The following is a 57,347-nucleotide window of genomic DNA, read 5'->3' on the forward strand; positions in this document are numbered from 1 at the left end:
CGGACTAGCAGCAGCACTGCGACGACGGCCAGTCCCGCCGACAGGCCCATCCAGATGCCGCGGCCTTCGAGCCCGACGGGAAAGGCGAGCAGCGCGCCAAGCGGCAGGCCGACGCCCCAGTAGCCGATCAGCGCATAGATCATCGGCACGGTGGTGTCGCGCAGGCCGCGCAGCATGCCGCCGCCCACGGCCTGAGCGCCGTCGACGATCTGGAACAGGCCGGCGAAGGCGAGGAAGATGGCCGCGAGCCGCACCACTTCGGCATTCTCGGGCGCGTCGAGGTCGAGGAAGGCGGCGATCAACATCTGCGGGAACAGGATCATTACGGAAGCCGTCACCGCCATGAAGCCGACACCCATCGCATAGGCAGTCCAGCCCGCACGCGTCACCGCCTCGTGGTCACCGGCGCCATGCGCGCGGCCGACCCGCACGGTCACCGCCTGGCCGAGGCCCAGCGGCACCATGAAGGCCAGCGAGGCGACCTGGATTGCGATCGCATAGGCGGCGATCGAAGCCGCGCTGATCAGCCCCATCAGGAAGGATGAGGCATTGAAGATCGAGACTTCGAAAAGCAGCAGCGCGGCGATAGGCAAGCCAAGCTTCAGGAACGCCTTCAGGCGCGGCCAGTCAGCCCGCCAGAAGCGGCCGAACAGTCGGTAGCGCCGGAAGCGGCGCTCGAAGCTCACCACCCAGGCCATGCCCGCGAACATCAGCGCCGAGGACAGCGCCGTCGCTATGCCGGACCCCGGCAGGCCGAGCGCCGGGAAGCCCAGATTCCCGAACATGAGGCACCAGTTGGCGAGCACGTTGAAGGCGACCGCCGCGAACACGATGACCAGCGCCCAGCGCGGCCGCTCCAGCGCCGAGATGAAGGAGCGCAGCACCAGGTAGCCGTAGAATGGCAGATTCGCCCACATCAGCGTGTGCACATAGGAGCCGGCCATGGCGGCCAGCCGCGGCTCCTGCCCCATGGCCTTCAGGATCGTCTCGGCCTGCCACAGGAAGAACCAGATCGGGATCGACACCATGATGGAGAGCCACAGGCCCTGCCGCACGGTGCGGCGCACGTCACGCACCGAATGGCGCTTGCGGCCGAGTTCGATGGCGATCATCGGCGAGGCCGCCGTCATCAGGCCGAGCCCGAAGATCATCGGCATGAAATAGAGGTTGGCGCCGAGCGAACCGGCGGCAAGCGCGTCGGGCCCGAGCCGTCCCATCATCAGGACGTCGGTCGCCGTCATCGCCGTCTGGCCGAGATTCGTCAGGATCATCGGCCAGGAAAGCTGCAGCATGGCGCGCATTTCCTCGCGCCACGGATTTCCCGGGGCTCGCACCCCGGCGTCGATCGAAGACATGGCCTTGCCTGTCGGTTGGGTGTCGGCGACTTCAGTCGATCGTCGCGCCGAGTTCCTTCATCAGCCCCATGAATTCCGGGAAGCTGGTCGCGATCATATTGGCGTCGTCGATGGTGACCGGCTTTTCGGTCGCGAGTCCGAGCACCAGGAAGCTCATGGCGATGCGGTGGTCGAGATGCGTCGCCACGGTGCCGCCGCCCAGCCCCTTGCCGCCGGGCCGGCCACGCACGGAGAGCGTGGTCTCGCCCTCGGTGCAGTCGACGCCATTGGCCTCGAGCCCGCGCGCGACGGCGGCCAGCCGGTCGCTCTCCTTGACGCGCAGCTCCTCGAGGCCCTGCATCAGCGTCTCGCCTTCGGCGAAGGCGGCGGCGGCCGCGAGCACCGGATACTCGTCGATCATCGACGGCGCGCGGGCGGCCGGCACGACGACGCCCCTGAGTTCGGACGAGCGCACGCGCAGGTCGGCGACATCTTCGCCGCCGGCGTCTCGCGGGTTCAGGATCTCGATATTGCCGCCCATCTCCTGCAGGGTGAGCAGAAGGCCCGTGCGGGTCGGGTTCATCAGCACGTTCTCGATCGTTATGTCGGAATCCGGCACGATGAGCGCGGCGACCAGCGGGAAGCCGGCCGAGGACGGATCGCCGGGTACGGCGATGGTCTGGCCGGTGAGCTTGCCCTGGCCCTCGATGAAGATGTGGCGCACGCCTTGCTCGTCCGTCTCGACGTCGAGGTTCGCGCCAAAGCCCTGCAGCATCTTCTCGGTGTGGTCGCGCGTCATCGTCGGCTCGATGACGGTGGTGACGCCGGGCGTGTTCAGGCCCGCCAGCAGCACCGCCGACTTCACCTGGGCCGACGCCATCGGCACGCGATAGGTTATGGGCGCGGCATGCTTCGGTCCGCGCAGCGTGATCGGCATGCGGTCGCCGGGCGCTGCCTTCACCACCTGCACGCCCATCTGGCGCAGCGGCTCCAGCACGCGGCCCATCGGCCGGCCGGACAGCGAGGCGTCGCCGATGAAGGTGGTTTCCATGTCGTAGGTGCCGACCAGGCCCATGGTCAGGCGCGAGCCGGTGCCGGCATTGCCGAAGTCAAGCGGCGCCTGCGGTTCGAGCAGGCAGCCATTGCCGACGCCGTTGATGATCCACTCGTTGCCGTTTTTCTCGATGCGCGCGCCCATCGCCTTCATCGCCTCGCCGGTGCGCATCACGTCCTCGCCCTCGAGCAGGCCGGTGATGCGGGTCTCGCCGGAGGCGAGGCCGCCGAACATGAAGGAGCGGTGCGAAATCGACTTGTCGCCGGGCACGCGCGCCTTGCCCCTCAAGGCCTCCGATTGCCGGGCAACTGCCGGGCGCGGTTCTGCGTTGTGTGTCATGACGGTTCCTCGGGCAGGCGCCCGCGGCCGGGCAGGCTGAATTTCGCCGGTCTCCTATCATGGCTTCGGGCGACGGTCATCCCCTCCGAAACCGCCCTACAGGGCTGTCCGGCCTGATTGAAAAAGGCCTCGTTTTAGCTTTGACAGGGCACACGATCTGTGGCTATGGGGACCCGAAATCACGGACGAGGATTGGCAGTGGCGAAATCCGAACTTGGCACCAAACGCATAGACCCCGAGACGGGTCGCAAATTCTACGACCTCAACAAGGACCCGGTCGTTTCTCCCTACACGGGCAAGAGCTACCCGCGGACCTACTTCGAATCCGGCAACGAGAAGCCGGTAGAGGAAGAAGAGGTAGAGGAGAAGGAACTCGACGCCGAGGACGATGCTCCCGAGGTGATCTCGCTCGAGGACGCGGACGACGAGGCGAAGAGTGGCGACGACATCCCTGACATGGACGATGACGAGGATGTCGATCTTGGCGACGATGAGGACGACACCTTCCTCGAGGACGAGGAAGAGGAAGACGACGACGTCACCGACATCATCGGCGTCGGCGAGGACGAGGACGACGCCTGACGTTTTCGCGCGCCCGCAGGCCGGGCGCTGGCAGGATTCAAGGGCTTCGGCGGGCCATTCGAAATAAGCGCGCCGGAAGGCTTGATCTTGCAGTGAGGCGGCGCTAGAAGCCGCCTCCTGATCTCTTCGCCGGAAACGGCGCCGGCCGCAGGCCGGGTGTGGGGCCATAGCTCAGTTGGGAGAGCGCTTGAATGGCATTCAAGAGGTCGTCGGTTCGATTCCGATTGGCTCCACCAAATTCTCTTTAGAGTTCCGCAACCATTAGCCCGCCTCTGGAAGGCGTCGCATTTTCCGCGGCTCGCGAAGATTAGCTAGCCACCTGGTATTGGGCGATCTGGAGCTTCCGCAGAGACCCTTATTTTAACGTTCGGTCTCTACTGGTCGAGTTCTATAATCCGATGTTTGGATCAATGCGGGCCCTACGCGGCAGGTAGCCTATTCAATCGGCAACCCGCATCCGACTTGCCAGCCTTACGCATTCCCGACAGGCTCCCCGCCATTCCTTCCATCCACCGTTCGATGTCTGCGTTTGCGACGCACGATTGACATCGGTGCGAAGGTCGGCCTAGGTTGCTATTCACAAATGTGAGAATTTTGCACATTTGCTGTCATCAACGAGCCGATGGGAGGAATACCATGCTCGACCGCCGTACCATTCTGACACGCATTGCATTCGCCGTTTCCACTCTTTCGCTTGCCGCCGGTCTCGGTCTTTCGACCGCGCAGGCCGAGGGCCTCAAGATCGGCTTCAGCCAGGTGACGCTCCAGTCGCCCTTCTATGTCCAGCTCCGCAACGGCGCCGAGGCGGCCGCCAAGGCCGGCGGCGACACGCTGATCTTCCTCGACGCCAATGGCGACGTCTCCAAGCAGAACAACGACATCCAGGATCTGATCACCCAGGGCGTGAACGCGCTGATCATCAATCCGGTCAATCCGGACGCAGTCGTGCCCTCGCTCGAGGCCGCCAAGGCCGCCGGCATACCGGTCATCACCGTCGACCGTTCGATCAACGGCGAAGGCGTGACCGCGCATATCGGCCGTGACAACAAGGCGATGGGCAAGCTGGTCGGCGAAGCCGTGGTGAAGAAGCTCGCGGATGCCGGCGTCCAGGGCGCCAAGATCATCGAGATCCAGGGCGATGCCGGCGGCGCCGTCATGATGGACCGCCGCGACGGCTTCCACGCAGCCATCGAAGGCTCCGGCCACACGATCGTCGAAGGCCCTTACGCCGAATACATCCGTTCGAATGCGGTGACTGCGATGCAGGATCTGCTGCAGGCCAATACGGACGTCAAGGTCGTCTACGCGCACAATGACGACATGGCGCTCGGCGCGCTGCAGGTGCTGACCGAGAACAACCGCAGCGACGTGCTCGTCTCGGGCGTCGACGGCCTGTCGGAAGCGCTGCAGCTCATGGAAAGCGGCGGCAACTACGTCGCCACGGCGCTGAACGATCCGCAATATCTCGGCGACGTGACCATCCAGGTCGCGCGCGAAGCCGCTGCCGGCCGCGAGGTTCCCGACTTCGTCGACGCCGGCACGAAGCTCGTCACGCCCGAGAATGTCAGCGAATTCCCGCATGATGGGCTGTTCGCGGAGTACCGGCCGAAAGTGATCGGCCAGTAAGAGGCTCGGGAACGAGCATCCTCCCAGCTTCGCGGGGCCTGTTTCATTGGCCTCGCGAAGCAAGGGTCAGCGCCGCGGTCGCTGCCGCGGCTGAATGAAACCAGACCATCCAGCGGAACATTCCCATCATGCGCGCAGCAGTCCTCCACACGCCCGGCGACATCCGTATCGAGACAGTGCCGGAGCCGGTCGTTTCCGACGGCCACGTCATCGTCAGGGTGGCGTCGGTCGGCGTCTGCGGCTCGGATCTGCCGCGCATGCTCGTCAAGGGCGCGCACAAGATGCCGCTGATCTGCGGCCATGAATTTTCCGGCCATATCACCGAGATCGGCGAAGGCGTGAACGGCTTCGCCAAGGGCGAACTCGTGGCGGTCGCCCCCATGCTGCCCTGCTTCGAATGCGACCAGTGCCTGCAGGGGCAATTCTCGCGCTGCCGCAACTACGATTATTTCGGCTCGCGCCGGGACGGCGCCTATGCCGAGTTCGTCGCCGTTCCGGTGAGCAATCTCATCAAGACGCCCGATGGGATCGACCCGCGCGCGGCCGCCATGACCGACCCCGCCTCGATCGCGCTGCACGCGATCTGGAAAGCGGGCGGCGTGCGGATGGGCCAGCGCGGCGGCGTCATCGGCTGCGGGCCGATCGGCCTCTTCGCCATACAGTGGATGAAGCTGATGGGGGCGAGCGAGGTCGTCGCCATCGACGTTTCCGAGGAGAAGCTGGAACTCGCCCGCCAGGCCGGCGCGACGCACACCTTCCTTGCCGGCGCCGAGCCCGGGAAGGAGCTGCTCTGCGACATCATCATCGAAGCTGCCGGCCATCCCTCGTCGATCAACCAGGCGGCGCGGCTCGCCGCGCCGAGCGGCCACGTTGCTTTCATCGGCATCCCCGTCGGGGACGTCACGCTGGACAACAAGACCTTCCAGCATTTCCTGCGCCAGGAAGTTTCGCTGCATGGATCCTGGAATTCGTTCGGCGCGCCTTTCCCCGGCCCGCAATGGACGGTTTCGCTGGAAAAGCTGGGTTCAGGCGAGCTGAAGTGGGAATTCATGATCACCCACGACCTTGATCTTTCCGAACTCCCTGCAATGTTCGCACGCTTCAGGGACGACCGGAGCCTGTTCTTCTCCAAAGTTCTGTTCCGACCCTGACGCTGGGAAGCATCGGGAGCCGACCATATATGACGAAGGTTTTGAGCATCGATCTCGGCACCGGGGGGGCGCGAGCAGGCGTCTACGATGTCGAGCGCAGGAAGATGTTCCCGCTGCGCGAGGCGGCGTACGAGACGCGCTATCCGAAGCCGGGCTGGGCCGAGCAGGACGCCGAGCAGTGGTGGAGCGCGCTGCTCAGCGCCGGCGCCCAGGCGGTGGCGGTAGCCGGAACCGGCGAAATCGCCGCTGTCTGCGTAGCGACCACTGCGTCCTCCGTCGTGGTCTGCGACCGGGACGGCGCGCCGCTGCGTCCCGCGCTCCTCTGGATGGACGCCCGCGCCACGAAGGAAGCGCGCGACACGGCGCGCATCGACCATCCGGTGATGGCCTATAGCGGAGGCGAGGACGCCTCCGAATGGCTGGTGCCGAAGGCGATGTGGCTCGCCGCCAACGAGCGGCCGCTCTACGATCGCGCGGCGGTCATCTGCGAGGCGCTCGATTTCGTCAACCATCGCCTCACCGGCGAATGGGCGGCATCGCGCATGAACGCGGCGTGCAAGTGGAATTACGATTCGCTCAACGCCAGCTTCGTCCCCGAAATCTACGCGGCGCTGGGCGTGCCCGACCTCGCCGAGAAACTTCCGCGCCGTGTCATCCCCGTGGGCGGCACGGTAGCCCCGCTCCGCGCCGACGTGGCGGCCAAGCTCGGGATCACTTCGCCGGCGATCGTCGCGCAGGGCGGCATCGACGCCCATATCGGCATTCTCGGCGCCGGTACCGTTGCGCCGCAGGGCATGCTCCTGATCGGCGGCACCTCCAACGTCCACCTCACGCACCTGCCGCGACAGGATGACGTTTCCGGTTTCTGGGGCCCTTACCCCAATGCGCTGGTCGACGGCCTGTGGCTGGTCGAGGCCGGCCAGGTGTCGGCAGGCTCGATCCTCAACTGGCTGAGCCGCACGCTCTTCGGCCTCGACGAAACCGGCCAGGCCGCGCTCATCGCCGAGTCGGCCAGCCGTGTCGCAGGCGGTTCCGGACTGCTGACGCTCGACTACTGGATGGGCAATCGCACGCCCTATCGCGACGCGAATCTGCGCGGCGCGATCCTCGGCCTCTCGCTTGGCCACGGCCGCGCGGACATCTACGCCTCGGCCGTGGATTCGATCGCGCTCGGGTCGGCAAACGTCGTCGAGGTGCTGAAGGAACGCGGCGTCTCGATCGAGCGGCTCGTGGTGGCCGGCGGCATCTGCAAGAACCCGCTCTGGCTGCAATCGACGGTCGATGCGCTTGGGCTGGCCGTGCAGGTCGCGCGCGAGGACAATCTCTCGCTCGTCGGCACGGCGGTCTGTTCCGCCAGCGCACTCGGCCTGTTCCCGGATCTCCAGGCCGCGTCCGACGCCCTTGCCGTCTCGACCCAGACGCTGGAGCCGGACATGGCCCGCGCACAATGGTATCGTGACGCCATGTCGAGCTATCGCGAAACCACAGAGGTTCTCACTCCGCTGTTCCACGCATTGTCGGCCCGCCAGATGACGGGAGCGAACCGATGAGTGAAACAAGCCAGACGCAGACCGTCCGGCTGCCGTTCGACGAGCAGCGCGAGCACCTGATGGTGCGCGTCGCCAAGCTTTTCTACGATCTCGAGCGCACGCAGAGCGAAATCGCCGCCGAGCTCGGCCTGACGCGCTGGCAGGTGAAGCGCCTGCTCACCGAGGCGCGCGAGCTTGGCGTGGTGCGCATCGAGATCACGCCGCGCACACGCCGGCGCACCGATCTGGAAGTCATGCTGCAGCAGGCCTATGGCCTGCACGACGCCGTCGTGGTGCCGCATGGCGAGGCAGTGGACAATGCACTGCTCATCGAGTCAGTGGCGCTGGCCGCCGCCAACTACCTCGTCGGGCTCAATCCCAAGCCTGAACTGCTCGGCGTCTCTTGGGGGCGCACCATGTCGGCGGTGGCGCGCCGGCTGCCGGCAAACTGGAGTCCTGACCTGCACGTCGTGCTCCTGAACGGCGCGATCAACCTTCGCTCGACCGCAACGCAGACCAGCGCGGTCGCCGAGGAGATCGCGAAGTCCGCCAACGGCGTGGCGACCCTGCTGCCGGTTCCGGCAATCGTCGGCAAGAGCTCCACGCGCCGCGCGCTGGAGGAAGACCCCATCGTCGAGCGCGTGCTCGACCTCGCCGAGCAGGCCGAGGTCGTCTGCTTCTCGCTCGGTCCGATGAGCAACGAGTCGGTGCTGTTCGGCTCCGGCTATCTGGAGGAGAGCGACCTCGACCGGCTGAAGGCGGCGGGCGCCGTCGGCGACCTGCTCGGCCGCTTCATCGACGCGCGAGGCGAGATCGCCGACGCAGTCCTGAACGACCGCACGATCGGCCTGCGCATCGACCGCCTGCGGACCAAGCGACGCTCGATCGGCGTCGTCGCCGGCGCCGACAAGACGCATATCGCGCTCGCCGCACTGAAGGGCGGCTACGTCTCGGTGATCATCACCGACGAGACGATCGCCCGCTTTGTACTGGAGAACGCGGATGGAAGGTGAGATCCTCGCGGTCAGGAATCTGTCGAAACGCTTTCCGCCGAACATCGTGGCGCTGGAGGCGGCGAGCCTCAGCGTGCGCCGCGGTGAAGTCCATTGTCTGCTGGGCGCCAACGGTGCCGGCAAGTCCACCTTGCTGAAGATCATCGCGGGCGCCTACCGGCAGACCGACGGTGCGCTTCTTCTGGACGGGCGCGAGGTGCATCCGCGCTCCCCGGCCGAGGCCGCGCGGCTCGGCATCTCGATGATCTATCAGGAGCTGGACCTCGTGCCCCAGCTCACCGTGGAGCAGAACCTCTTCCTCGGCCACGCGCCGGCCCGGATGGGATTCATCGACCGTCGTACGCGGCGAAAGCGCGCGCAGCAGGCGCTGTCGCGCGTCGGCGCAACCTTCCCGCTCGACGCGCGCGTCGAGACGCTGTCGGTCGCCAACCAGCAGCTTACGGCCATCGCGCGCTCGCTGACCATGGACGCCAAGATCATCATCATGGACGAGCCTTCGGCCTCGCTGAACGAGACCGAGCTCGGAGCCGTGTTCGAGGTGATCCGCGAGCTCGTGAGGCAGGGCGTGGCAATTCTCTACGTCAGCCACCGTCTCGGCGAATTGCGCGAGATCGGCGACCGCGTCACCGTGTTGCGCAGCGGGCGCACGATCGACACATTCGAGGTCAAGTCCACCCCGGACAGCGTTCTGGTCGAGGCGATCATCGGCAAGGAGCGCTCGCTGGTCGAGCGCGCCGCGCGCCCGCCGGTCACCGGCGAGACGGCGCTCCGGGTCAACCGGCTGAGCGGGGCGCACGGGCTGGAGATCAGCGGGCTCGAAGTGCGCTGGGGCGAAGTCGTCGGGCTGGCCGGCCTCAACGGATCGGGCCGCACCTCGTTCCTCAAGGCGCTGTTCGGCGCACACGCCTTCCAGGGCGACATTGTGCTCGACGGCAAGCCTTTCCACCCCCGCAGCCCCGCAGCCGCGATCCGCAGGGGCGTAGGCCTGGTGCCGGAAAGCCGCAAGACCGAGGGGCTGATCCTGCACGCGCCGATCTACAGCAACGCCACCTTGCCCTCGCTGCGCGGTAACTGGCTGGCGCGGCACGGCCTCCAGAAGCAGAAAGCGACACCGGTCCTCAACAGCCTGTCGACGAAATACGGCAGGCCCGAGCAGGCGGTCGTCCAGCTCTCGGGCGGCAACCAGCAGAAGGTGGTGCTGTCCAAGTGGATCATCAACGGCGCGCGCGTGCTGCTGCTCGACGAGCCCAGCCGCGGCCTCGACATCGGCGCCAAGGCGGACCTCTACAATCTCGTCGACAAGCTCGCCGACGAGGGTGCGGCCGTCATCGTCGCCAGCAGCGAGCTCGACGAGATCTACGCCGCCTGCGACGTGATCTGGGTTTTCCACGAGGGGCGCAACATCGGCAAGTTCAATCCATCGACGACGGATCGCGATACGATCCTGAAGGCGACAATCCTGGGTGAAGATCATGTCCAGCACTGAAACGGCCAGGATGTCGGCCAGCGCGCCGCAGCCCGGTCTCGGGCGCAAGCTCGTCGACATCGCCATCGAGTACAATTTCGTCCTGATCTTCCTGGTGGTGGTCGCCATCGCCGCGTCGCTGTCCGACAGTTTCCTGACTTTCGGCAACGTCGCCAACCTGTTCCAGCAGGCGGCGGTCGTCGGCGTCGTGGCCGTCGGCATGACCTTCGTCATCCTTACCGGCAACATCGACCTGTCGGTAGGCTCGGTGGTGGCGCTGTGCGGCATGCTGGTCGCCGTGCTGCTGTCGGCCGGCTATCCGCCGTTCGTCGCCGTGGCGCTTACCGCGCTTGTCGGCCTTTCTTGCGGCGCCGCCATGGGCGCCATCTCGGCGCTGGCGCAGGTGCCGAGCTTCATCGTCACGCTTGCCGGCCTCGTCTCCTTCCGCGGCATCACCTACCTGCTGACGGACGGCGTCCCGGTCAGCGGCCTGCCGCAGGGCTTTGCCGCGATCAGCTCCACGATGGTGCCGATCCTGCCGGGCTTTGCGCTGACTTCGATGGCGCTGATCTTCATCGTGCTCTGCATCGTCGCCGGCATCGTGCTGCGCTTCACCGTGTTCGGCGAATATGTCTATGCGACCGGCGGCAATCCGGAGGCGGCGCGGCTATCCGGCCTGCCTACGCGGCTGATCGTCACCAGCGTCTTCGCGATCTCCGGCCTGATGGCGGCGCTGGGAGGCATTCTGCTCACGTCGCGCCTGCGCATCGGCCAGCCGACCGCCGCCCAGGGCCTCGAACTCGACGCGATCGCGGCGGTGGTGCTCGGCGGCACCAGCCTCTTCGGCGGACGCGGCAGCGTGCTCGGCACCTTCTTCGCCGTCATGCTGCTGCAGGTGCTGCGCAACATCTTCAACCTTCTCGGGCTGGGTTCCTTCTACCAGATGACGATCACCGGCCTGATCATCATCGCGGCCATCCTGCTCAATCGGTTCATCGATCACCGGAAGGGGAGAGGGTAGGGCTGTAATCGCAGGCTGGATCGGGCTGCGGTAATTCCGTCGCGTCCAAAACGTGTCTGTCGCGTCAAGGCCTAACGATAGAAGATGTAAGGATCCCATTATTCCATCTGGCGATCCTTCACAGCCACGCCGGTGTCGAGGAAGCGCTGCAGTCGCGGCACGACGAAATCGAGGAAGACGCGTACGCGTTGAGGCATGCGCGGGGCTCCCAGAAAGACGGCGTGAATCTCTTCTTCATCGGGCTCGACCACATCGGCGAGCACTTCCACGAGACGGCCGGCGGCCAGATCGGCCCGCACATGATAGTCACCCATGCGGGCAAGCCCAACGCCGGCGAGCGCCATACGCCGTACCGTCTCGCCATTGTTGGCGAGTAACGAGCCGTTGACCGCGCGGTCGACGATCCGCCCGCTTTCCTTGAGCGGCCAGACAGGCGCGATGCGGCGGAAATTGAAGCCCAGGCAATTGTGCCGAGAGAGGTCTTCGACCTTGCGCGGCGTCCCGCAGCGGCCGAGATAGGAGGGAGACGCCACAATCTTGCGCCGGGCCACGCCGATGCGGCGCGCGATCATGCCGGAATCGGGAAGCGTTCCCACCCGGAAAGCGATGTCGGTGCGGTCGAGATAGAGATCGACGATCTCATCGGACAAGGACAGGTCGACGACGATATTGGGATAGGAGCGCCAGAATTCGGGCAGGAGCGGCTCCAGGCCCAGCACCCCCAATGCGACGGATACGTTGACCCGCACCTTGCCCCCGGTTGCCGCGGCCCCGTGTGACAGTTCCTGCTCGATCAGATCGAGATCCTGCAACAATGCCTGGCTGCGCTCATAATAGATCTGCCCCTCGGTGGTCAGCGACAAACGCCTGGTGGAGCGCTCGACCAGGCGGACGCCAAGCCGCTCTTCGACGCGCGAGATCAGCTTGCTGACCGTCGATGGCGTCATCCGCAGGAGGCGCGCGGCTTCTGAAAAATTGCCTGTTTCCACCACGCGCAGGAAGACCTGCATCTCTCCGGTACGATTATCCATCGCTGTCGCCATCTATGATTTGGTTTCATAGATGATGTGGAGATCGAGCTGATTATCAAGCCCGGGCTGCCATTTTATGTGACGGCGCATGACAGATGCACTCGGCCAAGGCCCGCCTGAACAATCCCGAGGAGTTTGCAATGCAAACCGTCACCGCTCACGGCGCAACGATCCCTGCTCTCGGCTTCGGCGTGTTCCGCATGACCGACGCGGAAGTGGAGCGCATCGTCCCGACTGCGCTCGAAGCAGGCTTCCGCCACTTCGACACCGCTCAAATCTATCAGAACGAAGCCGCGCTCGGCCGGGCTATCGAGGCCGCTGGCGCCCGCCGCGGAGACCTGTTCCTGACGACCAAGGTCTGGGTCGACAACTACAGCGTGGATCGGTTCGCGGCCTCGGTGGACGAAAGTCTCGACAAGTTGAAGGTCGACCAGGTCGATCTGCTTCTCCTGCACTGGCCGGCCAACAAGGTTCCGGTTGCAGCCCAGATCGAGATGCTGGATGCCGTGCAGGCTGCGGGCAAGACCCGGTTCGTGGGCGTCTCCAATCAGAACATCGCGCAGGTGCGGGAATCCGTCGGGCGGTCCAAGGCGCCGATCGTGACCAACCAGGTCGAGCTGCATCCCTACCTGCCCCAGCACGCGCTTGTCGCAGCCGCCAAGGAAAACGGCATTGCCGTCACGGCATACTACGGCATGGCCGACGGAGCGGTGCCGAAGGACAAGGTGCTGCAGCAAATCGGCGCCAAGTACGGCAAAAGCGCCGCGCAGGTCGGCCTGCGCTGGCTCGTGCAGCAGGGTCACATCGCTCTTTCCAAAACGGTGAACCCGGCGCGCGTCGGTGAAAACATTGCGATCTTCGACTTCGCGCTCGATGAAGCCGACATGGCCGCCATCGGCAAGCTCGCTCGCCCCGCGGGCCGGCTCGTCAACCCTCCGGGTCTTGCGCCGGCATGGGACGCTTAAGGAAGCCAATCATGAACGCCAATGTCTCGACGACCGCTCCACTGGCGGAAACCACCTCATCCGCCCGCTGGGTGCTTCTCGCCCTCGCGATCGGCGCCTTCGGCATAGGCACGACGGAATTCTCCCCGATGGGGCTTCTTCCTGTCATCGCCAACGGCGTCGACGTTTCGATCCCAACGGCCGGCCTGCTCATCAGCGCCTATGCCATCGGCGTCATGATTGGAGCGCCAGTCATGACGCTGGCCTTCAGCCGCTTCGGCAAGCGCACGGCGCTGATACTGCTGATGGCGATCTTCACCCTCGGCAATCTGATGTCGGCCATGGCGCCGGGCTATTTTACATTGCTCGCGGCGCGGTTGGTCACCAGTCTCAATCACGGCGCGTTCTTCGGTCTGGGAGCGGTGGTCGCCGCGAGCGTCGTGCCGAAGGAGAAGCAGGCAAGCGCGGTCGCCGCCATGTTCATGGGGCTTACCATCGCCAATATCGGTGGCGTGCCAGCCGCGACATGGATCGGCCAGCAGATCGGCTGGCGCATGGCCTTCGCCGGAACAGCCTTGATCGGCGTTGCCGCGATTGCGGCTCTCTGGTCGGCCCTGCCGAAGGGCGAGCTCGGCGCGATGCCCGACGTCAGGCGCGAACTGCGTGTGCTCACCCGGCCCGCGGTCCTGCTGTCGATGGCGACCACCGTCATGGGAGCCGGCGCGATGTTCACGCTCTACACCTATGTCGCCCCGACCCTGGAGACGCTCACCGGCGCATCCGACAGTTTCGTCACCCTGGGGCTGGCTCTGATCGGCATTGGCTTCACGATAGGCAACTGGCTGGGCGGACGGCTTGCCGACTGGTCGCTCGATGGCGCCACCAAGATCTTCCTCGGCGCGCTCGCGGTCATCATGCTGATCCTGCCGCTGGCGTTCGCCAGCCATGCGGGGGCGGCCATCGGTCTCCTCGTCTGGGGCGCTGCGGCATTCGCCATCGTTCCGCCGGTGCAGATGCGGGTGATGGAGGCCGCGTCGGAAGCGCCGGGCCTGGCGTCCTCCATCAATGTCGGAGCCTTCAATCTCGGCAACGCGTTGGGCGCCGCCATCGGCGCTGGGATTATCGGCCTTGGCCTCGGCTATGCATCCGTCCCGATCGCCGGCGGGCTGCTGGCAGCCGCCGGGCTTGCCCTGGTGCTCGCTGGCGCGCGCGAAAGATCCAGCCGACTTGCCACATGCGATGTCTGAAGCCGGGAGAGCGTTTGTACTATCTCTTCGCCGTTACAGGATTACGGTCATCGGCGTACACGGTGCTCTCGAGAGGGTCGTCGCGTCAGTCGATCAACTCCGAACTTTCCGCCTAGTCTCGTTAAAGCCGTGGCGACCCAGCATGTAGGGGCAAAAACTCGATTCTAATCTGTTGCGCACAACTTCAGCATCGCTGGCACAATGCCCCGGATCGGGTAGCCCGGTATCATCGGTCGACCAGAGGGTTCGGTGCTAGTGTAGCTGACGGAACAGCTTGTATAGTTCAGCCTTGTTCTCGAAGCCTACGCCAGGCGTATCAGGCAAGCTGACGTAACCGTCTTCGACGGCTATGTCGTCCGCGAAGCCGCCGAAAGGCTGGAACACGTCGGGGTAGGATTCATTGCCGCCCAGATGCAGCCCGGCAGCGATGTTGAGCGACATCTGGTGACCCCCGTGAGGCACGACCTGGCGCGAGGACCAACCCATCGATTTCATGACGTCCAGCGTTCGCAGATATTCCACAAGGCCATATGAGAGGGCGCAGTCGAACTGCAGGTAGTCCCGGTCGGGTCGCATCCCGCCATAGCGCAACAGGTTGCGCGCATCCTGATGCGAGAAGAGATTCTCGCCTGTCGCCATTGGCCCGTCATAATGGGCGGCGAGCTCCGCCTGCAACGCGTAGTCCAGCGGGTCGCCGGCTTCTTCGTACCAGAACAGACCGTAAGGGCGCATCGCCTTGGCATAGGCGATGGCGGTCTCGAGATCGAAGCGGCCGTTGGCGTCCACCGCCAGGTACTTGCCGTCGCCTACGACCTTCAGGACGGCTTCGATACGCTGCAGGTCTTCCTCGAGCGGTGCCCCGCCGATCTTCATCTTCACGACCCTGTAGCCTCGGTCGAGATAGCCGCGCATCTCCGCCTGCAGCTTGGAATGGTCCTTGCCGGGATAGTAGTAGCCACCAGCCGCGTAGACCCAGACCTTCTCGTCGGCGATGCCGTTCCTGTAGCGGTCGGCCAGAAGCCGCCACAGCGGCACGCCAGCGATCTTGGCGACCGCATCCCAGACCGCCATGTCGATGGTCCCCACCGCCACGGACCGCTCACCGTGACCGCCGGGCTTCTCGTTGGTCATCAACGTTTTCCAGATGGCGAAGGGATCGAGATTGTCGTTCTCGTGGTCGATCAGTGTTTTCGGGTCGGCTTCCAGGACGCGCGCCAGAAAGCGGTCACGCATCAGCGCGCCTTGGCCGTAGCGTCCGTTCGAGTTGAAGCCGTAGCCTATGACCGGCTTGCCGTCGCGCAGGACGTCGGTCACCACCGCGACCGCCGAGCAGGTCATCTTGGAGAAGTCGATATATGCGTTGGCAATCGGCGAGGCGATTGAGACCGTCTTTTCCCTGATGTCGACGATACGCATGCGTAAACCGCTATGTCTCGAGCGCGGCCGCCACGGCCTTGCCGCAGGTGATGGTATCGGCAGTGCCGCCGAGGTCACGGGTGCGGGTGGCCTCGTTCTTCAGCGTGTCCTCTATGGCCTTTACGATCGCAAGGCTGGCCTCTTCGTGGCCGAGGTGATCGAGCATCATGGCCGCGGCCCAGATCTGGCCGACGGGATTGGCGACACCCTTGCCGGCAATATCGGGAGCCGAGCCGTGCACAGGCTCGAACAGGGACGGGAACCGGCCCTCGGGATTGATGTTTGCCGAAGGCGCTATGCCGATCGTGCCCGTGCAGGCAGGTCCCAGATCGGAGAGAATGTCGCCGAAGAGGTTGGACGCGACGACGACGTCGAACCGGTCGGGATTGAGCACGAAATGGGCCGTCAGAATGTCGATGTGATATTTGTCCCAGGACACGTCAGGATAGTTCGGGGCCATGGCCTCCACGCGCTCATCCCAATACGGCATGGTGATCGAAATGCCGTTGGACTTTGTGGCGGAGGTCAGGTGCTTGCGCGGGCGCTTTCGCGCCAGGTCGAACGCATAGCGCAGGATGCGGTCCACGCCCACGCGCGACATGACGGTTTCCTGGATCACGATCTCGCGCTCGGTGCCTGCGTACATCTTGCCGCCGATCGAGGAATACTCGCCCTCGGTGTTTTCGCGCACGATGTAGAAATCGATGTCGCCCGGCTTGCGGTTGGCAAGCGGCGAGGGCACCGCCGGCATGAGCCGGACGGGACGGAGATTGACGTACTGGTCGAACTCGCGGCGGAACTGCAGAAGAGATCCCCACAGCGAAACATGATCGGGAACCGTCGCCGGCCAGCCGACCGCGCCGAAGAAGATCGCATCGTGGGTTTCGATCTGGGACTTCCAGTCCTCCGGCATCATGCGGCCATGCTTGGCGTAGTAGTCGCAGGAAGCGAAGTCGAAGTGGTCGAGCTGCAAGTCGAGGCCGAAGCGCTTCGCTGCAACCTCCAGGACCCGCAGCGCCTCGGGGACGACTTCTAGGCCGATTCCGTCGCCGGGAATGACCGCTATTCTGTGCTTCTTGGCTGGCATGGTGTTTTCCTGAATTGGTGTGGCCGACCGGAGCTTATCCGGCGAAATACTCGATCTCTTCGCGCAGACGTTTGCCGTCCAGTCCAAGTCCCAGCAACACTGAAACCAGCACCCGGGCCTTCTGTCCGCTCAGGTCTCCGGCGAAGATCACGCCGCCGTCCGACAGCGTCTTGCCGCCGCCATTGCCGTAGATCGCCTTGACGCGACCCCGCTGGCAGCGGCTGGTCATGATGATCGGCAACCCCTGTTTCACGAGTTCCGTTACGGCAGCCGCTACCGGCGGCGGGGCGTTGCCGCGACCGAAGCCTTCCAGAACGATGGCCTTGGCGCCATTGTCGGCCGCAAAGCGCAGGTAGCGGTCGCTGCTGCCCATCGCCATTTTGATGAGTTCGATGTCGGCCACGATTTCGCTTGCTTCGTAGTTGCGCCTCAGAACCGGCCTGCGGTGAAGCACGATGCGGTCGCCGTCCACTTCGCCGAGCTTGCCGTGTTCATAGGAAACGAACGTGTCGGTGCGCGAGGCATGGGACTTCGTGACGTCCCGTGCGGCATGGAATTCCTGTTCGAAGCAGATCACCGCGCCCACACCGCGGGCCGTGTCCGATGCTGCGAGCCGGATCGAGTCGGTCAGGTTGCGCGGGCCATCGGGATTGGGCTCGTCAGCCTGGCGCTGGGCGCCGGTGAAGACGATCGGCTTGTCGGAGCGGACGAGCAGGTCCGCCATGAAGGCGGTCTCTTCCATCGTGTCGGTTCCGTGGGTCACCACGACCCCGTCGAATCCCTCGCCGAGGCGCTGCGAGATGCGCTGCGACAGCGCAAAAGCCAATGGCAGGTCGATGGCGTAGCTGCCGACATTGCAAAATTCATCGATGCTGATGTCGATGCCCTCAAGCGGATCGTGCAGCGTCGCCTTCAACTCTGGTCCGGTGATGCTTGCCGTCACGTGTCCGGTCTCGGGATCCAGCTTGGATGCGATGGTGCCCCCCGTCGTTATCAGACAGATTTTCGGCATCTGGTTCCCTCACTTGCTCTTTCCAGGGTTGACTATGTTGGTCTGACCGAAAAATCAAGGAGCCTTCACTCGCCTGTGAATGATGCGCAAAATTGTGCATTTTTGGGAATTGACGGTCAGGCCAATTTACCCATTAATGCAATTATCGACCGGTTTGGTCTGTCCAATATGCTTGGACGGCCGCGTGAAGTCGTGCGATCTAAAGGGGAAGAGAGATGGCAGATAAATTTACCAGAATTCAGTTGGCGCCGACGCGCCGGCAGTTCCTTAAAACGACCGCAGCGGTTGGCGGGGCGGCGGTTCTTTCGTCCACGGGTCGCTTTGGAGAGGCGCTTGCCCAGGACGCCAACAGCACCCTGGTCATCGCTGCACCGGCGACGCCCCAGGGCCTGGATATTGAGTTCGACGTCAGCCTGGGCTCCATCGACTCGCTCGGCGCGCTCTACGAATACATGCTCGGCTATGAAAAGATGGAGGATCCCAACGCGCCGGGCGTGCTGCGCGAAGACACCGGTGTCCACACCGACAAGCCGAATAATCTCGCCCTGCGCGGTCGCCTCGCCGAGAGCTGGGAAGTGGCGCCCGACGGCCGCAAGGCGACGTTCAAGCTGCGTGAGGGGGTTGTCTCCAACTGGGGCAACAAGTTCTCGTCGAAAGACGTCAAGTGGACCTGGGACCGCAAGTTCAATCTCAAGGGGCAGGGCCTCTTCCAGACCGCCGTGCTCGGCCTGACGTCGCCCGACCAGATCAAGGTCGAGGGCGACTACGCCATTTCCTTCAATCTCGATAAGCCGAACCCGCTCCTGTTGAAGCAGCAGTGCAATCTGGCCAACCCGATTTATGACGCCACCAAGTGCGCCGAGGTTGGCGGGACCGACGACCCGTGGGCGGTCAACTTCCTCAAGAACGACAGCGCGGGCTTCGGGCCCTACCGCATTGCCCAGCTCGTGCGCGGCCAGCAGGCCGTGTTCGAGGCGCGGGACGACTATTGGGACGAGAAGCCTTTCATGAAGCGCGTCATCATGCGCGAGGTGCCGCAATCGTCCAGCCGTTTCTCGCTCTTGCAGGGCGGCGCGGTCGATATCGCGCAGTTCCTCCAGCCGCGCGAACTCGAGGCGCTGAAGACGCAGCCGGCTGCGGCCGTTGATGCCGTGAACGCTTCCTACATGATCTGGCTGGAGCTCAACGCCAAGATGGCGCCGTTCGACAACGTCGACGTGCGCCGCGCAGTTAACCTTGCCATCCCGCGCGACGAGATCATCCGCACGATCTACTACGGTTACGCCGACGAGCAGAAGGCGCCCATGCCGTACATCTACCCGATGGCGGATGAGAGCTTCTTCAACTACGGCTACGACCTGGCCAAGGCCAAGGAGCTGCTGGACAAGGCCGGCGCCAAGAATCTTGCGACCAGCCTGTCCTACAACGCTGGCGACCCCACGCAGGAGCCGATCGCGCTGCTCATCCAGACCGCGCTGAAGCAGATCGGCATCGAGCTGACCCTGGAGAAGCTGCCGGCCGGAGTGTTCTACGAGAACGTCACCAAGCGTGCCAAGCCGATGATCTTCTACCTCGACTCGCCGTGGACGCCGGATCCGGGTTACTCGACCTATCTCTACTTCAACTCGGAAAGCTACGTGAACTACTCCAACTACGATAACAAGAACGTCGACCAGATGATCAAGGACGGTCTTGCGACGCTGGACGACAATGTCCGCAAGGAGAAGTACACCGAGGTGCAGAAGACCTTGATGGATGAGGCGCCATGGGGCTTCATCGCCTATCCGAAATACACGCTCGCGCGGAAGGCCAACCTCAAGGGCTTCACCTACTACACGTCCAACAATCTGCGGTTCCAGGACTTCACCCGGGGCTGATAGCTGCTTCCTCCGGAGGCCTCCCGGCCTCCGGAGACCGTTCGAGCATTGGAAAGAGCGTAGATGACTTCGAAGCTCGGCCTTCTCCTGAGGCTAGCAGTAATACGGCCGAGATTTGCAATCGGCTATCTGATCGTCATCACGATGACGCTGCTGGCCATTTTTGCGCCGGTCATCGCGCCATATTCGCCGACCGAGGCGGACTCCGCGAGCTTCCTCCAGCCGCCGAGCGCGGCTCATCTTTTCGGCACCGACAATGTCGGCATGGACATCTTCAGCCGCTCCATCTACGCGCCCCGCATCGACCTGACGATTGCCATCCTGGGAACGCTCCTGTCGGCCGTGGTCGGCAGCTCGATCGGTGCAGTTGTCGGCTTCTACAGCAGTGGGCGCGGCATACGCGTGTGGCTGTCCTTTGCGATCATGCGGGCGGCCGACGTGCTGCAGGCCTTTCCCGTTTTCGTCTTCGCTATCGCGCTGGTCGCGAGTCTCGGGCAGAGCATCCAGACGGTGGTTCTGGCGATCGCCTTCGTCAACGCACCGATTTACCTGCGCCTGATGCGTTCGCAGGTGCTCACCATCCGCTCCATGCGTTACGTCGAGGCCTCGCAAGTCAATGGTCTGTCGGACATGCAGACCATCATGCGCCATGTCATCCCGAACGCGATGGCGCCTGTGCTGGCGCAACTCTCGGTCAATATTGGCTGGGGCATCCTGCTCACGGCGGCTCTTTCCTTTGTCGGCGCCGGCGTTCGCGCGCCGACACCGGAATGGGGGAGCATGATCGCTATGGGCTTCCAGAACGTGGTGACCGGCCAGTGGTGGCCCTCCATGTTCCCCGGCGCGATGCTTGCAATCACCGTGTTCGGCTTTTCCCTGGTCGGCGCATCGATCGAGGTCGTCGCCGATCCGGCCAAGCGCCGGCAGCTCCTGAGCGAAGCGCGCGAGCGGACCGCGCGCACTGCGGACGCTCCGGTGAGGGAAGGCTGATGCGTATCCTCGCCTATCTGGCCAAGCGGCTTGTCTTCGTCATCCCGCAACTTCTCGGAATCGTGCTCGTCTCGTTCCTGCTGGTGAAGAGCATTCCAGGCGATCCGGCAGTGCTGATGCTCGGCCCGACAGCAACCCCATCCGCCATCGCAGCCCTGCGAGAGCAACTGGGTCTCGATCAGCCGCTGTACATGCAGTTTCTGATTTATGTTCGCAATCTGCTGCATGGCGACCTCGGCACCTCCTGGCAGACCACGCGGCCGGTGCTTGAGGACCTGCTCCAGCGTTTTCCGGCCACCCTCGAGCTTGTGACGTTCTCGCTGCTTCTCGCCATCCTCGTCGGCGTGACTCTCGGCGTCTACGCCGCGCGCAACCCCCGTGGCTGGGTTGCCCGTGTTTCCGATCTCTACGGCCTGAGCGCCGGCGCTCTGCCGGACTTCTGGTTCGCACTGGTCCTGATCTTTGTCTTCTACACCGTGCTGGGCTGGGCGCCGGCTCCGCTCGGACGAATCGACATGATCGTCATTCCGCCTATCCCGGTGACCGGCATCTTGACCATCGATGCACTGCTTGCCGGCGACCCGGAGGCGTTCTGGTCTGCCTGCTCACACCTGGCGCTGCCGGTGCTGACGCTGGGTCTGCTCAACGCCGGCCCCATCCTGAAGATAACCCAGTCGACGATGGAGACGATGCTGGAATCCGATTTCAGCCGGTACGAGGTGCTTTGCGGAGTGCCGCAGAATCTCGTTGTGCGCCATGCCTTGCGTAATGCGTTGCCGTCCATCGTCACCATCATCAGCGTGCTTTACGGCTTTCTGATCGGCGGAGCAGTTCTGGTCGAGATCGTTTTTTCATGGGGCGGAGCGGGTCAGTACGCTGTGCAGGGCGTGCTCAACTCGGACATCTATCCGGTTCTGGGTTTCGTGCTGTTCTCCGCTATCTTCTCCCTCATCGTCTATATCGCGGTCGATCTCGTCTACTTTCTGCTCGACCCGCGTATCAGCAACTAGTGCGAGAAACAGCGTTGGGTGCAGCGGAAGTCATAAGCAAGACGGAAAACGTCTCCGGCGACGCGGGCAAGGCGCCTCTGATCGACATCAGAAACTTGCGTATCACGTTCCCGTCCGGCGGTGCCGAGCCGAAGACTGTATTGAAGGGGATCAACCTCTCCGTGCAGCCTGGAGAAATCGTAGGTCTGGTCGGCGAGAGCGGGGCAGGCAAGACGACGCTTGCCCGTTCGATCCTCGGCGTGCCCCCGGCGCCCGGCCGGATCGCGGCAGGCGAAGTCCATTTCGAGGGACGTCAGATCCTTAGCCTCTCCGAAGCCGAGCTCAGACGCCTGCGTGGCCGTAGGCTTTCCGTGGTGGTGCCCAATCCCCGCGCCGAACTAAACCCCTTGCGCAAGGTCGGAGACCAGATCGCCTCGATGGCGAAAATCCACCTCAATGTCAGCCGCAAGGAGGCGCGCCGGATGGCGCTGCAAATGCTGCGGGACGTGCAGATACCTGATCCTGAAAGGCGCATGGATGCCTATCCGCATGAACTCTCCGGCGGCATGGCGCAGCGTGTCGTCATCGCCATGGCGCTGATCTGCAATCCGGCTTTCGTCATTTCCGATGATGCCACCAGCGGCCTCGACGTTACGGTTCAGGCGCAGATCCTGGCACTGCTCGCGAAGCTTGCTGCCGAGCATGGCAGCGCGATGCTTTTCATCACACGCGACGTCGGCATCACCGCCCACTTCTGCGATCGCATCGCGGTGCTGTTCTCCGGCGAGATCGTTGAAATCGCCCCGCGCGAAGCATTGTTCCTCGAGCCGGCCCACCCCTATACGCTGATGTTGCTCGCGGCCTTCTCCCACAGCCCGAAGCTCAGGGACAGCTGGAGCGTACCGGAGACAGCAAGGCGGCGCGAGTTGGCCGCCGGCTGTCAGTATGCCGATCGTTGCCCCATCGCGCAGGCGGTCTGCCGCACGCATCGCCCTCCTTTCGCAGAGGTCAGCCCAGGTCATTTTGCCCGCTGCCATTTTCCGGTGAGGCACGCATGAGCGCAGTTCTGACCATCGACAATCTCTACAAGCGCTTCCCCATCGCCGGCTCGAAGCAGGTGGTGCAGGCGATCAACGGCGTCAGCCTGACGATCGAGCCGGGCGAAACCCTGGGCCTGGTAGGCGAGAGCGGCTCGGGCAAGACGACCGTCGGTCGCTGCATCGTCGGCCTGATCGAACCGACGGCCGGAACCATACGGTTCCGCGGCAAGGACCTTGCGCAACGCCACCAGCACAAGAGCGAGCTGGGGGGCAAGATTCAGTTCGTCTTCCAGGAGCCGAACGAATCCCTCGACCCGCGCATGAAGATCGGCGACACGATCAGCGAGCCGCTTCTGCCGCTCAAATACGATCGCGAGACCAGGCGGCGCCGTACGGCCGATGCGTTGAGGCTGGTGCGCCTGGATCCCGATCTGCTTGACGCCTACCCCTCTGAACTTTCGTCGGGTCAGCAGCAGCGCGTCGGCATTGCCCGGGCCATGGTCACCGAACCGGAACTGGTCGTCCTTGACGAGCCAACTTCGGCGCTCGATCCGACCGCGCGTGCCGAGATCATCGATCTGTTGCGGCGCATTCAACGCGAGCGCAATACCGCCTATCTGTTCATATCCCACGATCTCTCGACGGTGCGCTTCATCAGCCATCGCGTCGCGGTGATGTATCTTGGCATGATCGTCGAGCAAGGTAGCGCCGAAACAGTATTCAACCGCCCGCAGCATCCCTATTCCAGCGGCTTGCTGTCGTCGGTGATGCTGCCGCATCCACATCTCAAGATCGAAAGCACCGTAAGCCTGAAGGGCGAGATTCCGAGCCCGATCAATCTGCCCAAGGGCTGCTTCCTCGCCTCACGCTGCCCCTTCGTCATCGACAGGTGCCGCCACGAGATGCCGCCTGCGGAAACGGTCGGCGAACGGCACACAGTGCACTGTTTCCGTCACAGCGACGTTGCCGCGACGGTGCCGGCCTCCGACACCTTCAACGTCTTCATGAAGGAAGCGGAGCGCATCCTCGGGCGGGCGAAGCCTGGCGGCCTCGCGTCATCGCTCCAATAGTCTCAAGCAAACCATAGGATCAGGAACCCAATCATGGCAGGACGTCTCGCAGGAAAGAAAGCACTGGTCACCGGCGGCGCACGCGGCATCGGCGGCGCAATCGCAACGGCCTTCGCGCGGGAGGGCGCGGACGTGGCCGTCCTCGACCTGAAGATCGAGGCGGCCGAAGCGCGTACCGCAGCACTCGCACAGTTCGGCACGACGACGTTTGCGGTTGCGGCCGACGTGAGCGACGAGGCTCAGGTCGAGGCTGCCGTCAAGAAGGTGGAAGGCGCACTCGGCCGGATCGACATACTGGTGAACAATGCCGGCATCGACACCACGTCTGTCGTGGCTGATATGAGCACACCCATGTGGGACCAGATGATGGCCGTGAACCTGCGCAGCGTCTTCCTCTGCACGCGCGCGGTGCTGAAGCCCATGATCGCCCGTAAGTTCGGGCGCATCATCAACATCGCCTCGCAGCTCGGCCACAAGGGCGCACCCGAAATGGCGCACTACGCCGCGGCGAAGGCCGGTGTCATCGGCTTTACCCGCTCGCTCGCCTACGAGGTGGCGCGCGACGGCGTCACCGTGAATGCGATCTGTCCCGGCCCGATCCAGACGGAACTGTTCAATGCGCTGCCGGAAGAGTGGAAGAAGCGCAAGCTCGGCGAACTGCCGATCGGCCGCGCGGGCCAGGTCGACGAAATTGCGCCGACGGCCGTGCTCCTGGCGTCCGAGGAGGGCGCCTACTACATCGGAGCAACCATGAACCCCAATGGTGGTGACGTCATGGTGTGACGCTCCACCGCGCGGATGTTTTCTCCTGACGTTTCTTGCTCTAGCTACATGCGGCAACTTGGCGGAGCTAGAGGGAACTATGACGAAATTCGACCTCAGAGGAGACGATAAAGAGGCTGCAGCACCGCCTGCTGAGGTGCCGCGCGACCGCCGGGAACCCGGTGGCAGCGTGGCCCAGGCGACGGTGGCCACCCTGCAGTCGATGATCCGGGATGGCCGGTTGCAGCCGGGTGATCGGCTGCCTCCGCAACGCGATCTTGCCCGTGATCTTAACGTTAGCCGTGCCACGTTGCGCGAAGCCCTATCTATCTTGGCCACGATTGGAGAAATCGTGGCACGCCAAGGGGGAAGGGGGTTCGTCTGTGCTGACCCGTCAGGCCCACCGGCCACGCCCTCCTGGCGCTTCGCCACGCGCTACTCGCTGAGCGAGGTCTATCAGTTCCGCTATATCGTGGAGAGCTATGCTGCGGAGCTGGCGGCGCTGACTCACACTGAACAGGAGATCGCCGACCTTAAAGTGTGCACGACAGCCTTCCGTCAGGCGGCCCGTGACAACGATCTTGCAGCCTACGCGCAGGCGGACTTCGACTTCCATAATCTCATCATGCGCATTTCGCGAAACAAGCTCCTGGTCGACATGCACCAGACCTTCGCAAGTGTGCTTCTGGAGAGCCAGCGTCTGCCCACCGAGCGCCGGGGAAATCTGTTGATCGCAGTGCAGGAGCATGACCGTATCGTCGAAGCGGTCGCCATGGGAGATCCGGATGGCGCCAAATACTACATGCGAAAGCATATCAGCATGGCGGGAAGTCGGGCCGGTCTTCCACCCTCACAGCTGCCATAAGGATTGACAGCCCGCTCCAAGGTGCGCGTCCAGGGTGGGAAATCGGTGTTGACCTTCCAGCGGCTGGAAGGTGTACGGATCGTGTCCGTAAGGAGACGTCCATGCAACATGATCACGCAACGCATCACGGTCACGCAAGCCACGAGAAGCCGCACCCCGGCGCGAGTTCGGACGATGTGATCCGGGATCCCGTCTGCGGCATGACCGTCGATCCGCAGGCGGGCAAACCGAAGGCCGAGCACGCCGGGCACGTCTATCATTTCTGCAGCCAGTCCTGCCGCGACAAGTTCGTTAAGGAGCCGGAGACCTATCTGGAGGGCACCGATCCGGTCTGCGGCATGAAGGTCGACCGCTCGACCGCGCGGCACTTCACCCGCCATGAAGGCAAGGGGGTCTACTTCTGCTCGGCGGGCTGCAAGGGCAAGTTCGAGGCTGGCCCGGAGCGCTATCTCGGCCCGCGCCCGGCAGCCGAGCCGATGGCCACCGGCACCCAATACACCTGCCCGATGCATCCGGAAATCGTCCGCGACAAGCCCGGCTCGTGCCCGATCTGCGGCATGGCGCTCGAGCCGATGGGCGTTCCGACCGGCGACGAAGGCCCGAACCCCGAACTGGTCGACTTCACGCGCCGCTTCTGGGTGAGCGCCGTCCTGTCGGTCCCGCTGCTCATCCTGGCGATGGGACCCATGCTCGGTCTGCCGTTCAGGGAATGGATCGGAGAGCGGCCCGCGGTCTGGATCGAACTCGTGCTGGCCACGCCCGTCGTGCTATGGGCGGCGATCCCGTTCTTCCATCGCGGCTACGAGTCCATCGTGAACCGCAGCCCCAACATGTGGACGCTGATCTCGATCGGCGTCGGGGCGGCCTATGCCTACAGCGTGGTCGCGACGCTCTTTCCCGACATCTTCCCGCATGAGTTCCGCGGCCATGGCGGCGCCGTGCCGGTCTATTTCGAGGCGGCCGCCGTGATCGTCGCCCTGGTCTTTCTGGGTCAGGTGCTGGAGTTGCGGGCGCGCGAGCGGACGGGTTCGGCCATCCGCGCACTGCTCGACCTCGCGCCGAAGACGGCTCGGCGGATCGCCGAAGATGGCAGCGAGGCAGACGTGTCTCTGGAGGACGTCCAGGGGGGCGACCGGCTGCGCGTGCGGCCGGGCGACAGCGTGCCTGTCGACGGCGTGGTGCTGGAAGGCCGCTCGTCGGTCGACGAATCCATGATCACGGGCGAGCCGGTCCCGGTCGAGAAGACAGAAGGAGACGCGCTGACCGGCGGCACGCTCAACAAGAACGGCTCGCTGATCATGCGCGCCGAAAAGGTCGGCAAGGACACGATGCTCTCGCAGATCGTCGAGATGGTCGCCAAGGCGCAGCGCTCGCGGGCGCCGATCCAGGGGCTGGCCGACCGTGTCTCCTATTATTTCGTGCCTGCGGTGGTGCTCGTCGCCATCGTTGCCTTCTTCGTCTGGGCGGTCTTCGGACCCGAACCGAGCATGACCTTCGCCATCGTGTCGGCGGTCTCGGTCCTGATCATCGCCTGTCCCTGCGCGCTCGGACTGGCGACGCCGATGTCGATCATGACGGCGACGGGAAGAGGGGCGCAGGCAGGCGTGCTCATCAAGGACGCCGAGGCGCTCGAGCGCTTCGCCAAGGTCGACACGCTGATCGTCGACAAAACCGGAACGCTGACGGAAGGAAGGCCGAAGCTGACCGACGTCGTGGCCTCGGAGGGTTTCGGCGACGACGAACTGCTGGGGCTTGCCGCCAGCCTTGAACGCGGTTCCGAGCATCCATTGGCCGAGGCGATTGTCGAGGGCGCGCAGGCGAAAGGAGCAGCCATTGCCGACGCCGAGGATTTCGAGGCCGTCACCGGCAAGGGTGTTCAGGGCAAGGTGTCTGGCCGTTCCGTCGCGCTGGGGAATGCCGCGATGATGGGCGACCTCGGGGTCGCCACCGATACGCTGAAGCCGCGTGCCGACGAGCTGAGGTCGGATGGCAAGACGGCGATGTTCGTCGCTGTCGATGGAAAGCTGGCCGGCATCGTGGCGGTCGCAGATCCGATCAAGGCGACGACCGCCGCCGCGATCCGGGCGCTCCACGACAGCGGCTTGAGGATCATCATGGCGACCGGCGACAACGAGCGCACCGCCAAGGCGGTCGCGGCGCGGCTGGGCATCGACGAGGTGCGCGCCGACATGATGCCCGAAAGCAAGAAGGCGCTGATCGACGAACTCCACGCGAAGGGCGCCAGCGTTGCGATGGCGGGCGACGGCGTCAACGATGCGCCGGCGCTTGCCGCCGCCGATGTCGGCATCGCGATGGGAACCGGCGCGGACGTGGCGGTGGAAAGCGCCGGCATCACGCTGGTGAAGGGCGACCTGAATGGCATCGTCAGGGCGCGGACGCTGGCCAGGGCGACGATCCGCAACATCAAGCAGAACCTGTTCTTCGCCTTCCTCTACAATGCCCTCGGCGTACCCGTGGCGGCCGGCGTGCTCTATCCGGTTTTCGGGATGCTGCTGTCGCCCATGGTCGCCGCCGCTGCGATGAGCCTGTCGTCCGTATCAGTGATCGGCAACTCGCTCAGGCTGCGCGGCCTGCGGCTCGACCTCCCGCGCAACTAACGGGTCGCTGAACCCACGACATCCGCGCAGGTTTCAAAGGAACGAGAGCCCGATGCCCTGCCCGAAAGTTGGCAGGGCATCGAGCGCTTGTTTGTTCTGCAACAACGATCGCGCCTGGAGGGTCTGACAAATAAGGTGGGGTCATCGCATTCGATGGCCAGCGGATTCCGGCTGCAGCGTGATGCGCCAGCAGCCACCAGCCGCCTGAGACAGCCTGCAACAGGCCGTGCCGGAACCTGCCCGCGCGGTTTGACAAGGAGCCACCCGGTGATCGGCGTTTCGCTTTCCCGCTGGACCATGTCCTTCTTCGCCGCGGCGCTCATTGCGCTTCTCCTTGCCCTTGGGCTGATGGCGGCCGGCTACGGCTACCCGTCGGCGCCTGTCGAGGCGGCGCCGACCCTCATCGTCGTGCACCTGGTGGCGATCGGCTGGCTCAGCCTGCTCATGTGCGGCGCGCTGCTGCAGTTCGTGCCGGTGCTGGTCAACCGGCCGCTGTTCAGCGATTCCCTGGCGATGCCGGCGCTTCTTTGCCTGATTGGCGGCTTTGGCGCGTTGCTGCTCGGCTTCCTCTGGCTCGACGGGCAGATTGAAGCCGTGCTGCCGTATTTTGCCGTCGCCAGCCTCCTCCTGGGCCTCGGCTTCGGCCTTGTCGTGTGGAATCTCGCCGGTACGCTGATGGCTTGCCGGCCCCTGCCGCTACCCGCGCGCTTCGTCGCCGTCGGACTGGCGAGCGTGGTGCTGACGGCAATGCTGGGCATGGTCTTTGCTCTGGTGCGCGGCGGCATCGTCGACGATCCCCGCCTGCTTGACCTTGCGGCGCAAGGCATACCGCTCCATGCGATCGCCGGCCTCGGCGGCTGGCTCACCTTTTGCGCGATGGGCGTCAGCTACCGGCTGTTCGCCATGTTCATGCTGGCACCGGAACTGGAGCGGCGCGGCACCCGTGCGGCTCTGCATCTCGGAGCTTGCGCCCTCGTCATCGCCGTTCCGGGCGGCATCGTGGCGATCTGGACGGGCCGCAGCCTCGACGCGGTTCTGATCGCCTCGGCCATCGCCGGGCTCGGCGCCCTCAGCCTCTATGGCCGCGACATGCTGCACCTTTATCGCGTGCGCAAACGGCGGGCGATCGAACTGAACACGCGGATGGCCGTGCTGGCCTTCGCCTCGCTGGGGCTCGCCGTCCTGGTTGCGATCGTCCTTGCCGCGTTCGGGGTGCTGCAGCGGCACATTGCCGTCGTCGTCTTCCTGGCGGCTTTCGGATGGCTCTCGGGTCTCGGCCTGGCGAAGCTCTACAAGATCGTCCCGTTCATGACATGGCTCGAATGCTACGGTCCCGTCCTCGGCAAGAAGGCGACGCCGCGCGTTCAGGACCTCGTCGTGGAAAAACGCGCTGAAAAGTGGTTCCTGCTCTATTTCATATCGGTGTGGTCGGGCGCCGGCGCCCTCCTCTACGGTTATCCGCCGGCGTTCCGGGTGGCCGCCGCGGCCATGTTCGTCGCGGTGGCGGGAATAGGCTGGCAGCTTCTGCGCGCCCGGCGGCTTGCCGATGTCGAGACCGGCGGCCGCTTTCCGGAAGGGGTGCGCCAGCCGAGCCTCCTCCACTCTTTCGTCCAAAGGACATGACACAGACAAGGATGATGCGATCATGACGACATTCGTGGACCTGGACGTCCGCCCGATCCTCGCCGCCGGCGGGGAGCCGTTCGGCAAGATCCTGGAGACGGTCGCCGCGCTCGGGCCGGACGAAGGGCTCCGGCTGCTGGCTCCGTTCAGGCCGGTCCCGCTGTTCCAGGCTCTCGGCTCGAAAGGCTTCTCCTACGAGGACCGGGCGATGGGCGATGGCGACTGGGAGGTCTTCTTCTACCGCACCGGCCCTGTTGAATTCGAGAACGGGGCCGCGAAATCCGTCGGCGAAGCGGAATGGCCGGAGCCGCTCATGCATCTCGACAACCGCGACCTCGACCCGCCTGAGCCGATGGTGCGCATTCTGGCGGCGACGGAAGCGATGCAGACGGGCGAGGTGCTGTCAGCGCTGCTCTGCCGCGAGCCGATCTTCCTGCTGCCCGAGCTGGAGAAGCGGGGTCACCGCTGGCGCGGCGGGTTCGATGGTGAGGGAACCACCTACCGCCTGCTCGTCCGCATCGGCGCCGTGAACGAGGCCGCCAAATGACCGTCGAAGTCACCGATGCGTTGGCCGCGCAGGTCCGCGAGGCGCTTCGCCTGGTGATCGACCCCGAACTCGGCGACAACATCGTCGACCTGGGCCTCGTTTACTATGTATCCGTAGGGGAGGGCGGCGTCGCCCATATCGTGATGACAACGACGACGCGCGGCTGTCCGGCGACCGCCTACCTCAAGGACGGCGCGCGCGACAGCGCCTGGAGCGTGCCGGGCATCGAATTCGTCGAGGTCGGCCTTACCTACGAGCCGCCATGGACGCCCGAGATGATGACGCCGGATGCCCGGTCGAGGCTCGGCATCGCCGACAAAGGGCGATGGTGAGCTTGGCCTGAACACTGCGGAGGCGATGAAATGGCTGTGGTTCGCTGGACGAATGGGGAGCCCGAAATCGACGCGGCCGTGGCGGCGCGCTCGATGAAGTTCGCCGTTGAGTATTTTCTGAGGCAGATGCAGCGCGGCGCTATCCGCGGACGCGTCGAGCGCGGGTCCGGCGACGACGACGGCAGGTATCGCCTGTCGTTTCGCCATCACGATCGCGAATTGACGATGATCGTGGATGACGATGGCCGAATCATCAGCGAAGAACTGGTCATGACGGCTCCAAAACCGCGTTGGAAGCAGCCATAAACGTCGCCGTTGTTTCGCGCGGCGCTTCAGCTGCCCAAGAAGATTGACGGGCGCTCGCCTCGCCGCTACCAAAGCAATCGGAACTGGTTCTGCCCGAAAAGCGGATGAAAAGGGAATACGGCAGATTTCATCAGAAATCGAAGCCGCGACTGCCCCCGCAACTGTAGCCGGCGAGCTTTTCTTTCATCGAGCCACTAGTCGCGAATGCGACCGGGAAGGCGAAAGACAGGCAGCGACCCGGAAGTCAGGAGACCTGCCTGTTCCAGTCACCCATGTTCGGACACGGGGTGTGTTCGGACGCGGTCGCACGTAGCGGTGACATTGAAAAGTGTTGCCGCGGCGAGGCGTCCGGGTCCGACCTGTTCACAGTCACCGGTTTGTCTGCCTGCGGTTGTCGAAAACCGGGCGATTCGTTCGCCTGCCGAGAGGTGAAGGACAGACATGCGGAAGTGGTTTTATTGCGTCGGCGCGATTGCGCTGGCGATTGGGACGAACGCGCGGGCTCAGGACGCTGGCGGTGCCGACGACGAAGACGGCGTCACGGAACTCGAGCGGATCGTTGTGACGGCGAACCGGACGCCGACCGAGAAAAGCCAGGTAGGCTCGACGGTCGAGCAGGTGACGAGGGAGGAGATCGAGGAGAAGTCGCTGCCTTCGATCAGCGATTACCTGAACCTGCTGCCGGGCATAGCGATAAGCTCCGGTGGCGGCATCGGCTCGGAAGGAGGCCTTGCGGTGCGAGGCATGCCGCGGCGCTACGTCAAGACGCTCTACAACGGGATCGACATCGCCGATCCCACCCAGACTCAGGTCCAGACATCGTATCAGTATCTGCTGACCGGCGGCGCCGACAGCATCGAGGTGCTGAAAGGCTCGCAAAGCACGCTCTACGGCTCCGATGCGATAGCAGGCGTGATCAGCGTTTCGACGCTCGGCAGCATCGATCCGGGCGTGCGACACTTCCTCGACACAGAGGTCGGGTCCTTCGGCATGGTGCGCGGCCGTTATGGCCTGCAGGCGGCAAGCGAGGCGTCGGCTCTCGCGCTGAATGTCACCGGCCTTAGAACCGATGGCATATCCGCGGCTGACGAGAATGACGGCAACACCGAACGCGACGGCTTCGAGGACGTGTTGCTGGACGTCAATGTCGAGCATCGCTTCAGCGACGCCTTTTCGGTGTTCGGGTCGGCGCTCTATATCGACGCCCGCGCGGAATATGACGACGACTTCCCCGTGGTGCAGGACAACTGGTTCAATCACAATCTCACCGAACAACTGGCCGGCAGGACAGGCTTCAACCTGGATCTCATGGACGGACGCCTGAAGAACACGTTTTCCGTGCAGGGGTTCAAGATCGATCGCGGCATCCGCTCGGTTTCGACTTTCGGCCCGTACGACGCCGACTTCGAGGGCACGCGCGTGAAAACCGACTACCAGGGATCGTTCGAAGCGACGGAGCGTATCCTGTTCCAGTACGGACTGGATCACGAACGCCAGAATGCGCGGACCAGCGATGATTTTGCCGAGACAGATGATTCATTCTCGATCACCGGGGTCTGGGCGCAGTCGGTTGTCGAACCCGTCGACAACCTCATCCTGACCGGCGGCCTGCGCCACGACGAACACTCGGAATTCGGCGGCCACACGACCTATCGGGGCACCGCGGCCTATCTGTTCGATGCGACCGCAACCCGCTTGCATTCGTCTTTCGGCACCGGCTTCCGGGCCCCCAGCCTCTACGAGCTCTATGCGCCGTTCTATGGCGATTCGTCCTTGCGGCCCGAGACGAGCGTCAGCTTCGATTTCGGCGTCGGCCAGGAATTCCTTGACGGCCGGCTGGTGACGGACCTCACTTACTTCATGATCGACGTCGACGATCTCATCGAGTTCGATACCGCGGCGAGCCGCTACCGCCAGGTGCCCGGCACCACGCGATCGCGCGGCGTCGAGGCGTCGCTCGACTTTGCGGTGACGGACGGACTCCGCCTCGGCGGTTCCTACACCTACACCGATTCGAAGACGGAAGGCGGCGAGCGCATGGTCCAGATTCCCCGTCACGCCATCGTGCTTTCGGCGGCATGGCTGCCGGACGAGCAATGGACGGTCTCGGGCGACGTCAAGTTCGCCGTCGATACGGTGGATACTGGCGATGTCGAACTCGACGATTACGCGCTCGTCAACGCGAAGGTCGCCTACCGCTACAATGAGAATGTAGAGGTCTACGTCCGCGGCGAAAACCTTTTCGACCAGCAATACCAGACGGTCGCCGGCTATGGCACGCCGGGCCTGTCCGTCTTCTCCGGTATAGAGGCACGCTTCTGATGGCGCGCGGCTTCCTTTCGGCAATGGCGCGCCTTGCCGGCATCGCCGTCGGAAGCCGTGTTCCCCAAGGCGCGGCGCTCGCGGTCCTGGCCTGCCTCGCCGCCGCCGATGCGACCGCCGCGCCGCGCCGCGTCGTCTCGATGAATGTCTGCACCGATCAACTCGCCATGCTGATCGCTGGCGAAGGACAGCTTTATTCGGTTTCCAACCTTGCGGGCGACGAGAGGACCTCGGTCCTCGCATCGCAGGCGGGACGCTACGCCGTCAATAATGGCTTCGCCGAGGAAATCTTCATGATGAAGCCGGACCTCGTCCTTGCCGGGACCTTTACCAGCCAGGCGACGGTTGACCTCCTGAAACGCCTCGGTTTTCGCGTGGAACAGTTCGCCCCTGCGTCCTCCTTTGACGATATCAGGGCCGATCTGATCAGGATGGGCAGCTTGCTCGGCCGCGAGGACAGGGCCGCGAGCCTGGTGTCGAAGATGGACCAGGACCTAGAGGCGTTGCGCGCCCGGTCCGTCGACGCCAAATCCGTCGCGATCTACTACGCCAACAGTTACGCCGCCGGGACGGGCACGCTCGCCGACGCTGTCATTCGCGCTGCGGGGTTGCGCAATGTCGGTGAAACGCTCGGTGCAGTGGGGGTGGTCAGGCTGCCGCTCGAACTGCTCGTGCTCGCCAATCCCGATCTCGTGGTGGCCGGCGACGCCAACTATCGCGCGCCCGCGCTTGCCATGGAGGCATATGCCCACCCCGCGTTCCGGGCGCTTGGCTCGGAGGCCGTGGCTTCGCAGGGACAATACTGGATCTGCGGCGCGCCGTTCACGGTCGAGGCAGCGCGTCTGCTTCAGGATGCAGCCATAGCCTCCGGGCGTGACAGCCGGTGATCGGCGCCTCGCGCTACCGCATCGTCCTGGCGCTGCTTTCGGCGGTGACCGCCGCCCTGTTCGTGCTGTCGCTCGTCACCGGCCCGGCCGGGATAGGTTTTTCGGATGCCCTGGCTTCGCTCTATTCGGGCGGCGATCAGGGAGCGGGCCTGATCATGCGCGAGATCCGCCTGCCGCGCGCCATCCTCGGCCTGATGATCGGCATCACGCTTGGGCTCTCCGGCGCGGCCCTGCAGGGCTATCTGCGCAATCCTTTGGCTGAACCCGGGCTGCTCGGCATCAGCGCCTCGGCGTCCCTTGGCGCGGTGATCGCGATCTATACGGGGTTTTCCGCTGTCTTTCCGCTCGGCCTGCCGCTCGCCGCGCTGGCGGGCTCAGTCGTCGCTGTTCTGGTCGTGCAGGCGATGGCCGGCGCGAGAGGCGGCGCCTTGACCGTCATCCTTGCAGGGGTAGCCGTGTCGAGCTTCGCCGCCGCCATGACGTCGCTGGCGCTGAACCTTTCGCCGAACCCGTTCGCAGCCCTTGAGATAATGTTCTGGATGTTGGGCTCGCTGACCGATCGCTCCATGACCCATGTCTGGCTTGCAGGTCCGTTCATGGTGTTGGGCTGGGCGATGCTGGCAGCGCTGGGGCGCCCGCTCGATGCGCTGACGCTGGGCGAGGACGCCGCCGCCAGTATGGGCGTCAATCTGCGGCTCGTGCAGTTTCTGGCCGTCTTCGGAGCCGCCGCTTCCGTCGGTGCGGCGACGGCGGTCGCCGGAGCCATCGGCTTCATCGGCTTGGTCGCGCCGCATCTGCTGCGGCCTCTGGTAGGTTCGCTTCCGTCGCGGCTGCTGCCGGCGAGCGCCCTGGGCGGCGCCTGCCTGTTGCTGTCGGCCGACATCCTCACCCGCATCATTGCGCCGGACAAGGATTTGAAGATCGGCGTGCTGACGGCGATCATCGGCGCGCCCTTCTTCGTCTGGCTCGTCTACCGCATGCGGAGGAAGCTGCTGTGACGCTGCTTTCCGTGAGCGACCTCCGCGTTTCGCTCGGCGGCAAGCCCGTCCTGCACGGGCTGTCCTTCGTGCTGCGCGAAGGCGAGTTCGTGGGCCTGATCGGCCCGAACGGCGCCGGCAAATCGACGCTCCTGCGAGCCTCCCTCGGTCTTCTCCCGTCGGAAGGCGCCGTGACGATCGCCGGGCGGCCTTCTACCGCTATCTCGGCCAGGCAGAGGGCGCTGCATGTCGCCTATCTGCCGCAGGAGCGCGAGATCGGTTGGCCGGTGTCGGTCGAAACGCTGGTTTCGCTCGGCCGCACAGCCCGCAAGCGCGGCTTTGCCGGCCTCGATGCCACCGATCGCGCCAGGATCGGCGAGGCGATGGCGCGCATGGAGATCACGGATTTTCGCCGGCGCGCCGCGTCGGAGCTTTCGGGCGGCGAGAAGGCGCGGGTGCTGATCGCCCGGGCGTTGGCGCAGGATGCGCCGCTGTTGCTCGCCGACGAGCCGACCGCGGGCCTTGATCCGGCGCACCAGATCGCGCTGATGTCGCTGTTCAGCGAACTGGCCGCGGAGGGACGCGGCGTCGTCGCGTCGCTGCACGACCTCGGTCTTGCGGCGCGCTGGTGCTCCCGCCTCATCCTTGTCGATCGCGGCGTGATCGTCGCCGACGGGGCGCCGAAGGACGTGCTGACCGCCGAACGGCTTCGCACCGTCTACGGAATCGACGCGCATCTCGGCGAGACCGAGGACGGCGGCATGCTCGTCGTCCCCCTGGATGTGGTCAGACGGTGACGGTGCAAATCCGTCGCGGCCGGCCCTGACCGTTGCCGTACTAGGCAGGCGATCCAACGCAACGTGGTCGATCGCCTTTCGCAGGCAATGATTTGTCCGGGCGGATCAGGAGCCGCAGCAGCACTCGCAGCTCGACCCCTCGCGGCCGATCTTGACGCGCCAGACTTCCGGTCCGAATTCCACATACTCCCAGACGAATTCGTCCGGATAGCGGGTCTCGATATGGAACTGCAGTGGGCGGGGCTCGTGATCGGCGACCACCATGAAGTGCTCGCTGGGGCGCAGGGTCCGCAGCATGTCGAAGATGATCTGGTGGCGCTGGTGGTGCGGGATGGTGCGGACGTCGATAACCGGCGCCGGGGTGGCTTCTGTGTCAGTCATGCGTTTCTTCCCTTGTCCCGCCTGGCCTCAAGGCCGGGCAGGGCGGGCACTGCGCCGGCAGCCTTCCACCTAGCGGGTCTGGCGGATAGCGAAGTTGCGGAAGCGCAAACTGGGCGAAGAAGGCCTGGATGCTGCGGTTCGATCACGTCACCGCGTCGCGGCCCGCAGGAGCGAGCGGCATTCGACGGCGCCTGAGGCGAACTGCTGCGAGCGCCGCCGTTCCTCCTCGCTGCGCAGGCTGCCGCCGAAATCGAGATAGCAGTCGAGGAGCAGCTCGCAGAGCGGCACCGGGCGTCCGGAGATGTCGGATGCGACGCCGTTTTTCAGCAGCGGAGATTGGCCGAAAGGCCGCCGCCTGAGATCGTTCGCGCGTCCGCGCGCCGCACGTGCGGCAGCCCGCAGACTGGAGACGATGTCGGTCTGGGCCCGCGCAGCCATGGCCTCGAGGTGATCGGCGAGCTTCAGCTCCAGTTCCGGCAGATCGAGCACCTGCGCTTGCTCGCCCGTTCCGGTCCCCGCATGGAACGCGGACCGCCTCTCCTGGCGCAGCGTGGAGAGGTGCCCGAGCTCTTCCCGAGCCATCTGCTCCGCGGCCTCGCGCAACCGGTCCCGGTCGGCCTGCGCTGCGACATAGGTCCAGAACAGGAAGGCGCGCTCCTCGTTGCGCACGGCCATCGAGAACGCGCGATAGGCGCTCAGCAACTCTGGCGCGACGGTGCCTGCGCCTTCGTCGTCGAACATTTCGGCCGGTTGCCACTTCAGCTTGGTCAGGTCCGGCTTCCGGCTGCAGATCCGCTCGGACCAGTGCACGACATTGCCGAGATGCTCGCTCTCCTCGCCGATCAGCCGCTCGAAGACCGGTACCATGTCCGGCCTGCCCTCCCGGCGCATCCGTTCAGCCAGTTCCGAATAGCCGGCGATCGCCTCCTGTTCCATCGCGTAGGCGATGGCCAGCAGCTCGTCCATCGACTCCACCGCGGCGAATGGTTCGAACTTCAGCAGCGACATGGGACCTCTCCGAGTTGTCTGCGGCATATTGATACATCCGCGCTCGAATTTACTTGCGCCAGATCAAAGACGACCGGTGTGAAAGCGCCGATGACGGTCCGGCATCAAGCACGCCGCTCCGGATCAGCCGGACGGCCGCATCATCGGCTTCGAGCCTGGAAAAAGCACGGTCGGAATGCCTTCGAACTGCAGAGCTGCCGCCGCCCTCGGCTCCTTTTACAGCGCGCCCATGGTCTTGTTGCGATTCCTCGTGCCGGCGCTGCTCCTGATCGCCGCGACCATCGTCGAAGCGAACGCCGCCGGGCGTCTCGAGCAGTTCCTGGCGAAGGCGCAGCCGGGCGAACTGTTCGAGGGAGCCGACCGGTTCGGCGAGATCGAAGGCGACCCGCCGATCGCGCCTGTCTATCGCGGCAGCGAGCTGGCCGGCTACGTCTATCTGAATTCCGATTTCACCAGTTCCGTCGGCTATTCCGGCAAGCCCATCCACATCCTGGTCGGCATCGAACCGACGGGCATCGTCCGTGGGTTCAAGCTGGTCGAGCACCACGAGCCGATTGTCCTGATAGGCATTCCCGAAGAGAAGGTCATCGCCTCGCTGAACTCGCTGATCGGCGAGGACCTCGGGCGCGTCGCGGCCCGGGCGGCCAAGCCGCCGCAGGTCGACATCGTCAGCGGCGCAACGGTGACGGTCCTGGTCATGGGCGACAGCATCGTCCGCTCCGCCGTGCGCCTCATTCGCAGCAACCGGCTCGGCGCCGCGCCCGCAGGGACGCCGGCGGCAGCCGCCGAAATCAGAGAGCTGGACCTTTCGAAGAGCGAGGTGCGCGACTGGCAGAGCCTGATCGGCGACGGCTCGGTGCGCAGCCTGCGCCTGACCGTCGGCGAGGTCAGCGAGGCGTTCCGGCAGGCGGGCGAGGCGAAAGCCGCCGGACGGCCGGAAACGCCAAATTCGGAAGACGATTTCATCGAGCTCTACATCGCCCCCGTCAGCGTGCCGACGATTGGCCGCAGTCTGCTCGGAGACGCGCAGTACGAAAGATTGCGGGGGAAGCTGAAGCCGGGCCAGCACGCCATCGTGGTGGCGGGCGACGGCGCCTATTCCTTCAAGGGTTCGGGCTATGTGCGCGGCGGCATCTTCGACCGCGTCGAACTCCTGCAGGACGGTCAGGGCATCCGCTTCCGCGACCGCAATCACACGCGGCTCGGCGACCTCGCCGCCGAGGGCGCGCCGCGGCTGCGCGAGATCGCTCTCTTCGTCGTCCCCGAAGAGTTCGATTTCGACGTGACCGCGCCGTGGGAGCTGCAGTTGCTCGTGCAGCGCAGCATCGGCGCGCGCGACAAGGCAACCCTGCCTTACGAGCTCGGCTACACGCTTCCCGACCAGTATGTGACCACCAGGGTGGCGGCGCCGCAACCTGCGCCCGAGCCAACAGCCAAGGCGGAAGAAGCGCCGGCCGCCGCGTCCACCGCGCAACCCGCAACCAATGCCGCCGCCGAAGAGGCATTTCCCGACGAGGAGGAACTCTGGGTCCGCATGTGGAAGATGAACACGGTGGAGATTGCCATCACCGTGGCCGGGCTGCTGGTGCTGACGGCGATCTTCTTCTTCCAGGATTGGCTCCTGCGCCGCCCGAAGCTCTTCGGCTGGGTCCGGCGCGGCTTCCTCGTCTTCGCGCTGGTCTGGCTGGGTTGGTACGCCAACGCGCAGCTCTCTGTCGTCAACGTGCTGACCTTCACCAATTCGCTGATCACTGATTTCAGCTGGGAGTTCTTCCTCTCCGCGCCGCTCGTCTTCGTCCTGTGGGCCGCGGTGGCGGCCGGCCTCCTGTTCTGGGGCCGTGGTCCGTTCTGCGGCTGGCTCTGTCCGTTCGGCGCGCTGCAGGAACTCACAAACAACATAGCGCAGTGGCTGAAGGTGCCGCAGATCAAGCTGCCTTTCGGCCTGCACGAGCGGCTCTGGCCGATAAAATACATCATCTTCCTCGGCCTGTTCGGGCTGTCCTTCTATTCGATGGCGATGGCCGAGGTCGCCGCCGAGGTGGAGCCGTTCAAGACGGCGATCATCCTGAAGTTCGTGCGCGACTGGCCCTTCGTGGTGTTCGCGGTTGCGCTGCTGGTCGCCGGGCTGTTCATCGAGCGTTTCTACTGCCGCTATCTTTGCCCGCTCGGCGCCGCGCTCGCCATTCCGGGGCGCATCCGCATGTTCGAATGGCTGAAGCGGTGGCCCGAATGCGGCTCGCCCTGCCATCGCTGCGCCAAGGAATGTCCCGTCCAGGCAATCCATCCCGAGGGACAGATCAACGTCAATGAATGCATCTACTGCATGCATTGCCAAGAGCTCTACCACGACGATCACCGCTGCCCGCACATGATCCAGGTGCGGTTGAAGCGCGAGAAGTTCGAGGCCCTTTCCTCGCCCTCGATGAAGGGCAAGGGGCCTGCGAAGCCGGTCATTTCACACAAGGGAATTCCGGTCGAGACACCGGATGCCGTGACGCGACCGACAACCTGAACCAGAAGGAGAGAAGCCATGCAATCGGAAGAGACAAGGAAGGGGTTGAGCCGGCGTCAGCTGCTTGGCAGCACGGCCGCGGTTGCGGCGGCAGGCGCAGCCGGAGTGGGCGGTGCGCTGACGGTGACCGGTGGTGCAGTAACGCCGGCTGCTGCGCAGACGGCGGCATCGGGCGCCGGAAATTTTGAGGTCAAGCCGGGTGAGCTCGACGAATACTACGTGTTCTTTTCGAGCGGCCAGACCGGCGAGGTGCGCATCGTGGGCTGTCCGTCGATGCGCGAAATGATGCGCATCCCGGTGTTCAACCGGTGCAGCGCGACCGGCTGGGGCCAGACCAACGAGAGCCGCAAGGTGCTGACGGAAGGCCTGCTGCCGGAGAACGTCGAATTCCTGAAGGACAAGGGCGGCGTCTACCTCAACGGCGACCTTCACCACCCGCACCCGTCGCAGACCGACGGCACCTATGACGGCCGGTATCTCTACGCCAACGACAAGGCCAACACGCGCGTCTGCCGCATCCGTCTCGACGTGATGAAGTGCGACAAGATCATCCAGCTTCCAAACCAGCACACGGTGCACGGCCTGCGGGTGCAGAAATATCCGAAGACCGGCTACGTGTTCTGCAACGGCGAGGATCGCGTGCCGCTCGTCAACGACGGCAAGACCATGGGCGACAAGAGCACCTATCATGCGATCTTCACCGCCGTCGACGGCGAGACGATGAAGGTCGCCTGGCAGGTCATGGTCGACGGCAACCTCGACAATGTCGATGCCGACTACCAAGGCAAGTACTGCTTCGCCACCTGCTACAACTCGGAAGAGGGCGTCAACCTCGCCGAGATGATGGCCAACGAGCAGGACTGGATCGTCATCTTCAACCTGAAGCGCATCGAGGAAGCCGTCGCCAAGGGCGACTACGAGGAGATCAACGGCGTGCCGGTGATCGACGGCCGCAAGGGCTCGCCCTACACGCGCTACGTGCCGGTGCCCAACAGCCCGCACGGGATCAATACCGCGCCGGACGGTATCCATGTCGTCGCCAACGGCAAGCTGTCGCCGACCGTCACCGTCTTCGACGTGCGCAAGTTCGACGACCTCTTCGACGACAAGATCCAGCCGCGCGACACCGTCGTTGCCGAGCCGGAACTGGGCCTGGGACCGTTGCACACGGCGTATGACGGCAAGGGCAATGCCTACACGACGCTGTTCATCGACAGCCAGATCTGCAAGTGGAACATCGAGGACGCGAAGCGGGCCTATGCCGGCGAGCAGGTCGATCCGATCCGCCAGAAGCTCGACGTGCACTACCAGCCCGGTCACAACCACACCTCCATGGGTCAGACCAAGGAGGCGGACGGCCAGTGGCTGATCTCGCTGAACAAGTTCTCCAAGGACCGCTACCTGAATGTCGGCCCGCTGAAGCCGGAGAACGACCAGCTGATCGACATTTCGGGCGACCAGATGGTGCTCGTGCACGACAATCCGACCTTCGCCGAGCCGCATGACGCGACCATCGTGCACCGCTCCAAGATCAACCCGGTACACGTCTGGAACCGCGACGATCCCTTCTTCGCCGATGCCGTCAAGCAGGCGCAGGCGGACGGGATCGACCTCATGTCCGACTCGCAGGTCATCCGCGACGGCAACAAGGTGCGCGTCTACATGACGTCGGTGGCGCCTGCCTTCGGCCTCGAGGAGTTCACGGTCAGGCAGGGCGACGAGGTCACCGTCTACATAACGAACATCGACGAGGTCGAGGATCTGACCCACGGCTTCTCGATCATCAACTACGGCATCAACATGGAGGTAGCGCCTCAGGCCACCGCCTCCGTGACGTTCACGGCCAGCAAGCCGGGCGTCTGGTGGTACTACTGCTCGTGGTTCTGCCACGCCATGCATATGGAAATGAAGGGCCGCATGTTCGTCGAGCCGCAGGGCGTCTGACGATGGCGTCCGGCTCCCGATCGGCAGGAGTCCTGATGGTGGCGGCCCTGGCCGCCGCCATCCTGGCCTCGTCGGTGCATGCTGCGGTGATCGAGCACCGTGCAGGCGCCGGCGATCTGCAGGCCGTCATCGACGCTGTCCAGCCGGGAGACGTGGTCCGTCTCAAGGCGGGCGAGCACAACGGACCGATCCGGCTCGACAAGCCGCTGGCGCTCGAAGGCGAACCGGGGGCCGTGATCGTCGGCGACGGCGCCGGCAGCGTGATCACCGTCACGGCGCCGCAGTCGATCGTGCGCGGGCTGGAGATCAGAGGCTCGGGCAAGGATCTCTACAACATGGATTCAGGCGTCTTCGTCGCGCAGACCGCGACGGGAGCGCGCATCGAGGACAACGCGATCATCGGCAATCTCGTCGGCATCTATCTGCACGGTGCCGTGGATTCGCTCGCCAGGGGCAACAGGATCGTCGGCTTGCGCGAGGGCCGCACCAGCGAGGCCGGCGACGGCATATCGTTGTGGAACGCACCGGGCGCCAGGATCGTCGACAACGACATCAGCTACGGCCGCGACGGCATCTTCACCAAGACGAGCAAGCAGAACGTCTTCAGCGGCAACCAACTCCGCAACGTCCGTTTCGGCATCCACTACATGTACACCAACGACAGCGAGATCAGCGGCAACACCTCCGTCGGCAACAATGTCGGCTATGCGATCATGTTTTCGGACAAGCTGCGCATTCTCGGCAATGTCTCGGACGGCGATCGCGACCACGGGCTGCTGCTGAACTACGCCAACGGCTCCGAGATCGCCGGCAATGTGGTGCGCGGGCGGCTACAGCCGGCCGAGAGATGGACGGGCGCCGGGCGCGCCGGCGGTGTACACGGCGTGCCGGCGGAGCAGGGCGTCTCCGATTCGGTTCCGGGCACGGCCAGGCTCGGCCCCGAAAAATGCGTGTTCATCTATAACGCCAACCGCAACCGGTTCACTGACAACCGGTTCGAGGGCTGCGCCATCGGCATCCATTTCACCGCCGGCTCCGAAGGCAACGCGATGGCCGGCAATGCCTTCATCGGCAACCGCAACCAGGTGAAATATGTCGGCACGCGCCATCTTGACTGGTCGTTCGAGGGGCGCGGCAACTACTGGAGCGACAACCCGGCCTTCGACCTCGACGGCGACGGCATCGCAGACAACCCCTACCGGCCGAACGATCTCATCGACAGGGTCCTGTGGACTGCCCCGCAGGCCAAGGTTCTCGTGAACAGCCCCGCGGTCCAGGTGATCCGCTGGGCGCAGTCGCAATTCCCGGCGCTGCTGCCCGGCGGCGTCATCGACAGCCGCCCGCTGATGGCGCCGCTGGGCGGGGAGCAGACGGAGCAATGATGTCCGAAACGGTTCAAGTGTCCGGCGTGACCAAGTCCTATGGCAAGGTGCGGGCCGTTACCGATATCTCATGTGTCCTCCGCGAGGGCGAGACGATTGCCCTGGTCGGCCACAACGGCGCCGGCAAGACGACGTTGATCAAGCTGATGCTCGGCCTCATCCGGCCGAGCTCCGGCACGGTCCGCGTTCTGGGCGAGGATCCGGCGGCCGGCCAGTTCGAAGCGCGGCGCAGGCTCGGCTATCTGCCGGAAAACGTCTCCTTCAACATGGCCCTGACCGGCCGCGAGACGCTGGCTTTCTACGCGCGGCTGAAGCGCGTGCCGGTGGCAACGACCGGCGGGCTGCTGGAGCGGGTAGGGCTAGGCGCGGCGGCGGACCGGCGCGTCGGCACTTATTCGAAGGGCATGCGCCAGAGGCTCGGCCTCGCCCAGGCGCTGCTCGGCCGGCCGCGCGTATTACTGCTCGACGAGCCGACCACCGGCCTCGATCCGGCGCTGCGCCGCAGCTTCTACGACATCGTCGCCGAATTGCGGGCGGACGGCGCCACCGTGCTGCTTTCCTCGCATGCGCTGACCGAGCTCGAAGGCAAGGCCGACCGTGTCGTCATCGTCAACCGCGGCGTCAAGATTGCGGATGGCACTCTCGATGAATTGCGGCGCATCGCGCAACTGCCGACGCGGATTCGCATCACGCTGGCGGACGCGACAGCCGGGCAGGTGGATGAATGGATGGCGCGGTCGAAAGGCTGGCGGCGTGTCAACGTCCATCTGCTGGAGATCGACGCCGGGCCGGGCGAGAAGATCGAGCTCCTGAGGAGCGCCGCGGCTCCCGGCGCACCGGTCGCCGACCTCGACGTCACGCCGCCCACGCTCGACGAGCTTTACGCCCATTTCCTCAGTGCGCGGGAGAATGCAGAATGATGAATATCCTGATCATCGCCCGCAAGGAGATCCAGGAAGGGCTGCGCAACCGCTGGGTGCTGGCGACCACGCTGCTCTTGGCCGCGCTTGCGCTGACACTCACCTTTCTCGGCAGCGCGCCGACCGGGAATGTCGGCGCCAGCGCGCTCGACGTGGTGATCGTCAGCCTGTCCAGCCTGACGATCTTCCTGGTGCCGCTGATCGCGCTGCTGATCTCACACGACGCCATCGTCGGCGAAATGGAGCGCGGCACCATGCTCCTGCTGCTCAGCTACCCGATCGGGCGCTGGCAGGTGATCGCTGGCAAGTTCATCGGCCATCTCGCCATCCTCGCCTTCGCCGCACTGCTCGGCTACGGCGCCGCCGCGGTTGCGCTGGCGGCCACCGGCGCGGCCATCGGCACGGCAAGCTGGCTTGCCTTCGCCTCGATGATCCTGTCCTCGGTCCTGCTCGGCGCGGTGTTCATCGCTCTCGGCTATCTGATCAGCGCGATGGCCGGCGAACGCGGCACCGCCGGCGGCATCGCCATCGGCGTGTGGCTTGTCTGCGTGCTCATCTACGACATGGCGCTGCTCGGCCTGCTGGTCGTCGATCAGGGGCAGGTCATCGGCAGCGGCGTGCTCAACGCATTGCTGCTCGCCAACCCGACCGACGCCTACCGGCTGCTCAATCTCGGTTCGGGAAACGCCGGTGCGCTGTCGGGCATGGGCGGCGTGGCCGAGAATGCGGCGCTCGCACCGGGCGTCCTCGTTGCGGCGCTGCTCGCCTGGGTGCTGGCACCGCTTGCCGCCGCCGCCCTCATATTTTCAAGGAGAGAGCTATGAGACGGGGTCTGCTTTTCCTGGCCGCGGCATTTGCGCTCGCCGTCGCCGGCTGCAGCGACGAGAGCCCGGCGGAGCCGCCGAAACCCTTTGCACTGACGATGGATGCGATCGGTCGTTATTGCGGCATGAACGTCCTGGAGCATCCCGGTCCGAAAGGCCAGATCATGCTCGGCGAGATCCCGGAGCCGATCTGGTTTTCCTCGGCGCGCGATGCGGTCGCCTTCACAATGTTGCCCGAGGAGCCCAAGAACATCGCAGCGATCTACGTTTCCGACATGGCGAAGGCCGAGAGCTGGGAGCAGCCGGGCGCCGAGAACTGGATCGAGGCGCGCCAGGCCTATTATGTGATCGGCAGTTCCGTGCGCGGCGGTATGGGTGCGGAAGAGGCGGTGCCCTTCTCGAGCGAGACCGCCGCCGCTCGTTTCGCTGAGGAAAATGGCGGGCAGGTCGTCCGCTTCGCCGACATTCCTTCCGAATATGTGCTCGGCAGCACGGATGCCGGCGCGGACGAGTCCCTCGCCCATCCCGGCGGCAACGTTACCCATTAGGAGCCGCGCCATGGCTGCACCCCTGAACCGCCGCCGTTTCATCGGGATCTCGGCCGCCAGCGCCGGGCTCTCGCTGTTGCCGTTCGGGCGTACCGGCTTTGCCGAAGCGCATCCCGTGACCTGGAACGGGCAGGCGCTGGGCGCGAGCGCGACCCTGGTGATCCACCACCACGACCGGTCCGTCGCCGAACGGCTTGTCGAACGGGCGGTCGCGGAAGTCGCCCGCCTGGAGCGCATATTCAGCCTCTACCGGGAAGACTCGGCGCTGGTGGAATTGAACCGGGTGGGCGCCCTTGCCGCGCCGTCCGCCGATCTGGTGGAGCTCCTGAAAATCTCGCAGCAGGTCTGGGCTGCGACAGGCGGCGCCTTCGATCCGACCGTGCAGCCTCTGTGGATGCTCTATGCGCGTCATTTTTCCGCCGCCGGTGCGGACCCGGCCGGTCCTTCACATGAACAGCATCATGAAGCTCTGGCCCTTGTCGGATTCGACAAGATCAGATTCAGCCGGGACCGTGTTTCGTTCTCCCGCGCTGGCATGGCGCTGACCTTCAACGGCATAGCGCAAGGCTACATCACTGACCGTGTCGTTGACCTGCTGCGCGACGGCGGCATTGTGAGCAGCCTCGTCGACATGGGTGAGATACGCACCCTCGGCATCAAGCCGGACAACACACCATGGAAGGTTGCGGTGGACGGCGCGCCGATGGGCGATGACCTGTCAGCTACGCTCGAGGTCGTCGACAAGGCGGTCGCGACCTCAAGCATCGAGGGTTTTCACTTCGACGCAGCAGGCCGGTTCAACCATCTGCTCGATCCGCGCAGCGGAGCCACGGCCCGGCAATGGAAAAGCATGACGGTCATCGCCCCGGACGCGGCCGCCGCCGACGCATTGTCCACCGCGTTCAATCTGATGGACGCCGACGCCATCACCGCGATCGTCCGGGCACGCAGCGGGATCGAGGTTCTCGCCGCAGGCCGGGAAAAATCCCTGCGCCTCTAGTTCGACGCGTCGCCGGCCACTTCCGTGAGAGCAGCCTCAAGGGCGGCAAGATCGATCGGCGCGCGAAGGCTCGGGAGATGATCGATCACCGACATCGTCTCGCGGAAGCCGGAGCCGGTCATGACCGCCACGACCTTCATGCCGGTGGTGATCGCCCCCTCGGCGCGCAGCTGCTGCAACGCAGGCCAGACCACCGCCGATGAAGGCTCGACATAGAGCCCGTCTTTCCCGCCGATCGCACTGACGGCGGATATGGCCTCTTCCTCGGTTGCGACCTTCACGTCGCCCTTGGTCGCCCACTCAGAACACGAGGCGCCGACGGCAACGAATATGAACTTGCGTCATCGAAGTTCGTCAATTCGGCAGGGCTTGGAGCCCAAGCCCTTGCAAACGCTATCGAAGGATTTCCCAAGACGCATGTACCGGAGCTCCACTATGCGCGCGGCAGCTATTTCGCTGCGAACTGCAAGTCGCCTTTTACGCATCTGATCTATCCACTGCCAGAGCCTGGCGGGCTCGGCGTACACCTGACTCTGGATCTCGCCGGGTCGATGCGTTTTGGTCCGGACGTCGAATGGATCGATCGCGTCGTCTACGAAGTCGATGAAGCGAAGGCGGACCAGTTCTATGATGCCATCCGGAAATTCTGGCCCGCCCTTCCGGAAGGTTCCCTCCATGCGGACTATTCGGGCATCAGGCCAAAACTGGCGGGACCGGGGCAGCCAAGCCGTGACTTCCTCATAGAAGGAGAAGAGGATCATGGCGTGAAGGGAGTAGTCAATCTGTTCGGCATCGAAAGCCCTGGCCTGACCTCCTGCCTTGCCATCGCTGATCATGTTGCCGACCTGCTCGGCAAATATTCTGCGTAGCCGCTGCGGCACGAGTGTGTGCCGCGGCTTTTCCGAGCCGAAGGAGCAAGGGAACGGGTCGACGGGGGGACCAAACTGGTTTGGTCACCGCCCCTGGACAGATGATCCCGGCCGACGGGCGGCCATCAATTACGACGGCTTCATCGGCCTACCGGCGGTTGCCCGCCAAGTGAGCGACTTGCGCACCGGCTTCATAATAGAGTTCCTTCACACCACGTAGCGGCACCGGCTTCATGCCGCTCACAGGCAGCGGGAAATCTTCTTCGTTCTTCTCGCCAAGTATCAGCATCGCCAGTTCACGACCGAACACCGTGCCGGGCGAGATGCCGCGGCCATTGTAACCGAACACGCCCAACGCCTCGGGGCCGAAACCATGCAGGCGCGGCACCGCGTCGTCGGTCATGCCGATCTGGCCGTACCATTCATGTTCGAAGTCGATTCCAGCGAGTTGCTGAAACAGGCTCGCCAGGGCGCGTCGCGCCCAGGCCTTGTGCACATGCGTGCCGCCGTTACGCAGCGCGCCCACCGAGCCGAATACCAGCCGCCCGGCGCGATCGAGGCGGAACGACGAGAGGATCGTTTTTGTATCCCACACGCCCTCCTTGCCGGGCAGTATGGCGGCGAGCGCCGCGGCATCGAGAGGTGGTGTGGCGAGATTGAAATAGGGAAGGCGCACTTGCGCCTGCTGCGTGCCCTGCCATGGTCCGCTGCCGTAGGCATCAGTGGCCACCACCAGCCATCGCGCCTCGACGCTGCCTCGGGCGGTTCGGATGTTCCAATGGGCGCCGCAGCGTTCTGCGGCGATGACCGGACTCTGCGTGTAAAGCCGTGCGCCGGCAACAAGTGCTGCGCGGGCAAGTCCTCGCGCATAGGCCAGCGGCTGAAGCGTGCCGGCCCGCTGGTCGAGCAGGGCACCGGCATAGGCGCGGCTGCCGACCCGGTCGGCTGTCTCGCGGGCGTCGAGCAGGCTCACCGGCGCGCCGCGCCTGAGCCACTGCACTTCGCGCTGCCTCAACTCTTGCAGGCCAGCCTCGCCGACGGCGCAGTGCAAGGTTCCGTTGCGCTCCAATTCGCAATCGATGCCGTGACGGTCGATGAGCGACATGACCAGTGCGGGGCCGTCACCCAGCGCCTCCAGCAAACGCTCGCCATGGGTCTGGCCGACGGCCGCCGGGACGTCGTCCGGCATCAGCCACAGTCCGGCATTGATCAGGCCGACATTGCGGCCGGCACCGCCAAAGCCGAAGTCATGCGCTTCGAGGAGAACCGCGGACATGCCAGCCTCTGCGAGATGGAGTGCGCAGGACAGGCCGGTATAGCCGCCGCCGACGATGACGACATGGGCTTCGGCCCTGCCGTCCAGCGGCAGCGTCGCCGGCGCTGCCGGGGCCGATGCTTCCCACAAGCCGTGAGTGCGCGGGTCGTTCAGCATCTTGTTTTCATTTCCTGGAGGTGAACGCGCCGCAAGCCTTGGCGATGCGTGCCAGCGCCTCGCGCAGTTCCTGTTGCGAGGTGGCATAGGAGATGCGGAAAAAAGGCGAGGCCCCGAACGCCGAGCCCGGCACCACCGCGACCCTGGCTTCGTCCAGCAGATAGGCGCAGAAGTCGCGGTCGCTTTCGATCTTCCGGCCCTGGGGAGTGGCGCGTCCGAGCATCCCCGCGCAACTGGCGAAGGTGTAGAAAGCGCCCTGCGGACGAGGGCAGTCGAGGCCGTCGATGGCGTTCAGCCCCTCCACGACCAGGTCACGCCGGATGCGGAAGTCGCCGCGGCGTTCTGCCAGATAATCCTGCGGCCCGGTCAACGCCTCGATCGCCGCTGCCTGGGAAACAGATGACGGGTTGGAGGTGGATTGGCTCTGGACCACGGCCATGGCCTTGATCAACGCCGCCGGGCCTGCCCCGTAGCCTATGCGCCAGCCGGTCATGGCGTAGGCCTTGGAAACGCCGTTGACGGTCAGGATGCGGTCGCGCAGAGCAGGCTCCAGCGCCGCGGGCGTGACGAAGCGGAAATCGTCATAGACGATGTGCTCGTAGATGTCGTCGGCAAGCAGCCAGACATGCGGATGCTTCGACAACACGTCGAGTAGCGGACGATAGTCGGCTTCCGAATAGGCCGCGCCGGTCGGGTTGGATGGTGAGTTCAGCATCAGCCAGCGGGTGGCGGGCGTGATGGCGCGCTCGAGCTGGTCGGCCGTCAGCCGGAACCCGTTGCCCGCGTCACAGGCGACCAGCACTGGCACACCGCCGGCAATGCGGATGATGTCGGCATAGGAGGTCCAGTAGGGCGCCGGCACGATGACCTCGTTGCCCGGACCGAGCGTGGCCATGAAGGCGTTGAAGATAACCTGCTTGGCCCCCGAGGCGACGCTGATTTCGGCGGCGGTGAAATCGAGACCGTTGTCACGCCGGAACTTTTCGCGCACCGCCTCCTTCATGGCGGGCGAGCCGTCGAGCGCGGTGTATTTGGTCTCGCCGCGCTGCATGGCTCTGAAAGCCGCTTCCTTTACTGCATCGGGCGTGTCGAAATCCGGCTCGCCCGCGCCGAGAATGATGACGTCCTGGCCCTCGCGGCGCATCGCGGCGGCTCGCGCGCCGATCTCAAGGATTTCTGAAACGCCGATATCCGCAATGCGGGCTGCCGGCCTGAAGGGCGCGGCAGCTTCATTTGGTCTGGTGAGCATTTCGGTTCTCACTCGATATCGAATGACACGCCTTGTGCGAGGGGGAGCGCTTTTGAGTAGTTGATGGTGTTGGTGGCGCGGCGCATATAGGCCTTCCATGCGTCCGAGCCGCTCTCGCGCCCGCCGCCGGTCTCCTTCTCGCCGCCGAACGCCCCGCCGATCTCTGCGCCGGAGGTGCCGATATTGACGTTGGCGATGCCGCAGTCTGAACCTTCAGCCGACAGGAAACGCTCCGCCTCCTGAAGGTCACGCGTGAAGATCGACGACGACAGCCCCGCGCCCACCGCATTGTGCAGGCCGAGTGCATCGTCGAAGTCGGAATATTTCATCACATAGAGGATCGGCGCGAAGGTCTCTTCCAGCACCGGGCCCGCCTGGGCCGGCATCTCCACGATGGCCGGGCGCACGTAGTAGGCGTCCTTGTGATCGGTCTCGACGCGCACACCACCCGTCACCTTGCCGCCCGCCGCCTTCGCCGCCTCCAGCGCCTTCTCCATATTGTCGAAGGCTGGCTTGTCGATCAGCGGGCCGACCAGCGCCTTGCCCTCCAGCGGGTTGCCGACCGAAACGCTCTCATAAGCCTTCTTCAGGCGCGGCACGATCTGGTCGTAGACGCTCTCATGCACGAACAGGCGGCGCAGCGTCGTGCAGCGCTGGCCCGCCGTGCCCATGGCGCCGAAGGCAATGGCGCGCAGCGCCATGTCGAGATCGGCCGACGGGCACACAATGCCGGCATTGTTGCCGCCGAGTTCCAGGATGGCGCGGGCGAAGCGTCCCGCCAGGCGCGGGCCGACCGCGCGGCCCATGCGCGTCGAGCCGGTCGCCGACACCAGCGGCACCTTTGCATGGTCGACCAGCGCCTCGCCGACCTCGGCGGCCCCGATCAGCACCTTCAGCAGCCCCCCAGGCGCATCGTCGCCGAAGCGCTTGACGGCGCGCGCGAAGATTGCCGCGCAGGCAAGAGCCGTCAGCGGCGTCTTCTCCGACGGCTTCCACACGACACTGTCGCCGCACACCAGCGCCAGCGTCGCATTCCACGACCATACCGCCACGGGGAAGTTGAAAGCGGAGATCACGCCGACCACGCCCAGCGGATGCCATGTTTCCATCATGCGGTGGCCGGGGCGCTCGGTGGCGATGGTGAGACCATAGAGCTGGCGCGACAGGCCCACCGCGAAGTCGCAGATGTCGATCATCTCCTGAACTTCGCCCGAGCCCTCGGACGGGATCTTGCCGACCTCGATCGACACCAGGCGGCCCAGGTCTTCCTTGTGGGCGCGCAGTTCTTCGCCCAGCAATCGCACCAGTTCGCCGCGGCGCGGGGCCGGCACCATGCGCCACTTCAGGAACGCAGCATGAGCTTCGTCGATTGCCTTGCCCGCTTCGGCGACGGACACCTGCCCGACAGAGCCGATCGTCTCGCCCGTGACCGGGCTGCGCACAGCAAGATCGCCACCCGCAAGGGCGGCAGAATCAACACCGAGTTTCGTGAGAAGACCCGCAGTTTCCTGGGAGAGCGTCATGACATTCACCTTTCCGTTTCATTTGTGGGGCGTGCCCCGATCTTCAAAACCGGACCCCGCCGATAGGGCCGGGCGAGGTCGCCTGCTTGAGTTGTGTCGCCATCTGTTTCAGCTTTTCCGGCGTGTAGCGGTCATAGAAATGCTGGTTGCGTCGGCCTAGCCCATGTTCGGCGCTGAAGCTGCCGCCATGTTCCTCCACCGCGATTTCCGTCAGGAGGCTCCGCAGCCGCGCGACAAGTTTTGCGTCGACGCTCCCGTCCGGATTATGTGGAACCACCAGATTGAAATGCACGCCGCCATCGCCGAGATGGCCGAAGTCACAAATCCCGACCTGCGGAAATGCCGCCTTTAGCCACCCGCTGGCGCGCTCGCGGAACCGCATCACCTCACCGCGCCGGAACGAGAGGTCGAGCCCGACTACATAGCCGGCGGATTTCGCGCCTTCGGACAAAGCGTGCCGTAGCGCCCACATTTCGGCGGGCGCGCCGATTAAGGCATCGAGCAGCGGCGCATCCGGCAGGTCCCAGATCTCGGCCAGCATTTCCTCCAATACGGCATCGAGCGCCTGCTCGTTCCCGCGCCGCGCCCAGGAGCGGGAAAGCTCGACGAGAATGACATAGCCCGGAATTTCGCCCGCCGGAAACGGATTGCGCAACGACGGCACATGGGTCAGCGCGTGGCGGATCGCCAGTCCGGACATGCCCTCGAAGGCGCTGAGATAGGTGCCGGCACGCTCCTCGAGCTCATTGAGCAAGCAAAGCGCGGCCTCGCCGCTGCGCGGAACGAGATAGGCCGTGGCCGCCTGCCTCGGTAGCCGCTCCAGATTGAAGACGCATTCGGTGACGACCCCGAAAACGCCGCCCGTGCCGATGAAAAGCTGCTTCCAGTCGGGACCTGTATTGTCCTTGCGCAGCTCTTTTCCGCAGTCAATGACGGTGCCGTTTTCGTCGGCCAGAACCAGCTTCAGGCCTAGCGTATTGCGGCGCACGTCGCCGAAGCGAAGGAAGCGCGCCCCGCCGGTATTGGCGGCGGCCATGCCGCCCGCCATGGGATCGGCCCCTAGATCGATGGGGAAGAACAGGCCGTGCGGTTCGAGCCGCGCGTTGATTTCTGAAAGCCGGAAGCCTGCATCCACGCGCAGGCTGCGATTGTAGGTGTCGAACGTGAAGGTCGAGCGCAGGCGATCGAGGCTGACAACGCCTTGCGTGCCGCTGTCGTCCGGCGTCGAACCGCCGACGAGACCGGTGTTGCCCGATTGCGGCACCAACGCGATGGCGTTGCGGACGCAGTAGGCCACGAGCTGCGATACGGCTTCGGTCGAGGCCGGTCGTGCAACGAAGGCGGCGCGGCCCCCCTCATAGCGCGCGGCGCTCTCGTAGGGAACCATGTCGGCCGGCAGGGTCAGCAGCCCCTGCGGGCCGAGAATGGCGCCGAGCCGGTCGATATGATCGGCCGCCAGCACCATCAGGCGGCCGCCGATACTGCTCTGGCGGCGGCAAGGCACTGTTCGATGGAGGTGCGCTCGATCCTGGCGTAGTGGTCGAATTCGTTGAGTACGAAAGTCCCCAGCGCCTTCTCGAACAACCGCTGGTTCGGGCTTGCCACGAAATCCTGTACCACGGCGTCGCCCAGATTGGACTGGAAGATGCCGGCGGCGGAAACGGGCAGGAAATCCTCATAGATGATGGGGTCGAAACGCACTACGCCAGCTTCGACAAGAGCTTCGATCTCGTCTCCCCCAAGCGTCGAGAAATCCGCGCCCGGCACGATGGAATAGAGAAAATAGCCAAGCCCCGCCATGCGAATAGCGTTCCAGTCGTCGGGGAAGGTGACGAAACTTTCCTTCAGCGCGGCGCCATAGGCCTGCGCATTCGAGCCATCGGCGGCCGGGCGTACCTTGGCGCGCGTCTCGTTCAGCAGGCGGTCATAGAGGCTGCGCCCCTTCGGCGTCAGCGCCACGCCTCGTTGCTCGATCTCACCGAAGCGGGCAGTGTGCGAGCCGCCGACGAGATTGCCTTCGGCGTCAGGGAAGGAGACGCGCTCCTCGATCGCCTTGAACGAGGTCTGGCGCAGCAGGATCGGGCAAGCGCGGCTGGGCGGCCCCTCGACCACTGCCTTGGGCACGATGCCGCGCTTCGGCATTTCATCCTGCACCGCATCGATATCCAGTGTCCGCGGCGTGAGATGGTTGATGTGCGGACCCTTGAAGGAGACCACATCGGCGACTAGGCGGTGCGTGGCGTGGAGACGGTCGTAGAGCGCACGCTCGACACTGGCCTCTTCGTGCCAGCGGAATGTGTTGAGAACCTCGGCTACGAAGCGCTCGCCGTCGGCCCGCGAAAGGCCGCCGTCGCGTTCGGCCTTCTCCACCAGCGCGATGGCGTCGTCTGAGAAGATACGCCGTGCGCCCAGGGTCTTTTGCGCTGCGACGCGCAACTGCGGGTCGGCGATCAGGTCGAGCCTGAGCAGCGAGGTGAACACCCGGAACGGATTGATCCTCAGCGAAGCCTCGTCGACCGGGCGAAAGGCAGTGGAATGGACGGGAACGCCGGCCTCGCTCAGATCGTAATAGCCGACCGGGAACATGCCCATCACCGCAAACACCCTGCGCATCATGGCCAGTTCGGCCTCGGTGCCGAGACGGATTGCGCCATGTCGCTCTTCGCTGATGCGATCCAGTGTCTCCGTGGCCTCGAGGCTTGCCCGTAGCGCGGGCTGCTTTTGGAGCGTGGCTGCATTGATGTCGCTGACTAGCTCCATCAAGGTGCCATAAGCCGGCACTTCCTGCCGATACATGACCGACATGGCCGCCGAGAAGGCGGCGCGAATAGCATCGCTGGACATGAAGGTGCTGGCTGGCATGTTGCTTTCCAATTTGTCCCGCAGGCTGGCGACTTGATGCGCTGTCGCCGATATACTTCCAATTAAAGGCCCTGAATTATAATTAATCCCTCTAACTTGATGCGGAATTTGCATGACCTTGTCCCGTGCACTGATCCCCGACCTTGGCAGGCTGCGATCTTTCGAGAGTGCCGCCCGCCACGGCAGCGTTACCCAGGCGGGGCGTGAGCTGAACCTCACCCAGAGCACCGTCAGCCGCCAGATCAGGGAACTGGAAGCGCAGCTTGGCGTACCGCTGTTCGAGCGGGTGCGCCAGCGGGTTGTGCTTTCGGAGGCCGGCCGCAAGTTCCTGCCCGACGCCCGCAAGCTGCTGGAGCAGGGCGAGGCGGTGATGCTGCGCGCGATGGCCGGCTCGAAGGCTTCGCTGCTGCGCCTCGCCACTCTGCCCACTTTCGGCGCTCGCTGGCTGATCCCGCATCTGCCGGGCTTCTTGCGCGCGCATCCAGAGATCGCGCTGGACATAGCCTCGCGCTCGGCGCCGTTCGATCTCGAGGAGCAGGGTTTCGATGCGGCGATCCATTACGGGCAGCCGGTCTGGGCCAACGCAGCCTGCCGCTATATCTGCCAGGAGGTGATCGTCCCGGTGGCAAGCCCGGCGCTGATCGAGGGGCGGTCGTTGCGGAAGCCGGAAGATCTGGCAAAGCTTCCGCTGTTGCATCTTGCCACAAGGCCCAAGGCATGGGCCGACTGGTTTCGCCTGGCCGACGTGGAGACGACGGCGTCTTTTCAGGGGCACCGTTTCGACCAGTTCACCATGATGATACAGGCGGCGGGCGCAGGCCTCGGCATGGCCCTGCTGCCTCTCTATCTCATTGGACAGGAATTGAATGCCGGGCATCTGCGGGTGGTGATCGACGTGCCGCTGCCGACTGAAAACAGCTACCATTTCGTCATGCCAAACGGGAAACTCGACCACCCCGCAGCCAATCAACTCTATAGCTGGATCGTCGCGCAGGTCGTCAGAACATGACGGGGAACGGCGACCGCGATTCAGCTCTTGTTCAAACGCCAAGGGATCTAGCTTTGTGGTGTAGCGATGATCCAAACATACGATCGGCGCGTTCAGCCTCCTTGCTCCGTACTGAAGGGGCGCATCCGCAGGATTCGAGCCGGTGACCTCTGCCTTCGCACATTGTCCGACCTGTTCATCAAGCAGGTGATGTCGTTAGTAGTCATCGGCCGCTGAATGCTCGCTGCCGTATGGGCCGCCCTGGTTCATCGGATGCAGACCTACCCTCCAGGCAGGGGCGCCATGAAGAGGCGTCGGTGACGAGTTGCACCGTCTTTCGACTTAATCGTCCAGCCGCCGCTCCCGGTTTCAGGACGGAGGCTTCGAAAGCTCGATCTAGGAAGTTTTGCCTGCAAATGTGAAGGCTCTTGGCGAACATCATGGTGACAGCGCCCGCCCCTTCGTTTACGGCATACTGCCTGGTGGCCAGCAGGTGAAGGGGACTGAGTGGCCGTCGATCTGAGGATTCCTGGGCACGAGATGCACGTCGAAATGGAAGGTGATTTTATAGATCGTCACCGTCGGTGGCTCGATCAGGCGGGCTTGTTGCACCGGCCTTGGCTGTTTCTGGGCTCTGCCCCCCGGCCCACTTTGCCGGAAATCCTTCCCGCTGACACCGCTCATGTCTACATCAAGTACTCCGGACAGGCGGGGAAACGACTAGGTTTGCCGGAGCCGGATCTGATCTACGTTCATGACATTCGCCTGGAGGAACAGGTCAAGGGCCTTGATTGTCACCGCATCCTGGCCATGACGAACAGCGAGAGGCGTGCCCGGATAGATCGGCTCTGGAGCCGGATACCGTTCGTCAAGCGAACGACCATGCTAATGAGCAACCTGGAACGTGATTGGCTTTTCGACACCTTGCTCGGCGACATCTTCCATGGCGTCGGGCAGAAAAAGCATCCGTCGAACGGCATTGCGTTGATCGCCTATGCGGTCCTGCTCGGGGTGCCCCAAATCATCGTCGCCGGGATGTCTTTGACGGACGATGGCCATTCAAATCCCGCACACAAGAAGAAGATACGTTATCACAAGGAGGAGGATCATGCTTCCTTTGTGCATTTCGCCGCGCATTGTCCGACGGTGATGACCTCGGAACCCGAACTCGCGGAGTTGACGGGCCTGCCCCTCTTTTGCGCCGCGAAGGGGACCGTGGCGAGCTTCCGGTAGGACCGTTCGTCCGGCTTGGATGGGCTTCTTGTTCAAAACCAATGCTTGAGCGCTGGTCTCCGTCCCGGCTCCCCTTTCCGCCCTTCGAAAGGCTGTGTTGAATGAAGTACTTGAAATTTATCTTGCTGGCGGCTGTCTTGAGTGGCCGGTTCGGCGTAGGCGCCGTAAACTGGAAGGCGCGCCAGAGCATCGCGACTTACCCAAGCCTGGGACTGACCTACAACCGCATCAAGAAGAACGCCAACACCACGGTCGTCACCATGCTTCGCGAGATGACGACCGGTCGTGTCGAGGGCCGCAAGGAAGCAAAAAAGCTTTCTCAACGGTATTCCGACCTGACGTTCGCGCAAATCTGGGCGCTGCGGCAGACGTTCTTCTTTGTGGTCGTTCGCAACCCGTATTCTCGGGTCCTGTCAGCCTTTCTGGAGAAGTTCCAGCATGACAGCTACCACAAGAAATTCGGGGCCTTCGACCGCTCGCCCGCAGGGTTCGCCGCGTTTCTGGAATGGCTGGGGAGCGACGGCCTCGACAAGAACTATCATTGGGACCTTCAGACAAAGCTGCTGCTGCTGCCACTCGACAAATACGACCGTGTCATACGCTTTGAGAGTCTGAAGGAAGACATGACGTCGATGTTCGCCAGCCTCGGAATGTCTGCCCCGCTACACCGTTTGGATGGTTTGTACCCGACGGACGTCAACAAGAAGACGTCCGCCAGCAGCCGTCTTCATGAATTCTATACGCCACGTTTGGCGGGCATAGTTGCCCGTCTCTATGCGACGGACTTCGAACGCCTGGGCTACAGCCCCGACTTCCCCC

At 64.5% G+C, this 57,347-nt stretch carries 49 protein-coding genes, 1 tRNA gene, 1 pseudogene and 1 riboswitch (2 of these 52 running past the window's edge); of the genes and pseudogenes, 37 read left to right on the forward strand and 14 right to left on the reverse strand.

The annotated features are described in order from the left end of the window. Together D8676_RS01360 and aroA are read right to left on the reverse strand one after the other, a co-directional pair. Positions 1-1,355: the 5' portion of an MATE family efflux transporter gene (locus D8676_RS01360; protein ID WP_121579040.1), read on the reverse strand. 43 nt of this gene lie to the left of the window's left edge; only the first 1,355 of its 1,398 coding nucleotides appear in the window; its start codon is at positions 1,353-1,355; the stop codon falls past the left edge of the window. A 31-nt stretch (positions 1,356-1,386) separates the two neighbouring features. Further along, entirely contained in the window at positions 1,387-2,727 is a 1,341-nt protein-coding gene (gene aroA / locus D8676_RS01365) for a 3-phosphoshikimate 1-carboxyvinyltransferase (protein ID WP_121579041.1), read from the reverse strand. A gap of 198 nt (positions 2,728-2,925) precedes the next feature. On the opposite strand from aroA, the gene D8676_RS01370 reads away from it, so the two are divergent. The 8 genes from D8676_RS01370 to D8676_RS01405 all read left to right on the forward strand — a co-directional run bounded on the left by D8676_RS01370 (position 2,926) and on the right by D8676_RS01405 (position 11,114). Then, positions 2,926-3,309 carry a TIGR02300 family protein gene (locus D8676_RS01370; RefSeq protein WP_121579042.1) on the forward strand — a complete coding sequence of 128 codons (384 nt, stop codon included), beginning with the start codon at positions 2,926-2,928 and terminating at the stop codon, positions 3,307-3,309. Positions 3,310-3,469: 160 nt separating this feature from the next. Then, a tRNA-Ala gene (locus D8676_RS01375) sits at positions 3,470-3,545 on the forward strand. A gap of 400 nt (positions 3,546-3,945) precedes the next feature. Beyond that, a complete protein-coding gene (locus D8676_RS01380) occupies positions 3,946-4,935 on the forward strand; it encodes a substrate-binding domain-containing protein (RefSeq protein WP_121579043.1) in 990 nt (329 codons plus the stop codon). A 128-nt stretch (positions 4,936-5,063) separates the two neighbouring features. Then, positions 5,064-6,086, forward strand: coding sequence for a galactitol-1-phosphate 5-dehydrogenase (locus D8676_RS01385; protein WP_121579044.1), 1,023 nt, complete (start codon positions 5,064-5,066; stop codon positions 6,084-6,086). Between the two features lie 29 nt (positions 6,087-6,115). Continuing rightward, positions 6,116-7,636, forward strand: a complete 1,521-nt coding sequence (locus D8676_RS01390; RefSeq protein ID WP_121579045.1) for an FGGY-family carbohydrate kinase — start codon at positions 6,116-6,118, stop codon at positions 7,634-7,636. Next, positions 7,633-8,628 carry a sugar-binding transcriptional regulator gene (locus D8676_RS01395; protein ID WP_121579046.1) on the forward strand — a complete coding sequence of 332 codons (996 nt, stop codon included), beginning with the start codon at positions 7,633-7,635 and terminating at the stop codon, positions 8,626-8,628. The genes D8676_RS01390 and D8676_RS01395 overlap by 4 nt, the downstream gene beginning before the upstream one ends. Further along, positions 8,618-10,114: a sugar ABC transporter ATP-binding protein gene (locus tag D8676_RS01400; RefSeq protein ID WP_121579047.1), complete on the forward strand. Its 1,497-nt coding sequence runs from the start codon at positions 8,618-8,620 to the stop codon at positions 10,112-10,114. The genes D8676_RS01395 and D8676_RS01400 overlap by 11 nt, the downstream gene beginning before the upstream one ends. Further along, positions 10,101-11,114: an ABC transporter permease gene (locus D8676_RS01405; protein WP_121579048.1), complete on the forward strand. Its 1,014-nt coding sequence runs from the start codon at positions 10,101-10,103 to the stop codon at positions 11,112-11,114. The genes D8676_RS01400 and D8676_RS01405 overlap by 14 nt, the downstream gene beginning before the upstream one ends. A gap of 98 nt (positions 11,115-11,212) precedes the next feature. Here D8676_RS01405 and D8676_RS01410 read toward each other — a convergent pair whose 3' ends face one another. After that, positions 11,213-12,145 (reverse strand): LysR family transcriptional regulator, encoded by a 933-nt coding sequence (locus D8676_RS01410; RefSeq protein WP_121579700.1) that lies wholly within the window; start codon positions 12,143-12,145, stop codon positions 11,213-11,215. A gap of 140 nt (positions 12,146-12,285) precedes the next feature. On the opposite strand from D8676_RS01410, the gene D8676_RS01415 reads away from it, so the two are divergent. Continuing rightward, a complete protein-coding gene (locus D8676_RS01415) occupies positions 12,286-13,110 on the forward strand; it encodes an aldo/keto reductase (RefSeq protein WP_121579701.1) in 825 nt (274 codons plus the stop codon). A gap of 11 nt (positions 13,111-13,121) precedes the next feature. Continuing rightward, positions 13,122-14,336, forward strand: coding sequence for an MFS transporter (locus tag D8676_RS01420; RefSeq protein ID WP_210210686.1), 1,215 nt, complete (start codon positions 13,122-13,124; stop codon positions 14,334-14,336). Positions 14,337-14,588: 252 nt separating this feature from the next. On the opposite strand, the gene D8676_RS01425 is transcribed toward D8676_RS01420, so the two are convergent. From D8676_RS01425 to D8676_RS01435, 3 genes are read right to left on the reverse strand one after another with little or no spacing between them, the layout of a single operon-like run. Further along, the gene (locus D8676_RS01425; protein ID WP_121579049.1) at positions 14,589-15,752 is read right to left on the reverse strand and encodes a mandelate racemase/muconate lactonizing enzyme family protein; all 1,164 of its coding nucleotides are present in this window, start codon (positions 15,750-15,752) and stop codon (positions 14,589-14,591) included. Between the two features lie 10 nt (positions 15,753-15,762). Then, complete coding sequence (locus D8676_RS01430; protein WP_121579050.1) at positions 15,763-16,839, reverse strand: tartrate dehydrogenase; 1,077 nt, start codon at positions 16,837-16,839, stop codon at positions 15,763-15,765. Positions 16,840-16,873: 34 nt separating this feature from the next. Further along, positions 16,874-17,851 (reverse strand): asparaginase, encoded by a 978-nt coding sequence (locus tag D8676_RS01435; protein WP_121579051.1) that lies wholly within the window; start codon positions 17,849-17,851, stop codon positions 16,874-16,876. A gap of 215 nt (positions 17,852-18,066) precedes the next feature. On the opposite strand from D8676_RS01435, the gene D8676_RS01440 reads away from it, so the two are divergent. The 16 genes from D8676_RS01440 to D8676_RS01515 all read left to right on the forward strand — a co-directional run bounded on the left by D8676_RS01440 (position 18,067) and on the right by D8676_RS01515 (position 35,853). After that, entirely contained in the window at positions 18,067-19,728 is a 1,662-nt protein-coding gene (locus D8676_RS01440) for an ABC transporter substrate-binding protein (RefSeq protein ID WP_121579703.1), read from the forward strand. A 63-nt stretch (positions 19,729-19,791) separates the two neighbouring features. After that, on the forward strand, positions 19,792-20,718 hold the full coding sequence (locus tag D8676_RS01445; protein WP_121579052.1) for an ABC transporter permease: 927 nt from the start codon (positions 19,792-19,794) through the stop codon (positions 20,716-20,718). Continuing rightward, entirely contained in the window at positions 20,718-21,728 is a 1,011-nt protein-coding gene (locus D8676_RS01450) for an ABC transporter permease (RefSeq protein WP_121579053.1), read from the forward strand. Before D8676_RS01445 ends, D8676_RS01450 begins: the two co-directional genes overlap by 1 nt. A 14-nt stretch (positions 21,729-21,742) precedes the next feature. Then, on the forward strand, positions 21,743-22,765 hold the full coding sequence (locus D8676_RS01455; RefSeq protein WP_183096919.1) for an ABC transporter ATP-binding protein: 1,023 nt from the start codon (positions 21,743-21,745) through the stop codon (positions 22,763-22,765). Further along, positions 22,762-23,817, forward strand: a complete 1,056-nt coding sequence (locus tag D8676_RS01460) for an ABC transporter ATP-binding protein (protein ID WP_121579055.1) — start codon at positions 22,762-22,764, stop codon at positions 23,815-23,817. The genes D8676_RS01455 and D8676_RS01460 overlap by 4 nt, the downstream gene beginning before the upstream one ends. 33 nt (positions 23,818-23,850) lie before the next feature. Beyond that, entirely contained in the window at positions 23,851-24,600 is a 750-nt protein-coding gene (gene fabG / locus D8676_RS01465; RefSeq protein ID WP_121579056.1) for a 3-oxoacyl-ACP reductase FabG, read from the forward strand. A gap of 79 nt (positions 24,601-24,679) precedes the next feature. Continuing rightward, positions 24,680-25,444, forward strand: coding sequence for a FadR/GntR family transcriptional regulator (locus D8676_RS01470; RefSeq protein ID WP_121579057.1), 765 nt, complete (start codon positions 24,680-24,682; stop codon positions 25,442-25,444). Between the two features lie 101 nt (positions 25,445-25,545). Further along, positions 25,546-28,062, forward strand: coding sequence for a heavy metal translocating P-type ATPase (locus D8676_RS01475; RefSeq protein ID WP_121579058.1), 2,517 nt, complete (start codon positions 25,546-25,548; stop codon positions 28,060-28,062). 267 nt (positions 28,063-28,329) lie between these two features. Then, on the forward strand, positions 28,330-29,685 hold the full coding sequence (locus D8676_RS01480) for a hypothetical protein (RefSeq protein WP_121579059.1): 1,356 nt from the start codon (positions 28,330-28,332) through the stop codon (positions 29,683-29,685). Between the two features lie 19 nt (positions 29,686-29,704). Then, the gene (locus D8676_RS01485) at positions 29,705-30,232 is read left to right on the forward strand and encodes a DUF2249 domain-containing protein (RefSeq protein WP_121579704.1); all 528 of its coding nucleotides are present in this window, start codon (positions 29,705-29,707) and stop codon (positions 30,230-30,232) included. Next, entirely contained in the window at positions 30,229-30,564 is a 336-nt protein-coding gene (locus D8676_RS01490; RefSeq protein WP_121579060.1) for a metal-sulfur cluster assembly factor, read from the forward strand. Before D8676_RS01485 ends, D8676_RS01490 begins: the two co-directional genes overlap by 4 nt. Positions 30,565-30,594: 30 nt before the next feature. Continuing rightward, positions 30,595-30,870, forward strand: a complete 276-nt coding sequence (locus D8676_RS01495; protein ID WP_121579061.1) for a DUF6522 family protein — start codon at positions 30,595-30,597, stop codon at positions 30,868-30,870. A 67-nt stretch (positions 30,871-30,937) separates the two neighbouring features. Beyond that, positions 30,938-31,146: riboswitch (cobalamin riboswitch) on the forward strand. A gap of 165 nt (positions 31,147-31,311) precedes the next feature. After that, the gene (locus D8676_RS01500; protein WP_121579062.1) at positions 31,312-33,192 is read left to right on the forward strand and encodes a TonB-dependent receptor; all 1,881 of its coding nucleotides are present in this window, start codon (positions 31,312-31,314) and stop codon (positions 33,190-33,192) included. Between the two features lie 23 nt (positions 33,193-33,215). After that, complete coding sequence (locus D8676_RS01505; RefSeq protein WP_121579705.1) at positions 33,216-34,079, forward strand: ABC transporter substrate-binding protein; 864 nt, start codon at positions 33,216-33,218, stop codon at positions 34,077-34,079. Continuing rightward, positions 34,076-35,077, forward strand: coding sequence for an iron ABC transporter permease (locus tag D8676_RS01510; RefSeq protein WP_121579063.1), 1,002 nt, complete (start codon positions 34,076-34,078; stop codon positions 35,075-35,077). The genes D8676_RS01505 and D8676_RS01510 overlap by 4 nt, the downstream gene beginning before the upstream one ends. Next, positions 35,074-35,853: an ABC transporter ATP-binding protein gene (locus D8676_RS01515; RefSeq protein WP_121579064.1), complete on the forward strand. Its 780-nt coding sequence runs from the start codon at positions 35,074-35,076 to the stop codon at positions 35,851-35,853. Before D8676_RS01510 ends, D8676_RS01515 begins: the two co-directional genes overlap by 4 nt. Before the next feature lie 105 nt (positions 35,854-35,958). Here D8676_RS01515 and D8676_RS01520 read toward each other — a convergent pair whose 3' ends face one another. Continuing rightward, positions 35,959-36,234: a DUF2249 domain-containing protein gene (locus tag D8676_RS01520; protein ID WP_121579065.1), complete on the reverse strand. Its 276-nt coding sequence runs from the start codon at positions 36,232-36,234 to the stop codon at positions 35,959-35,961. Between the two features lie 147 nt (positions 36,235-36,381). Further along, a complete protein-coding gene (locus D8676_RS01525; protein ID WP_183096920.1) occupies positions 36,382-37,242 on the reverse strand; it encodes a ferritin family protein in 861 nt (286 codons plus the stop codon). A gap of 229 nt (positions 37,243-37,471) precedes the next feature. On the opposite strand from D8676_RS01525, the gene D8676_RS01530 reads away from it, so the two are divergent. The 7 genes from D8676_RS01530 to D8676_RS01560 are packed head-to-tail and all read left to right on the forward strand — an operon-like array spanning position 37,472 to position 46,372. Further along, on the forward strand, positions 37,472-39,754 hold the full coding sequence (locus tag D8676_RS01530) for a regulatory protein NosR (RefSeq protein WP_121579706.1): 2,283 nt from the start codon (positions 37,472-37,474) through the stop codon (positions 39,752-39,754). Between the two features lie 18 nt (positions 39,755-39,772). Continuing rightward, positions 39,773-41,698, forward strand: a complete 1,926-nt coding sequence (nosZ, locus tag D8676_RS01535) for a TAT-dependent nitrous-oxide reductase (protein WP_121579067.1) — start codon at positions 39,773-39,775, stop codon at positions 41,696-41,698. A 2-nt stretch (positions 41,699-41,700) separates the two neighbouring features. Then, complete coding sequence (locus tag D8676_RS01540) at positions 41,701-43,080, forward strand: nitrous oxide reductase family maturation protein NosD (protein ID WP_121579068.1); 1,380 nt, start codon at positions 41,701-41,703, stop codon at positions 43,078-43,080. Next, positions 43,080-44,000: an ABC transporter ATP-binding protein gene (locus D8676_RS01545; RefSeq protein ID WP_121579707.1), complete on the forward strand. Its 921-nt coding sequence runs from the start codon at positions 43,080-43,082 to the stop codon at positions 43,998-44,000. Before D8676_RS01540 ends, D8676_RS01545 begins: the two co-directional genes overlap by 1 nt. Then, positions 43,997-44,824, forward strand: coding sequence for an ABC transporter permease subunit (locus D8676_RS01550; RefSeq protein ID WP_121579069.1), 828 nt, complete (start codon positions 43,997-43,999; stop codon positions 44,822-44,824). The genes D8676_RS01545 and D8676_RS01550 overlap by 4 nt, the downstream gene beginning before the upstream one ends. Further along, complete coding sequence (locus D8676_RS01555) at positions 44,821-45,372, forward strand: nitrous oxide reductase accessory protein NosL (RefSeq protein WP_121579070.1); 552 nt, start codon at positions 44,821-44,823, stop codon at positions 45,370-45,372. The genes D8676_RS01550 and D8676_RS01555 overlap by 4 nt, the downstream gene beginning before the upstream one ends. Before the next feature lie 10 nt (positions 45,373-45,382). Further along, a complete protein-coding gene (locus D8676_RS01560) occupies positions 45,383-46,372 on the forward strand; it encodes an FAD:protein FMN transferase (protein WP_121579071.1) in 990 nt (329 codons plus the stop codon). On the opposite strand, the gene D8676_RS01565 is transcribed toward D8676_RS01560, so the two are convergent. Beyond that, complete coding sequence (locus D8676_RS01565; protein WP_121579072.1) at positions 46,369-46,653, reverse strand: hypothetical protein; 285 nt, start codon at positions 46,651-46,653, stop codon at positions 46,369-46,371. The genes D8676_RS01560 and D8676_RS01565 overlap by 4 nt on opposite strands. 69 nt (positions 46,654-46,722) lie before the next feature. Between D8676_RS01565 and D8676_RS01570 the strand changes: the two are divergent. Beyond that, positions 46,723-47,241: pseudogene (locus D8676_RS01570) on the forward strand (FAD-dependent oxidoreductase); the annotation flags it as partial. A gap of 148 nt (positions 47,242-47,389) precedes the next feature. On the opposite strand, the gene D8676_RS01575 reads toward D8676_RS01570, so the two are convergent. Genes D8676_RS01575 through D8676_RS01595 form a run of 5 tightly spaced genes read right to left on the reverse strand, consistent with a single transcriptional unit; the run spans position 47,390 to position 54,307 of the window. Beyond that, positions 47,390-48,673: an FAD-binding oxidoreductase gene (locus tag D8676_RS01575; RefSeq protein WP_121579074.1), complete on the reverse strand. Its 1,284-nt coding sequence runs from the start codon at positions 48,671-48,673 to the stop codon at positions 47,390-47,392. Positions 48,674-48,680: 7 nt separating this feature from the next. Further along, complete coding sequence (locus D8676_RS01580; RefSeq protein WP_121579075.1) at positions 48,681-49,922, reverse strand: pyridoxal phosphate-dependent aminotransferase; 1,242 nt, start codon at positions 49,920-49,922, stop codon at positions 48,681-48,683. An 8-nt stretch (positions 49,923-49,930) separates the two neighbouring features. Beyond that, positions 49,931-51,445, reverse strand: a complete 1,515-nt coding sequence (locus tag D8676_RS01585) for an aldehyde dehydrogenase family protein (RefSeq protein WP_121579076.1) — start codon at positions 51,443-51,445, stop codon at positions 49,931-49,933. Between the two features lie 43 nt (positions 51,446-51,488). After that, positions 51,489-52,907 (reverse strand): FAD-binding oxidoreductase, encoded by a 1,419-nt coding sequence (locus tag D8676_RS01590; protein WP_121579708.1) that lies wholly within the window; start codon positions 52,905-52,907, stop codon positions 51,489-51,491. Positions 52,908-52,909: 2 nt separating this feature from the next. Next, on the reverse strand, positions 52,910-54,307 hold the full coding sequence (locus D8676_RS01595) for a VOC family protein (protein WP_121579077.1): 1,398 nt from the start codon (positions 54,305-54,307) through the stop codon (positions 52,910-52,912). Between the two features lie 112 nt (positions 54,308-54,419). Between D8676_RS01595 and D8676_RS01600 the strand changes: the two genes are divergently transcribed. From D8676_RS01600 to D8676_RS01610, 3 genes are all read left to right on the forward strand, one after another. Then, complete coding sequence (locus tag D8676_RS01600; RefSeq protein WP_121579078.1) at positions 54,420-55,316, forward strand: LysR substrate-binding domain-containing protein; 897 nt, start codon at positions 54,420-54,422, stop codon at positions 55,314-55,316. A gap of 486 nt (positions 55,317-55,802) precedes the next feature. Then, complete coding sequence (locus tag D8676_RS01605; protein WP_147448127.1) at positions 55,803-56,528, forward strand: hypothetical protein; 726 nt, start codon at positions 55,803-55,805, stop codon at positions 56,526-56,528. Positions 56,529-56,629: 101 nt separating this feature from the next. Further along, positions 56,630-57,347, forward strand: the 5' portion of a protein-coding gene (locus tag D8676_RS01610) for a sulfotransferase family 2 domain-containing protein (protein WP_121579080.1). It continues 26 nt past the right edge of the window; the window shows 718 of its 744 coding nt (coding positions 1-718); its start codon is at positions 56,630-56,632; its stop codon lies beyond the right edge, outside the window.

Source organism: Mesorhizobium sp. YM1C-6-2 (genome assembly GCF_003666685.1).
Lineage (GTDB): Bacteria > Pseudomonadota > Alphaproteobacteria > Rhizobiales > Rhizobiaceae > Mesorhizobium_K.

What these genes read in the sequence shown, in the direction of transcription:
- aroA (WP_121579041.1), bottom strand. Translation starts at nt 2,727, where the DNA reads ATGACACACAACGCAGAACCGCGCCCGGCAGTTGCCCGGCAATCGGAG.
- D8676_RS01380 (WP_121579043.1), top strand. Translation starts at nt 3,946, where the DNA reads ATGCTCGACCGCCGTACCATTCTGACACGCATTGCATTCGCCGTTTCC.
- D8676_RS01385 (WP_121579044.1), top strand. Translation starts at nt 5,064, where the DNA reads ATGCGCGCAGCAGTCCTCCACACGCCCGGCGACATCCGTATCGAGACA.
- D8676_RS01390 (WP_121579045.1), top strand. Translation starts at nt 6,116, where the DNA reads ATGACGAAGGTTTTGAGCATCGATCTCGGCACCGGGGGGGCGCGAGCA.
- D8676_RS01395 (WP_121579046.1), top strand. Translation starts at nt 7,633, where the DNA reads ATGAGTGAAACAAGCCAGACGCAGACCGTCCGGCTGCCGTTCGACGAG.
- D8676_RS01400 (WP_121579047.1), top strand. Translation starts at nt 8,618, where the DNA reads ATGGAAGGTGAGATCCTCGCGGTCAGGAATCTGTCGAAACGCTTTCCG.
- D8676_RS01405 (WP_121579048.1), top strand. Translation starts at nt 10,101, where the DNA reads ATGTCCAGCACTGAAACGGCCAGGATGTCGGCCAGCGCGCCGCAGCCC.
- D8676_RS01410 (WP_121579700.1), bottom strand. Translation starts at nt 12,145, where the DNA reads ATGGATAATCGTACCGGAGAGATGCAGGTCTTCCTGCGCGTGGTGGAA.
- D8676_RS01415 (WP_121579701.1), top strand. Translation starts at nt 12,286, where the DNA reads ATGCAAACCGTCACCGCTCACGGCGCAACGATCCCTGCTCTCGGCTTC.
- D8676_RS01420 (WP_210210686.1), top strand. Translation starts at nt 13,122, where the DNA reads ATGAACGCCAATGTCTCGACGACCGCTCCACTGGCGGAAACCACCTCA.
- D8676_RS01425 (WP_121579049.1), bottom strand. Translation starts at nt 15,752, where the DNA reads ATGCGTATCGTCGACATCAGGGAAAAGACGGTCTCAATCGCCTCGCCG.
- D8676_RS01430 (WP_121579050.1), bottom strand. Translation starts at nt 16,839, where the DNA reads ATGCCAGCCAAGAAGCACAGAATAGCGGTCATTCCCGGCGACGGAATC.
- D8676_RS01435 (WP_121579051.1), bottom strand. Translation starts at nt 17,851, where the DNA reads ATGCCGAAAATCTGTCTGATAACGACGGGGGGCACCATCGCATCCAAG.
- D8676_RS01440 (WP_121579703.1), top strand. Translation starts at nt 18,067, where the DNA reads ATGGCAGATAAATTTACCAGAATTCAGTTGGCGCCGACGCGCCGGCAG.
- D8676_RS01445 (WP_121579052.1), top strand. Translation starts at nt 19,792, where the DNA reads ATGACTTCGAAGCTCGGCCTTCTCCTGAGGCTAGCAGTAATACGGCCG.
- D8676_RS01450 (WP_121579053.1), top strand. Translation starts at nt 20,718, where the DNA reads ATGCGTATCCTCGCCTATCTGGCCAAGCGGCTTGTCTTCGTCATCCCG.
- D8676_RS01460 (WP_121579055.1), top strand. Translation starts at nt 22,762, where the DNA reads ATGAGCGCAGTTCTGACCATCGACAATCTCTACAAGCGCTTCCCCATC.
- fabG (WP_121579056.1), top strand. Translation starts at nt 23,851, where the DNA reads ATGGCAGGACGTCTCGCAGGAAAGAAAGCACTGGTCACCGGCGGCGCA.
- D8676_RS01470 (WP_121579057.1), top strand. Translation starts at nt 24,680, where the DNA reads ATGACGAAATTCGACCTCAGAGGAGACGATAAAGAGGCTGCAGCACCG.
- D8676_RS01475 (WP_121579058.1), top strand. Translation starts at nt 25,546, where the DNA reads ATGCAACATGATCACGCAACGCATCACGGTCACGCAAGCCACGAGAAG.
- D8676_RS01490 (WP_121579060.1), top strand. Translation starts at nt 30,229, where the DNA reads ATGACCGTCGAAGTCACCGATGCGTTGGCCGCGCAGGTCCGCGAGGCG.
- D8676_RS01495 (WP_121579061.1), top strand. Translation starts at nt 30,595, where the DNA reads ATGGCTGTGGTTCGCTGGACGAATGGGGAGCCCGAAATCGACGCGGCC.
- D8676_RS01500 (WP_121579062.1), top strand. Translation starts at nt 31,312, where the DNA reads ATGCGGAAGTGGTTTTATTGCGTCGGCGCGATTGCGCTGGCGATTGGG.
- D8676_RS01505 (WP_121579705.1), top strand. Translation starts at nt 33,216, where the DNA reads ATGGCGCGCCTTGCCGGCATCGCCGTCGGAAGCCGTGTTCCCCAAGGC.
- D8676_RS01520 (WP_121579065.1), bottom strand. Translation starts at nt 36,234, where the DNA reads ATGACTGACACAGAAGCCACCCCGGCGCCGGTTATCGACGTCCGCACC.
- D8676_RS01525 (WP_183096920.1), bottom strand. Translation starts at nt 37,242, where the DNA reads ATGTCGCTGCTGAAGTTCGAACCATTCGCCGCGGTGGAGTCGATGGAC.
- D8676_RS01530 (WP_121579706.1), top strand. Translation starts at nt 37,472, where the DNA reads ATGGTCTTGTTGCGATTCCTCGTGCCGGCGCTGCTCCTGATCGCCGCG.
- nosZ (WP_121579067.1), top strand. Translation starts at nt 39,773, where the DNA reads ATGCAATCGGAAGAGACAAGGAAGGGGTTGAGCCGGCGTCAGCTGCTT.
- D8676_RS01540 (WP_121579068.1), top strand. Translation starts at nt 41,701, where the DNA reads ATGGCGTCCGGCTCCCGATCGGCAGGAGTCCTGATGGTGGCGGCCCTG.
- D8676_RS01545 (WP_121579707.1), top strand. Translation starts at nt 43,080, where the DNA reads ATGTCCGAAACGGTTCAAGTGTCCGGCGTGACCAAGTCCTATGGCAAG.
- D8676_RS01550 (WP_121579069.1), top strand. Translation starts at nt 43,997, where the DNA reads ATGATGAATATCCTGATCATCGCCCGCAAGGAGATCCAGGAAGGGCTG.
- D8676_RS01555 (WP_121579070.1), top strand. Translation starts at nt 44,821, where the DNA reads ATGAGACGGGGTCTGCTTTTCCTGGCCGCGGCATTTGCGCTCGCCGTC.
- D8676_RS01560 (WP_121579071.1), top strand. Translation starts at nt 45,383, where the DNA reads ATGGCTGCACCCCTGAACCGCCGCCGTTTCATCGGGATCTCGGCCGCC.
- D8676_RS01575 (WP_121579074.1), bottom strand. Translation starts at nt 48,673, where the DNA reads ATGCTGAACGACCCGCGCACTCACGGCTTGTGGGAAGCATCGGCCCCG.
- D8676_RS01580 (WP_121579075.1), bottom strand. Translation starts at nt 49,922, where the DNA reads ATGCTCACCAGACCAAATGAAGCTGCCGCGCCCTTCAGGCCGGCAGCC.
- D8676_RS01585 (WP_121579076.1), bottom strand. Translation starts at nt 51,445, where the DNA reads ATGACGCTCTCCCAGGAAACTGCGGGTCTTCTCACGAAACTCGGTGTT.
- D8676_RS01595 (WP_121579077.1), bottom strand. Translation starts at nt 54,307, where the DNA reads ATGCCAGCCAGCACCTTCATGTCCAGCGATGCTATTCGCGCCGCCTTC.
- D8676_RS01600 (WP_121579078.1), top strand. Translation starts at nt 54,420, where the DNA reads ATGACCTTGTCCCGTGCACTGATCCCCGACCTTGGCAGGCTGCGATCT.